General features: G+C 72.7%; 49 protein-coding genes (2 of these 49 running past the window's edge). 33 read left to right on the forward strand and 16 right to left on the reverse strand.

What is annotated here, in order from left to right; all coding sequences use genetic code 11:
- The 4 genes in view from ACFYPS_RS07445 to ilvA are tightly spaced (at most 45 nt apart) and all read left to right on the forward strand, a layout consistent with a single transcriptional unit that may run on beyond the window.
- Window positions 1–732: the 3' portion of a cystathionine gamma-synthase gene (locus tag ACFYPS_RS07445; protein WP_354962729.1), read on the forward strand. Its footprint begins 411 nt before the window's first position; the window shows 732 of its 1,143 coding nt (coding positions 412–1,143); its start codon lies off the left edge, out of view; it ends in the stop codon at window positions 730–732.
- 13 nt (window positions 733–745) lie between these two features.
- Window positions 746–2,155 (forward strand): amidase, encoded by a 1,410-nt coding sequence (locus tag ACFYPS_RS07450; protein ID WP_387323305.1) that lies wholly within the window; start codon window positions 746–748, stop codon window positions 2,153–2,155.
- 45 nt (window positions 2,156–2,200) lie between these two features.
- The gene (locus ACFYPS_RS07455; protein ID WP_387323307.1) at window positions 2,201–3,109 is read left to right on the forward strand and encodes a DUF4328 domain-containing protein; all 909 of its coding nucleotides are present in this window, start codon (window positions 2,201–2,203) and stop codon (window positions 3,107–3,109) included.
- Window positions 3,106–4,326, forward strand: a complete 1,221-nt coding sequence (ilvA, locus tag ACFYPS_RS07460) for a threonine ammonia-lyase (protein ID WP_387323309.1) — start codon at window positions 3,106–3,108, stop codon at window positions 4,324–4,326. Before ACFYPS_RS07455 ends, ilvA begins: the two co-directional genes overlap by 4 nt.
- Window positions 4,327–4,387: 61 nt before the next feature.
- Here ilvA and greA read toward each other — a convergent pair whose 3' ends face one another.
- Complete coding sequence (gene greA / locus ACFYPS_RS07465; protein ID WP_089017664.1) at window positions 4,388–4,885, reverse strand: transcription elongation factor GreA; 498 nt, start codon at window positions 4,883–4,885, stop codon at window positions 4,388–4,390.
- A gap of 168 nt (window positions 4,886–5,053) precedes the next feature.
- The gene (locus tag ACFYPS_RS07470; RefSeq protein WP_387323311.1) at window positions 5,054–5,494 is read right to left on the reverse strand and encodes a DUF4307 domain-containing protein; all 441 of its coding nucleotides are present in this window, start codon (window positions 5,492–5,494) and stop codon (window positions 5,054–5,056) included.
- Window positions 5,495–5,691: 197 nt separating this feature from the next.
- On the opposite strand from ACFYPS_RS07470, the gene mca reads away from it, so the two are divergent.
- The 6 genes from mca (at window position 5,692) to purE (ending at window position 13,605) form a co-directional block, all read left to right on the forward strand.
- A complete protein-coding gene (mca, locus tag ACFYPS_RS07475; protein WP_387323313.1) occupies window positions 5,692–6,573 on the forward strand; it encodes a mycothiol conjugate amidase Mca in 882 nt (293 codons plus the stop codon).
- Window positions 6,574–6,621: 48 nt separating this feature from the next.
- On the forward strand, window positions 6,622–6,915 hold the full coding sequence (locus ACFYPS_RS07480) for a hypothetical protein (protein WP_074316919.1): 294 nt from the start codon (window positions 6,622–6,624) through the stop codon (window positions 6,913–6,915).
- 182 nt (window positions 6,916–7,097) lie between these two features.
- Window positions 7,098–9,629 carry a putative bifunctional diguanylate cyclase/phosphodiesterase gene (locus tag ACFYPS_RS07485; RefSeq protein ID WP_387323315.1) on the forward strand — a complete coding sequence of 844 codons (2,532 nt, stop codon included), beginning with the start codon at window positions 7,098–7,100 and terminating at the stop codon, window positions 9,627–9,629.
- 78 nt (window positions 9,630–9,707) lie between these two features.
- Window positions 9,708–11,744 (forward strand): thioredoxin domain-containing protein, encoded by a 2,037-nt coding sequence (locus ACFYPS_RS07490; RefSeq protein ID WP_387323317.1) that lies wholly within the window; start codon window positions 9,708–9,710, stop codon window positions 11,742–11,744.
- A 141-nt stretch (window positions 11,745–11,885) separates the two neighbouring features.
- Window positions 11,886–13,061 (forward strand): 5-(carboxyamino)imidazole ribonucleotide synthase, encoded by a 1,176-nt coding sequence (locus ACFYPS_RS07495; protein ID WP_387323319.1) that lies wholly within the window; start codon window positions 11,886–11,888, stop codon window positions 13,059–13,061.
- Window positions 13,062–13,113: 52 nt separating this feature from the next.
- Entirely contained in the window at window positions 13,114–13,605 is a 492-nt protein-coding gene (gene purE, locus ACFYPS_RS07500; protein ID WP_387323321.1) for a 5-(carboxyamino)imidazole ribonucleotide mutase, read from the forward strand.
- A gap of 290 nt (window positions 13,606–13,895) precedes the next feature.
- Here the strand turns inward: purE and ACFYPS_RS07505 are convergent, their stop codons facing one another.
- Both ACFYPS_RS07505 and ACFYPS_RS07510 read right to left on the reverse strand, forming a co-directional pair.
- Window positions 13,896–18,791: an SCO7613 C-terminal domain-containing membrane protein gene (locus ACFYPS_RS07505; protein WP_387323323.1), complete on the reverse strand. Its 4,896-nt coding sequence runs from the start codon at window positions 18,789–18,791 to the stop codon at window positions 13,896–13,898.
- 150 nt (window positions 18,792–18,941) lie between these two features.
- Window positions 18,942–20,369 carry a UDP-glucose/GDP-mannose dehydrogenase family protein gene (locus tag ACFYPS_RS07510; RefSeq protein ID WP_354962741.1) on the reverse strand — a complete coding sequence of 476 codons (1,428 nt, stop codon included), beginning with the start codon at window positions 20,367–20,369 and terminating at the stop codon, window positions 18,942–18,944.
- Window positions 20,370–20,618: 249 nt separating this feature from the next.
- Between ACFYPS_RS07510 and ACFYPS_RS07515 the strand changes: the two genes are divergently transcribed.
- Both ACFYPS_RS07515 and ACFYPS_RS07520 read left to right on the forward strand, forming a co-directional pair.
- Window positions 20,619–21,788, forward strand: a complete 1,170-nt coding sequence (locus ACFYPS_RS07515) for an acyl-CoA dehydrogenase family protein (RefSeq protein WP_354962742.1) — start codon at window positions 20,619–20,621, stop codon at window positions 21,786–21,788.
- 262 nt (window positions 21,789–22,050) lie between these two features.
- Window positions 22,051–23,343, forward strand: coding sequence for a multidrug effflux MFS transporter (locus ACFYPS_RS07520; protein ID WP_387323326.1), 1,293 nt, complete (start codon window positions 22,051–22,053; stop codon window positions 23,341–23,343).
- Window positions 23,344–23,396: 53 nt separating this feature from the next.
- Here the strand turns inward: ACFYPS_RS07520 and ACFYPS_RS07525 are convergent, their stop codons facing one another.
- Complete coding sequence (locus ACFYPS_RS07525; RefSeq protein WP_387323328.1) at window positions 23,397–24,062, reverse strand: hypothetical protein; 666 nt, start codon at window positions 24,060–24,062, stop codon at window positions 23,397–23,399.
- Window positions 24,063–24,085: 23 nt separating this feature from the next.
- On the opposite strand from ACFYPS_RS07525, the gene ACFYPS_RS07530 reads away from it, so the two are divergent.
- Window positions 24,086–24,604, forward strand: coding sequence for an acyl-CoA thioesterase (locus ACFYPS_RS07530; RefSeq protein ID WP_387323330.1), 519 nt, complete (start codon window positions 24,086–24,088; stop codon window positions 24,602–24,604).
- Between the two features lie 158 nt (window positions 24,605–24,762).
- Window positions 24,763–26,742: an acetoacetate--CoA ligase gene (locus tag ACFYPS_RS07535; protein ID WP_387323332.1), complete on the forward strand. Its 1,980-nt coding sequence runs from the start codon at window positions 24,763–24,765 to the stop codon at window positions 26,740–26,742.
- A gap of 51 nt (window positions 26,743–26,793) precedes the next feature.
- Here ACFYPS_RS07535 and ACFYPS_RS07540 read toward each other — a convergent pair whose 3' ends face one another.
- Window positions 26,794–27,483: a TIGR03089 family protein gene (locus tag ACFYPS_RS07540; protein ID WP_354962747.1), complete on the reverse strand. Its 690-nt coding sequence runs from the start codon at window positions 27,481–27,483 to the stop codon at window positions 26,794–26,796.
- A gap of 154 nt (window positions 27,484–27,637) precedes the next feature.
- On the opposite strand from ACFYPS_RS07540, the gene ACFYPS_RS07545 reads away from it, so the two are divergent.
- Entirely contained in the window at window positions 27,638–28,783 is a 1,146-nt protein-coding gene (locus ACFYPS_RS07545; RefSeq protein ID WP_354962748.1) for a glycosyltransferase family 1 protein, read from the forward strand.
- A gap of 62 nt (window positions 28,784–28,845) precedes the next feature.
- Entirely contained in the window at window positions 28,846–29,937 is a 1,092-nt protein-coding gene (locus ACFYPS_RS07550) for a sugar phosphate nucleotidyltransferase (RefSeq protein WP_354962749.1), read from the forward strand.
- On the opposite strand, the gene ACFYPS_RS07555 is transcribed toward ACFYPS_RS07550, so the two are convergent.
- Entirely contained in the window at window positions 29,906–30,523 is a 618-nt protein-coding gene (locus ACFYPS_RS07555) for an NUDIX hydrolase (RefSeq protein WP_354962750.1), read from the reverse strand. The genes ACFYPS_RS07550 and ACFYPS_RS07555 overlap by 32 nt on opposite strands.
- 353 nt (window positions 30,524–30,876) lie before the next feature.
- Between ACFYPS_RS07555 and ACFYPS_RS07560 the strand changes: the two genes are divergently transcribed.
- Window positions 30,877–31,863 (forward strand): winged helix-turn-helix domain-containing protein, encoded by a 987-nt coding sequence (locus tag ACFYPS_RS07560; protein ID WP_387323335.1) that lies wholly within the window; start codon window positions 30,877–30,879, stop codon window positions 31,861–31,863.
- 16 nt (window positions 31,864–31,879) lie between these two features.
- On the opposite strand, the gene ACFYPS_RS07565 is transcribed toward ACFYPS_RS07560, so the two are convergent.
- Both ACFYPS_RS07565 and cofD read right to left on the reverse strand, forming a co-directional pair.
- The gene (locus ACFYPS_RS07565) at window positions 31,880–32,968 is read right to left on the reverse strand and encodes a coenzyme F420-0:L-glutamate ligase (protein WP_387323337.1); all 1,089 of its coding nucleotides are present in this window, start codon (window positions 32,966–32,968) and stop codon (window positions 31,880–31,882) included.
- The gene (cofD, locus tag ACFYPS_RS07570) at window positions 32,965–33,966 is read right to left on the reverse strand and encodes a 2-phospho-L-lactate transferase (protein WP_387323339.1); all 1,002 of its coding nucleotides are present in this window, start codon (window positions 33,964–33,966) and stop codon (window positions 32,965–32,967) included. Before cofD ends, ACFYPS_RS07565 begins: the two co-directional genes overlap by 4 nt.
- A gap of 98 nt (window positions 33,967–34,064) precedes the next feature.
- Here cofD and ACFYPS_RS07575 point away from each other — a divergent pair, with 98 nt between their 5' ends.
- From ACFYPS_RS07575 to ACFYPS_RS07600, 6 genes are all read left to right on the forward strand, one after another.
- Complete coding sequence (locus ACFYPS_RS07575; RefSeq protein ID WP_387323341.1) at window positions 34,065–35,000, forward strand: hypothetical protein; 936 nt, start codon at window positions 34,065–34,067, stop codon at window positions 34,998–35,000.
- A 182-nt stretch (window positions 35,001–35,182) separates the two neighbouring features.
- A complete protein-coding gene (locus tag ACFYPS_RS07580) occupies window positions 35,183–37,693 on the forward strand; it encodes a bifunctional FO biosynthesis protein CofGH (protein WP_387323343.1) in 2,511 nt (836 codons plus the stop codon).
- Window positions 37,694–37,853: 160 nt separating this feature from the next.
- A complete protein-coding gene (locus ACFYPS_RS07585; RefSeq protein WP_387323345.1) occupies window positions 37,854–38,132 on the forward strand; it encodes a hypothetical protein in 279 nt (92 codons plus the stop codon).
- 50 nt (window positions 38,133–38,182) lie between these two features.
- The gene (locus ACFYPS_RS07590) at window positions 38,183–39,577 is read left to right on the forward strand and encodes a DUF4331 domain-containing protein (protein WP_387323347.1); all 1,395 of its coding nucleotides are present in this window, start codon (window positions 38,183–38,185) and stop codon (window positions 39,575–39,577) included.
- Window positions 39,578–39,594: 17 nt separating this feature from the next.
- On the forward strand, window positions 39,595–39,924 hold the full coding sequence (locus tag ACFYPS_RS07595; protein WP_387323350.1) for a phospholipase: 330 nt from the start codon (window positions 39,595–39,597) through the stop codon (window positions 39,922–39,924).
- Between the two features lie 469 nt (window positions 39,925–40,393).
- Window positions 40,394–40,651: a WhiB family transcriptional regulator gene (locus tag ACFYPS_RS07600; RefSeq protein ID WP_007455784.1), complete on the forward strand. Its 258-nt coding sequence runs from the start codon at window positions 40,394–40,396 to the stop codon at window positions 40,649–40,651.
- 54 nt (window positions 40,652–40,705) lie between these two features.
- Here the strand turns inward: ACFYPS_RS07600 and ACFYPS_RS07605 are convergent, their stop codons facing one another.
- Entirely contained in the window at window positions 40,706–41,155 is a 450-nt protein-coding gene (locus ACFYPS_RS07605; protein ID WP_074316962.1) for a metallopeptidase family protein, read from the reverse strand.
- Window positions 41,156–41,308: 153 nt separating this feature from the next.
- Here ACFYPS_RS07605 and ACFYPS_RS07610 point away from each other — a divergent pair, with 153 nt between their 5' ends.
- Complete coding sequence (locus ACFYPS_RS07610) at window positions 41,309–41,683, forward strand: DUF3499 domain-containing protein (protein ID WP_354962758.1); 375 nt, start codon at window positions 41,309–41,311, stop codon at window positions 41,681–41,683.
- A gap of 24 nt (window positions 41,684–41,707) precedes the next feature.
- Here the strand turns inward: ACFYPS_RS07610 and ACFYPS_RS07615 are convergent, their stop codons facing one another.
- The 3 genes from ACFYPS_RS07615 to ACFYPS_RS07625 form a co-directional block, all read right to left on the reverse strand.
- Window positions 41,708–43,114, reverse strand: coding sequence for an NAD(P)/FAD-dependent oxidoreductase (locus ACFYPS_RS07615; RefSeq protein ID WP_387323353.1), 1,407 nt, complete (start codon window positions 43,112–43,114; stop codon window positions 41,708–41,710).
- Window positions 43,099–44,445, reverse strand: a complete 1,347-nt coding sequence (locus ACFYPS_RS07620; protein ID WP_387323355.1) for an aspartate aminotransferase family protein — start codon at window positions 44,443–44,445, stop codon at window positions 43,099–43,101. The genes ACFYPS_RS07615 and ACFYPS_RS07620 overlap by 16 nt, the downstream gene beginning before the upstream one ends.
- A gap of 678 nt (window positions 44,446–45,123) precedes the next feature.
- Complete coding sequence (locus ACFYPS_RS07625; RefSeq protein ID WP_089017637.1) at window positions 45,124–45,636, reverse strand: Lrp/AsnC family transcriptional regulator; 513 nt, start codon at window positions 45,634–45,636, stop codon at window positions 45,124–45,126.
- A 206-nt stretch (window positions 45,637–45,842) separates the two neighbouring features.
- Here ACFYPS_RS07625 and ACFYPS_RS07630 point away from each other — a divergent pair, with 206 nt between their 5' ends.
- From ACFYPS_RS07630 to ACFYPS_RS07665, 8 genes are read left to right on the forward strand one after another with little or no spacing between them, the layout of a single operon-like run.
- Window positions 45,843–47,027, forward strand: coding sequence for an extracellular solute-binding protein (locus ACFYPS_RS07630; RefSeq protein WP_387323358.1), 1,185 nt, complete (start codon window positions 45,843–45,845; stop codon window positions 47,025–47,027).
- 5 nt (window positions 47,028–47,032) lie between these two features.
- On the forward strand, window positions 47,033–48,184 hold the full coding sequence (locus tag ACFYPS_RS07635) for an ABC transporter ATP-binding protein (RefSeq protein ID WP_387323611.1): 1,152 nt from the start codon (window positions 47,033–47,035) through the stop codon (window positions 48,182–48,184).
- A complete protein-coding gene (locus ACFYPS_RS07640; protein WP_387323361.1) occupies window positions 48,181–49,095 on the forward strand; it encodes an ABC transporter permease in 915 nt (304 codons plus the stop codon). The genes ACFYPS_RS07635 and ACFYPS_RS07640 overlap by 4 nt, the downstream gene beginning before the upstream one ends.
- The gene (locus ACFYPS_RS07645) at window positions 49,092–49,934 is read left to right on the forward strand and encodes an ABC transporter permease (protein WP_354962763.1); all 843 of its coding nucleotides are present in this window, start codon (window positions 49,092–49,094) and stop codon (window positions 49,932–49,934) included. The genes ACFYPS_RS07640 and ACFYPS_RS07645 overlap by 4 nt, the downstream gene beginning before the upstream one ends.
- Entirely contained in the window at window positions 49,931–51,352 is a 1,422-nt protein-coding gene (locus ACFYPS_RS07650) for an NAD(P)/FAD-dependent oxidoreductase (RefSeq protein ID WP_387323364.1), read from the forward strand. Before ACFYPS_RS07645 ends, ACFYPS_RS07650 begins: the two co-directional genes overlap by 4 nt.
- The gene (locus ACFYPS_RS07655) at window positions 51,352–52,554 is read left to right on the forward strand and encodes a saccharopine dehydrogenase family protein (protein WP_387323367.1); all 1,203 of its coding nucleotides are present in this window, start codon (window positions 51,352–51,354) and stop codon (window positions 52,552–52,554) included. Before ACFYPS_RS07650 ends, ACFYPS_RS07655 begins: the two co-directional genes overlap by 1 nt.
- Window positions 52,551–53,564 (forward strand): agmatinase, encoded by a 1,014-nt coding sequence (gene speB / locus ACFYPS_RS07660; protein WP_387323370.1) that lies wholly within the window; start codon window positions 52,551–52,553, stop codon window positions 53,562–53,564. Before ACFYPS_RS07655 ends, speB begins: the two co-directional genes overlap by 4 nt.
- A gap of 30 nt (window positions 53,565–53,594) precedes the next feature.
- Complete coding sequence (locus ACFYPS_RS07665; protein ID WP_387323373.1) at window positions 53,595–53,801, forward strand: hypothetical protein; 207 nt, start codon at window positions 53,595–53,597, stop codon at window positions 53,799–53,801.
- 154 nt (window positions 53,802–53,955) lie between these two features.
- Here the strand turns inward: ACFYPS_RS07665 and ACFYPS_RS07670 are convergent, their stop codons facing one another.
- From ACFYPS_RS07670 to ACFYPS_RS07680, 3 genes are read right to left on the reverse strand one after another with little or no spacing between them, the layout of a single operon-like run.
- Window positions 53,956–54,300 carry a DUF779 domain-containing protein gene (locus ACFYPS_RS07670; RefSeq protein ID WP_387323376.1) on the reverse strand — a complete coding sequence of 115 codons (345 nt, stop codon included), beginning with the start codon at window positions 54,298–54,300 and terminating at the stop codon, window positions 53,956–53,958.
- Entirely contained in the window at window positions 54,300–55,805 is a 1,506-nt protein-coding gene (gene adh, locus ACFYPS_RS07675; protein WP_387323379.1) for an aldehyde dehydrogenase, read from the reverse strand. Before adh ends, ACFYPS_RS07670 begins: the two co-directional genes overlap by 1 nt.
- A gap of 42 nt (window positions 55,806–55,847) precedes the next feature.
- A complete protein-coding gene (locus tag ACFYPS_RS07680) occupies window positions 55,848–57,131 on the reverse strand; it encodes a GAF domain-containing protein (protein WP_387323382.1) in 1,284 nt (427 codons plus the stop codon).
- 153 nt (window positions 57,132–57,284) lie between these two features.
- On the opposite strand from ACFYPS_RS07680, the gene ACFYPS_RS07685 reads away from it, so the two are divergent.
- Window positions 57,285–57,346 carry the start of a response regulator transcription factor gene (locus ACFYPS_RS07685; RefSeq protein WP_354962769.1) on the forward strand. It continues 604 nt past the right edge of the window, so 62 of the gene's 666 nt are visible here — the first part of the coding sequence; its start codon is at window positions 57,285–57,287; its stop codon lies beyond the right edge, outside the window.

The raw sequence follows: 57,346 nt of genomic DNA on the forward strand, positions 1-57,346 counted from the left end.
GGCCGTACGAAGATCGTCTGGGTGGAGACGCCGACCAACCCACTGCTCGGCATCGCCGACATCGCCGCCCTGGCCGGCGTGGCGCACGACGCGGGCGCGCTGCTGGTGGTCGACAACACCTTCGCCTCGCCGTACCTGCAGCAGCCGATCGCGCACGGCGCGGACGTCGTGGTGCACTCCACCACCAAGTACATCGGTGGCCACTCCGACGTGGTCGGTGGCGCGCTCGTCGTCGCCGACGCCGCGCTCGGAGAGGAGCTGCGCTACCACCAGAACGCGATGGGCGCGATCAACGGGCCGTTCGACGCCTGGCTCACCCTGCGCGGCATCAAGACCCTCGGGGTACGGATGGACCGGCACTGCGACAACGCCGAGCGGCTCGCCGGGTACCTCGACGGGCACGCCAAGGTGGCCCAGGTGATCTACCCCGGGCTGCCCTCGCACCCCGGTCACGAGGTGGCCGCCAAGCAGATGCGCCGGTTCGGCGGCATGATCTCCTTCCGGGCTGCCGGCGGCGAGGACCACGCGGTGGAGATCTGCAACCGGGCCAAGCTCTTCGTGCTCGCCGAGTCGCTGGGCGGGGTGGAATCCCTGATCGAGCACCCGGGCCGGATGACACACGCAAGTGCTGCCGGCTCGCCGCTTGAAGTTCCCGGCGATCTCGTGCGACTGTCTGTCGGCATCGAGACGGTCGACGACCTGCTCGCCGATCTGGAGCAGGCACTGGGCTGACCGCTGGGGAAGGATGGCCGTGCAGGACATCATGGCGACCTGGGTCGGGGCGACCGCCAAGCAGATCGCCCGGGGCGTACGCAGGGGAGACGTCTCGGCCACCCAGGTCGTCGCCGACCACCTCGAGTACATCGCGCGGGCCGACGGCGAGCTGGCCGCGTTCCGCGCCGTGCGCGGCGGTGAGGCGATCACCGAGGCGGAGAAGGTCGACGAGCAGGAGGACCTGGCCAACCTGCCGCTGGCCGGGGTGCCGGTGGCGGTCAAGGAGAACACTCCGGTCGCCGGCCTGCCCACCTGGAACGGCTCTGCCGCGGTTCGTACCGACGTGGCGGAGGCCGACCACGAGGTGGTGCGCCGCCTGCGCGGCGCCGGCGCGGTGATCCTCGGTGTGACCCGGATGCCCGAGCTGGGGCTGTGGGCGCTCACCGACGACAACAGCGCGGTGACGCGCAATCCGTGGGACAGCGGGCGTACCCCCGGCGGCTCGTCCGGCGGCGCCGCCGCCGCGGTGGCCGCCGGGCTGGTGCCGATCGCGCACGGCAATGACGGCCTCGGTTCGATCCGGATCCCGGCGGCGTGCTGTGGCCTGGTCGGGCTCAAGCCCGGCCGGGGCGTGGTCCCGTGCCAGCTTGGCGCGGACGACTGGTTCGGCCTCACCGAGCACGGCATGTTGACCAGCACGGTGGCCGACGCGGCGGTCGGCTTCTCGGTGCTCGCCGGTCGGCGGCCGGAGAAGCTCGTCCCGCCGCAGCGGCTGCGGGTGGGCGTCTCGCTGCGCTCCCCGGTGCGCGGTGTCTCGCCGGACGCACCCAACCGCGACGCGGTCGCCGCCGCCGGCCGGCTGCTGGCGGCCGCCGGGCACGACACCGTGCCGGCCGATCCGGTCTATCCCACGGCGCTCGGCCTGCAGGGCATCGCCACCTGGTTCGCCGCCGCGGCCGCCGATGTCCGGGCCGCCGGGCTGGACCGGCGCGACCTGCAACGGCGTACCCGGCGCCACGTCGGGCTGGGTGAGTGGGCGCAGCGTCGCGGCTACGTCCGGGAGGCCGACCGGGCCGCCTGGCGGCAGCGGTCGATCGACTTCTTCACCGACCACTCCGTCGACCTGCTGCTCACCCCGGCGCTGGCCAGCGCGCCGCCGGAGGCCGCACGCTGGTCCGACCGGTCCTGGCGGGCGAACATGACGGCCAACATCAGGTACGCCCCCTACGCGGCACCGTGGAACATCGCCGGTCTGCCGGCGATCGTGGTGCCGGTGGGTCGCCGCCCGGACGGGCTGCCCGTCGCCGTGCAACTGGTCGGTCCGCCCGGCTCGGAGCTGCTGCTGCTCGGCGTGGCCGGTCAGTTCGAGATGGCCGCGCCGTGGTCCCGGCACGCCCCCGGCTATCCCCGGGCCGGAACGGGGTCGCCGGCCACCGCATGATCGTCTACGGTGTGCGCGCATCGTCGCGCGGACCGGGGGACATCAATGCGCTGCCAGACCTGCGGGGACGCCACGCCCCCCGAACACAACGAATGCCAGCGTTGCCACACTCCGCTCGGCCAGCCCGCCGTCACTCCGGGGCTGCCGACCTACTCCGTACGCGGCATCGGCCTGGCTGCCGGCGTCGCGGTCGGCGCTACCGCTGTGCTGTACCTAGTGGCGGCACTCGCTTCGCTGGTGGGGCTGGCGATGGCCCGGCAGGCCCGGGCCGACGGTGACCCGGATCTGCTGCTCGCCGCGGTGGTCGTCGAGGCGCTGTTGGCGCTGCCCATGGTGGCCGCGTACCTCACCGCCGCCGTGCTGGTGATCATCTGGACGTGGCGGGCGCGGAAGAACATCGAGGCGTTCCCGGGTGCGCTGCCGACGCTCGGGGCCGGCTGGGCGATCGCCGGCTGGCTGGTGCCGTTCGCGAACTTCGTGATGCCGGCCCGGGTGGTGGCCAACGTGGCCCGGGACAGCCTCTGGCGGCGGTTCACGCCGGACCTCGTGTACGTCTGGTGGGCCGCCTGGTTGGTGTTCAGCGTCGGCGAGCGGTTTGTCAGTCGCCGCGACAGCCAGGCGTACGACCGGCTGCCGCAGACCCCTTCCACCGACGCCGACTACCAGGCGTACCTCGACTACTACCCGGACTCTCTGCTCCGCCACGCCGTGCCCGCGGTGGCCTGCGTGGTCGCCGCCGTGGCGCTGATCGTGCTGATCCGGCGGATCTCCGCCATGCAGGAGGCGCGGATCGACCGGGGAATGCCGGCCTGGCCGACGGCCGCCCAGGGCTGGCCGATGTCCCCGACTCTCTGGGCGCCGGTGCCGGGCGGACCCGGGCCGGCCGTTGTGCCCCCGGCGACCCCGGTGTCGCCGCAGGAGGCGCCGGGGGCGGGTGGCACGATCGGGGCATGACGGAACTGGTCGGCCTCGACGACGTGCGGGCCGCGCGGGAACTGCTCGCCGGCGTCACCCGGACCACCCCGCTGGAGCCCTCCCGGCCGCTGAGCGCGGCGCTGGGCGGGCCGACGTGGCTGAAGTGCGAGAACGTGCAGCGCGCCGGCTCGTACAAGGTGCGCGGCGCGTACGTGCGGATCTCCCGGCTGTCGGCGGCGGAGCGGGAACGCGGTGTGGTCGCGGCGAGCGCGGGCAACCACGCGCAGGGCGTGGCGCTGGCCGCCGGGCTGGTCGGCACTCACGCGACGGTCTTCATGCCGGTCAACGCGCCGCTGCCGAAGGTGGCGGCCACCAAGGGGTACGGCGCGCAGGTCGAGTTGGCCGGCAACACGGTCGACGAGGCGCTGGTCGCCGCGCACACGTACGCCGAGCGCACCGGCGCGGTGCTGATCCACCCGTTCGACCACCCGGACGTGATCGCCGGCCAGGGCACGGTGGCGCTGGAGATCCTCGAACAGTGCCCGGATGTGCGGACCATCATCACCGGGGTGGGCGGCGGCGGCCTGATCTCGGGCATGGCGGTGGCCGCCAAGGCCCTGCGACCCGACGTCCGCATCATCGGTGTGCAGGCGGCCGGCGCTGCGGCCTTCCCGCCCTCACTGGTGGCCGGGGAACCGGTCCGGTTGCCGGCCTTCTCCACCATCGCCGACGGCATCGCGGTCGGCCGGCCGGGGGATCTCACCTTCAGCCACGTCCGCAAGCTGGTCGACGAGATCGTCACGGTCACCGAGGAGGACATCTCCCGGGCTCTGCTGATGCTGCTGGAGCGGGGCAAGCAGGTGGTCGAGCCGGCCGGCGCGGTCGGCGTGGCCGCGCTGCTGGCCGGTGTGGTGCAGGTGGAGGCCCCGGTGGTGGCGGTGCTCTCCGGCGGCAACATCGACCCGCTGCTGATGCTGCGGGTGATCGAGCACGGTCTGGCCGCCGCGGGTCGCTACCTGCGGGTGACGGTGCGCTGCTCGGACCGGCCCGGGCAGTTGGCCTCGCTGCTCAGCCAGATCGCCGAGCACCGGGCCAACGTGGTGGACGTGGAGCACCAGCGGGCCAACCCGCACCTCGGCCTCGGCGAGGTGGAGGTGGCGCTGTCGGTGGAGACGCGGGGCGTGGAGCACTCGGACACCCTGATCAGCGCGCTGCGAGCCAGCGGTTACCAGGTGGTCTTCGCCGGCGAGGCGTGACACCCGCGGGTGCCACGCCCCGGCGGCGGAACGCCGCAGCGCGTGGTGGGGCCGGTGGCGATCAGCCGGAGAACGGCTCGAAACTGACCACGGTCACCTTGATGTCGGCGCCGCTCGGCGCCGTGTAGGTGCAGGTCTGCCCGGGCCGACCGCCCAGGATCGCCTTGCCGAGCGCCGACTCGGGGCTGTAGACGGTCAGGTCGGTGGTGGCCGCGATCTCCCGGGAGCCGAGCAGGAAGGTCTCGGTGTCCTCGGTGTCGTCGTCGAAGTAGATCGTCACCACCATGCCGGGGGACACCGCGTCCGTCGTCGGCGCCTCGCCGACCTTGGCGGTGCGCAGCAGCTCCTGCAGGTAGCGGATCCGGCCCTCGGCCTTGCCCTGCTCCTCGCGGGCGGCGTGGTAGCCGCCGTTCTCCCGCAGGTCGCCCTCCTCGCGCCGGGCGTTGATCTCCGCGGCGATCGCCGGGCGGTTGGCGATGTGCTCGTCGAGCTCGGCCTGGAGGCGGTCGTACGCGTCCTGGGACAGCCAGGTGGCGGGCGCCTCGTTGCCAGTGGACACAGGCGTTCTCCTCAGTCGTGCGTGGCTGGCTGACAGGTGAACTACCAAGTTACCAGTGCGGTACGACACAGGGTGTCGACGATCACCGCTGGTGTCCGTATCCGACGCCGGGGGTAGGTGCCCGCTCAGGCCCGTCACGGCGGCCGGCCGCGGTGCCGTCCTGGCAGCTCAGGCCGGAGCCCGGCAGCGCAGCACCTCGCCGATGAACGGCCGCGCGGTGGTGGTCAGTCGGTGCCGGGCGGTCACGTGCCGGTCACCGGGCTCGGCGGTCACCGTGACCTCCTCGCGGGCCACCTCGGCGCCGGCGCGGTCCCGGGCGCGCAGCGCGCAGACCGCCGATCCGCCCGATGGCACGGTCACCCGGAAGTCGACCAGCACCTGGTTGTCCGTGATGTCGGTGTAGGTGATCACCTGGGCGTCGTAGACGGGATCGCCGTACTGCCGGTAGAGCCGGGCCGAGATCAGGCTCAGGGCTCCCACCAGCACCAGCAGCGCCAGCGCGGCCAGCAGCGTGCGGCGGCGCCCGCCGCCGGTCGCCCGACGACGGCCGTAGCGGCCGGCCGGGAAAACCGGCGCGCCCGATGAAATTGTGGCGTGCGTCTCGGTCACCGGCGGGTATCTCCTGGCGTTGTTGTCGGCGGCATCAGCAAGAATGACAGAGTCCATCCTCCCAGCCCGGCTCAGCGGCAGGAATGGCAGGTCGGCAGCCATGGCGTCGACCGCCGACCGGGTGTGGAGGATTCCGGCAGGTCAGCCGGTCGAGCCCGGTCGGGTCCACCGGCCGGCACAGACGAGGAGTGCCGAAGTTGGCAGAACAGCTGCGTCTCATGGCCGTCCACGCGCACCCGGACGACGAGTCGAGCAAGGGTGCGGCGACCATGGCGAAGTACGTCGCCGAGGGCGTGGATGTCCTGGTCGTGACGTGCACCGGCGGGGAGCGCGGCAGCGTGCTCAACCCCAAGCTCGACCGCCCCGACGTCTGGGCCAACATCGGCGAGATCCGCCGCGCCGAGATGGACGCCGCCCGGGCGATCCTCGGCATCGACCAGGCGTGGCTCGGCTTCGTCGACTCGGGGCTGCCCGAGGGCGATCCACTGCCACCGCTGCCCGAGGGCTGCTTCGCCCTCCAGGACGTCGAGGTGGCCGCCGGCCCGCTGGTGCGGCTGATGCGCGAGTTCCGCCCGCACGTGGTCACCACGTACGACGAGGAGGGCGGCTACCCGCACCCCGACCACATCATGTGCCACAAGGTGAGCGTGGCCGCCTTCGAGGCGGCCGGCGACCCGGAGCGCTACCCGGAGCTGGGCGCCCCGTGGCAGCCCCTGAAGCTCTACTACGACATCGGGTTCTCCAAGGCCAAGATCATGGCGTTGCACGAGGGCATGCTCGCCGCCGGCAAGGAGTCGCCGTACGAGGAGTGGCTCAAGCGCTGGGAGGAGCGGCCGGACAAGGGCCCCCGGATCACGACCCGGGTGGAGTGCGCCGAATACTTCTCGGTCCGCGACGACGCGCTACGCGCCCACGCCACCCAGGTAGACCCGGACGGCTTCTGGTTCCACGTGCCGATGGAGCTCCAGCAGCGCGCCTGGCCGACGGAGGACTACGAGCTGGCCCGGTCGGTGGTGGACAGCCCGATGCCCGAGTCCGACCTCTTCGCGGGTGTGCGGGAGACGGCACACGCGAGCTGATTCCGCGCGGGGCTACCCTGGTAAGCAACCGCACATCGGAGGAACGCCATGCTGACCGCTGCCCAGGTGCTCGCGGAGAACAACTTCGGGGACACCCGCACGGGTGGCCTGGCCGGCCCGATGGGCCTGTTCCTCATCCTGCTGCTGGCCACCGCGACCATCCTGCTGATCCGCAACATGAACGCCCGGCTGCGCCGGCTGCCCGACCGGTTTCCGCAGCAGACGCCGCCGACCGACCCGACCAGGGCCGAAGCGGCAGTCGCCGATCCGACAGACGGGACCGGAGCGCGCGATTCCTCCACGCCCGCTCCCAACGGGCACCAGCAGCACCGGAACGGGTAGTCCGCGCATGATTCACGCCGAACCGGGTGGTCGCCCCCTGTTGCGACCACCCGGTTTGGCTTAGCCTTCCGCCGGGGGGACCAAAAGTCCTTGAGCTGTGTGCGGGAGGGGGCGCCGATGACAGTCACAGCACCGGCCGCCCGCCGTACCCCCGTCGGTCCGTCGGCTGACGGGGGAGGTCGATGACCTCCGGCCCGGCCGGCGACCCGTTCGACCGGCTCGGGGTGCGCGGCACGCCTGCCCGGCTGCTCGTGCTCACCGCAGCCGTGACGCTGACCGCCCTGGTCGCCGCCGCCGTCGGGTTGACCCTTCCGCACCGGCTGCCGGCCGACGATCCGCTCGGCGGTCCGGCCCGCTTCGGCATCGCCGTCGCCGTCTTCGCCGTCGCCCAGTTCGCGCGGCTGCGGTTCCGCTCGGCCGCCGGCATGGTCAGCATCACCTGGGGCGAGGCGGCCCTGATCGTCTGCCTCTACCTGGCGCCGGCCGGCTGGCTGCCGGCGGCCACCCTGCTCGGCGCCGGGCTGGCCTGGACGGCGCACTCACTGCACAACGACCGCCGTCCGGCACTGGAGATCGTCCGGATCGCCGCGTCGCTGGCCGCCGCGTCGGCACTGGCCGTGTCCGTGGCCACCGCGCTGGGCCACCCGCTGCTCGCCGCGCCCACCCCGATGCTGGCGCTGGCCGTGATCGCGGGCTCGGTGACGTACCTTCTGGTGACCGCCTGGCTCGGTGGGGTGACGCTGGGCCTGCGGCACGGGCTGCCGATCGGGCCACCGCTGCTCGCCGCGCTGCGCGGCAAGCTGCTGATGTTCGTCGGCAACGTGGCGGTCGGCCTGGTGGTGATCGCGCTGCTGGAGCTCGACCCGCGCTGGTTGCTGCTGCTCCCACCGCTGCTCTGGCTGCTCCAGCAGACCTACCGTTACCGGCTGCGCGCCGACCAGGAACGCCGGACGTGGCGGGCCTTCGCCGAGGCCACCGCGGCCCTCAACCAACTCGACGAGCGGGGCGTGGCCAGCGCCGCGGTGACCGGCGCGCTGGCGCTGTTCAGCGCTGAGCTGGTGGACGTGGACGTGGCCCGGGCCGACGGCCGGTGGCGCCGCTACCGGGGCGACGCCGGCGGCCAGTTGGTCGACCGTGAGGTGGGCCCGCCGGACCGGTCGGAACCCGGCGAGGACGAGCTGATCCGTCCGCTGTCGGTGGGTGCCGCGCCGGTCGGTCGGCTGCGGGTCCGGTTCCCCCGGTCCGCTCCGCCCACCGCCCGGGAACACGACGCGGTGGCCGCGTTCGGCGACGCGCTCGCCGCCGCGCTGCACGACGCCGCGACCCACCGCGAACTGCGGCTGGTCACCGCCCGGTCGTCGTACGAGGCGGTGCATGACCCGCTCACCGGGCTGGCCAACCGGGCCGCCATGCTCGGCAAGGGTGATCAGGCGCTGCGGCAGCTCGCACACGACCACCCGGTGGCGCTGCTGCTACTGGACATCAACCAGTTCAAAGAGGTCAACGACACGCTGGGGCACGCCGCGGGCGACCAACTGCTGCGGCTGACGGCGAACCGGCTCAGCGCGTTGGCCCGCCCCGGTGACCTGCTCGGCCGGCTCGGCGGCGACGAGTTCGCTCTGCTGCTCACCTCGGTGCCGGTGCTCGGCGACCGGGCCGCACCGATGGCGCACGCGCTACGCCAGGCCCGGGAGATCGCCGAACGGCTGGCCGCGCCCACCGAGGTGGCCGGGGTACGGATGTCGATCGAGGTCTCCGTCGGGGTGGTCGTGGCCGACGCCGGCACCGCCGACCTGACGGAGCTGCTGCGCCGGGCCGACATCGCGATGTACCAGGCGAAGGAGGGCGGCGGCAGTGTCGCCGCGTACGACGGTGCCCGGGACGCGGCCAGCACCGACCAACTGGCCCTGCTGGCCGAGCTGCGCGAGGCGCTGAAGGTCGACGACCAACTGGTGCTGGCACTGCAGCCGGCGGTCGACCTGGCCACCGGCGCGCCGACCGGCGTGGAGGCGCTGATCCGGTGGCGGCATCCCCGGCGCGGCTGGCTGGGCCCGGCCGACTTCATCCGTCCCGTGGAGAACAGCGAGCAGCTCGGCACCTTCACCCGGTACGTGCTGGACAAGGCCCTCAGCGTGGCCGCCGACTGGGCCCAGGAGGGGCTCGACGTCCCGATCTCGGTGAACCTGTCGGCGCGTAGTCTGCTCGACCCCCGGCTGCCGGCGGAGATCGCCGACGCGCTGCGCCGGCACCAGGTGCCGCCGCACCGGCTGGTCCTGGAGATCACCGAGACGGTGGTGATGAGCGAGTTGGAGGTCATCGACGAGGTGCTGGCCACGCTCCGGTCGATGGGTGTGCAGCTCGCGGTGGACGATTTCGGCACCGGCTTCTCCTCGCTGACCTTCCTCACCCGGATCGCGGTGGACGAGTTGAAGGTGGACCGCTCCTTCGTGATCCGGATGGCGGACTCGCCGGAGGCGGCGGCGATCGTACGGACCACCGTGGGTCTCGCCCACGAGCTGGGGCTGCGGGTGGTGGCTGAGGGGGTGGAGACCGCCGAGCAGCGGCTGGCCCTGGCCGAGCTGGGCTGCACCTCCGCGCAGGGCTACCACTTCTTCAAGCCGATGCCGGCGGACAAGATCAGTGCGGTGCTCGGGTCGCTGCGCGACTCCGCGGAGTCGAACGTCTTCCGGCTCCGCGCCGACGGCGCCTCCTGACCGTCAGCCCGGCTCGGGCCGGGGTGCTCGGCGGGTGACCGCCCGGCGTGACCGACCGGGGCTGGTTATGGTCGTCGGGTGAACCGACTCGCCGGCGCCACCAGTCCGTACCTGCTCCAGCACGCCGACAACCCGGTCGACTGGTGGCCCTGGTGCGACGAGGCGTTCGCCGAGGCGAAGCGGCGGGACGTGCCGGTGCTGATCTCGGTGGGCTACGCCGCCTGCCACTGGTGCCACGTGATGGCGCACGAGTCGTTCGAGAACGAGCACGTCGGCGCCCTGATGAACGACGACTTCGTGTCGATCAAGGTGGACCGTGAGGAACGTCCGGACGTGGACGCCGTCTACATGACCGCCACCCAGGCGATGACCGGTCAGGGCGGCTGGCCGATGACCGTCTTCGCCACCCCGGACGGCACCCCGTTCTTCTGCGGCACCTACTTCCCCCGCGAGAACTTCGTCCGGTTGCTCCAGTCCGTCGCCACCGCGTGGCGGGACCAACGCGAGGAGGTGCTGCGCCAGGGCGCCGCGGTGGTCGAGGCGATCGGCGGCGCCCAAGCCGTGGGCGGGCCCAGCACGCCGCTGGACGCCCCGCTGCTCGACGCCGCTGCCGCCAACCTGGCCGGCGAGTACGACGCGACCAACGGCGGCTTCGGGCGCGCCCCGAAGTTCCCGCCGCACATGAACCTGCTCTTCCTGTTGCGTCACCACCAGCGGACGGGCGACCCGCGCAGCCTGGAGATCGTCCGGCACACCGCCGAGGCGATGGCCCGGGGCGGCATCTACGACCAGCTCGCCGGAGGCTTCGCCCGGTACTCGGTGGACGCGCACTGGACGGTGCCGCACTTCGAGAAGATGCTCTACGACAACGCGCTGCTGCTGCGGGTCTACACCCAGCTCTGGCGGCTGACCGGCGACCCGCTGGCCCGCCGGGTCGCCCGGGACACCGCCCGCTTCCTCGCCGACGAACTGCACCGGCCGGGGGAGGGCTTCGCGTCCGCGCTGGACGCCGACACCGAGGGCGTCGAGGGGCTCACCTACGCCTGGACGCCGGCCCAACTCGTCGAGGTACTGGGCGAGGAGGACGGCCACTGGGCCGCCGATCTCTTCGCCGTCACGGTCGAGGGCACGTTCGAACACGGCACCAGCGTGCTCCGGCTCGCCCGGGACGTCGACGACGTCGCGCCGGAGATCCGGGCTCGCTGGCAGCAGGTGGTGGGGCGGCTGCTCACGGCCCGCGACAACCGGCCACAACCGGCCCGTGACGACAAGGTGGTGGCGGCCTGGAACGGCCTGGCGATCACCGCCCTCGTCGAGTTCCAGCAGGTCGTCGCGCTGTACGCGTCGCCGAAGGACGAGGACGTCAACCTGATGGAGGGCGTCGTCATCGTCGCCGACGGCGCGATGCGCGACGCCGCCGAGCACCTGGCCACCGTGCACCTGGTCGATGGCCGATTGCGCCGGGTCTCCCGGGGCGGTGCGGTCGGTGAACCGGCCGGCGTACTGGAGGACTACGGCTGCGTGGCCGAGGCGTTCTGCGCGCTGCACCAGCTCACCGGCGAGGGGCGCTGGCTAACCCTGGCCGGCGGGCTGCTGGACACCGCGCTGGAGCACTTCGCCGCGCCCGGCGGCGCCTTCTACGACACCGCCGACGACGCGGAGCGGCTCGTCACCCGCCCGGCGGACCCGACCGACAATGCCACCCCGTCCGGTCGGTCGGCGCTGATCGCCGGGCTGGTCGCGTACACGGCGCTGACCGGTGAGCCCCGCTACCGGGAGGCCGCCGAGGTGGCGCTCGGCACGGTCGCGCCGATCGTCGGGCAGCACGCCCGGTTCACCGGGTACGCGGCCACGGTCGGCGAGGCGCTGCTCTCCGGGCCGTACGAGATCGCCGTGGCGACCGACGACCCCACCGGCGACCCGCTGGTGGCGGCGGCCCACCGGCACGCGCCGCCCGGCGCGGTGGTGGTCGCGGGACGCCCGGACCAGCCCGGGGTGCCGCTGCTGGCCGACCGCCCGCTGGTCGACGGGCGGTCCGCCGCGTACGTCTGCCGGGGCTTCGTCTGCCAGCGCCCGGTCACGTCGGTCGAGGAGCTGGTCGCCGAGCTCCGCTGAGCACACCGCGACCGACGTAGCGCCCGGTAGTTGCCCGCGACCAGGGCCCGGTGGTGGTCGGCGCTTCCCGGACGGACCCAGCCGCGCGAGCGCCGGCCCTGTGGGTGGCCGCGCCGGCGGCCCGGATAGGCTGGCCGCGCTATGGATTCCCGTACCGGTCTGCCTGTTGTCGGCATGGTGGGTGGCGGCCAGCTGGCCCGGATGACCCACCAGGCCGCGATCGCCCTCGGCCAGTCACTGCGCGTACTCGCGGTCGCCCCCGACGACGGCGCGGCGCTGGTCGCCGCCGACGTCCAGTACGGCGACCACACCGACCTGGCCGCACTGCGCACCTTCGCCAAGGGCTGCGACGTGGTCACCTTCGACCACGAGCACGTGCCCACCGAGCACATCCGCACGTTGGCGGCGGAGGGCGTGACCCTGCACCCCCCGGCGGACGCGCTGTTGCACGCCCAGGACAAGCGGGTCATGCGGGAACGCCTGGCCGAGCTGGGCGCGCCCAACCCGGCGTGGCAGCCGGTGGGTGACCCCGCCGACCTGGTCGGCTTCGGCGAGCAGGTCGGCTGGCCGGTGGTGCTCAAGGCGGCCCAGGGTGGCTACGACGGCCGGGGGGTCTGGCTGGTCGACGACGCCACCCAGGCCACCGAGCTGGCCCGGACGCTGCTCGCCGGCGGCACCCGGCTGATCGTCGAGGAGCGGGTGCCGCTGCGCCGGGAGCTGGCCGTGCAGGTGGCCCGCTCGCCGTTCGGCCAGGTGGCCGCGTACCCCGTCGTCGAGACGGTGCAGCGGGACGGCATCTGCGTGGAGGTGCTGGCCCCGGCGCCCGCTCTGGACGAGGAGCTGGCGGTCACCGCCCAGCAGCTCGCCATCGACCTGGCCACCGCGCTCGGCGTGGTCGGCCTGCTCGCGGTGGAACTCTTCGAGGCGCGCGACGCGGCCGGCCGGCCGGCGATCGTGGTCAACGAGCTGGCGATGCGTCCGCACAACTCCGGGCACTGGACCATCGAGGGGGCCCGGACCTCCCAGTTCGAGCAGCACCTGCGGGCGGTGCTCGACTACCCGATGGGTGACACGGCGCTGGCCGCGCCGGTCGTGGTGATGGCGAACGTGCTCGGCGGCGAGCCGGGCGGGATGTCGATCGACGAGCGGCTGCACCACCTCTTCGCGGCCGAGCCGGGGGCCAAGGTGCACCTCTACGGCAAGCAGGTGCGGCCCGGCCGCAAGATCGGGCACGTCACGGTGCTCGGTGACGACCTGGACGACGTACGGGCGCGGGCCGCCCGGGCCGCGCGCTGGCTGCGCGAGGGGCACGAGTGACCGCGAAGCGTGCGCCGGCGAGCCCGCGGTCGCGAACGGAGGGGGTACCGGAGTGAGCACGGTTGGGCTGATCATGGGCAGTGACTCGGACTGGCCGACCATGCGGGCCGCCGCCGAGGTGCTGGACGACTTCGGGGTGCCGTACGAGGTCCGCGTGATCTCGGCGCACCGGACTCCGGTTGCCATGATCGAGTACGGCCGCGACGCCGCTGACCGGGGCCTCAAGGTGATCATCGCCGGTGCCGGTGGGGCCGCGGCGCTGCCCGGCATGGTGGCTTCGGTGACCCCGCTGGCGGTGATCGGCGTTCCGGTGCCGTTGAAGCACCTCGACGGCATGGACTCGCTGCTGTCCATCGTGCAGATGCCCGCCGGGATCCCGGTGGCCACCGTCTCGATCGGCAACGCCCGCAACGCCGGCCTGCTGGCCGTGCGGATCCTCGGCGCGGCCGACGAGCACCTGCGCGCCAAGATGACGACCTACCAGCAGGACCTGGAAAACCTGGTAGCCGCCAAGGAAGCCGCCCTCCAGGCCACCCTGAGCTAACCCGGGGCGCGTCCCGGCCATCGGGGGTCATGGCCGGTGGTTCGGGCCGTGGGGGTTTCGGGGGGAGCCCACCCGCTCCGGGCGGTCAGGCTTGATCCCTCCGCGGGCCGGCGGCCGGCTCGGCGAACCAGGGCCGCAGCGGGCGGACCCGCAGCGGGGGCGGCGCCCGCGCACGCACCCGCCCCGCTCACCGCAGCCGACGTACGTACCCGGCACGCCGCCCCGCAACCGACGCATGTACCCGGCACGCTCAGCGTGCCCACTCATTCACGCCGCAGGGACCCTCAGATTCATCTCATGCCGCGTAGGGCGGTTTGTAGGCGTTCCTGGGCGCGGCGGCGGCGTTCGTTGCTGGCGCCGAGGATCAGCAACAGGATGCCCACCGGGATCAGCGCCAGCCACGGGCCGAGGCTGAACAGCGCGTGGATCGCGGTGATCGCGGTGACCGACGCGCCGACGATCACCGGGGCCTGCTGCCGGCTGGACGAGCCGAAGACCAGCACCGCGACCGCGCCGAGCAGCAGCAGCATCTGTCGCAGCGTGCTGGACTCGGTGGCCAGCACGATCGCCAGGGTGGGCACGAACGCGGCGACCAGGGCCGGCCCGTACGCCACCCAACTGCTCATGTCGGACCGCTGGCGCAGCTCCAGCACCCCGACCAGCAGGGCCAGCGCGGCGAAGGGCAGCGTGTACGCCTCGGGCAGCGCCACGTCGGCGACACGCATCAGGATCCACCAGGCGGTGATCTCGCAGGCCACCACCGCCCAGAACAGGATCCGCCGTTCCACCGGCCGGCGACCGGGTCGTGTCGCCGCGACCCCGAGGACCGCGCCCCAGGCGGCCAGCAGGGCGGCGATGTGCCGGGGCGAGTCGAAGGCGAGGGCCAGCGCGATCAGCGCGGCCGCGTATCCGCTCCATTCCACGGTCGCGGCCTCGCGTTGGGCCTCCGGGCGGCGAAGCCGGGGCAGGGTCGCCGCGAACACCTGCAGGACCGCTCCGACCGCGAGGACCCCGAACGCGGACCAGACCGCGGCCAGCCCGGCGACCAGGCCAGCGGTGAGCACGAAGAGCTGCGCCATCAGCGAGGCGAAGAGCCAGCCGAGAATGCGGGCCCGTTGGGTGGTGCCGTACAGCGCCGCCACCACGCCCACGCCGACCGCGCCGCCGAGGGTGAACAGGGTCAGCTCCCGGGTGGCCAGGCTGCCGGCCAGCCCCGCGCCCCCGGCGGCCAGGCCGATGACGAAGACCAGCACCCGGGTCAGCCGCAGCGAGCGGGCCGGCTCGACCAGCGGCGGAGGCGGGGTCAGTGCGAGGCCGAGCATCGCGATGGTGAAGACCGAGAGCGCGGCGAGGGCGCTCGCCGGCCAACCGTTGCCCAGCGCGATGGGGGCGATCAGCAGCGTGACGGCGGCGCCGGGCAGCACCACCGGCACGGCCCGGGACCGCCGTCCGCCGCTGAACCCGGTGGCGGCCAGCGCCGCGGTCGCGGTGAGCAGCAGCGCGGTCAGCACGTGGGTCGGGTCGACGACGTCCGGCGGCGGGGTGAGCAGTTCCGGTGGCGGACCCCGCCAGATGCGGGTCAGCGTGCGGTGCGGATCGACCAGGGCGGTGACCAGGGCGGGTGTGATCGAGGCGAGCGCGAGGGCGGTCGGCAGGGCCGCCGCGGCCAGCGCGCCGGCGGACGGGCTGACCCGCCACCGCCGCCGCTCCGAGTCGTCCGGCAACCGCCGTAGCGCGCCGTCGAGCAGCACCGCCCAGCGCCGGACCGGCTGGGCCGAGCCGGTCGGCGGCACGGTGGCCGCGCGGATCAGCTCGGCCAGTACGCCGAGCAGCGCCGCGGCGGCCGCGTAGACGCCCGAGGCGAGGCCGGTGGGGATGGCCGCCAGCGCGCTGATGGTGGCCCCGCCGACGACGGCCACACTGACCCAGGGGAGGTATTGCGGGACGTGTCGGCGGACTGCGGCCACGGCGGCCAGGCCGAGGCTGGACGCGGCCAGCGCGGCGGTCAGCACCACCTGTGCCGAGTGTTCGAACTCGGCGGCCAGTGCCGCCAACGCGCCGGGCAGGGCCAGCAGCGCCGCGCCGACCGCCGCACCGCCGATCTGCACCAGGTGCGGCGGCATCCCCTCGGTCGCGATGTCGGTCACCTGCGGGCCGGCCAGCACGCGGGCCAGCGCGGCCACCACGACGCCGATCAGCGCGATGCTGCCCAGCGCCAGCACGGTGGTCCACGGCCGGACCAGGCCGGCGCCGGCGGCGTGCAGCGCGACCACGCCGGCCACGGTGGCCCGGGACAGGCCGGCCCGGGCCTCCTCCGTCGCCACCGCGGCCATCCCGTAGACCGTGGCGACCATTCCGCCGACCAGGACCGGTGTCCACCAGGGCAGGTCGAACGCGGCGGGCGCGCCGATCGTGGCCAGTACCACCGCGGCGCCGGACACGTCCCACCGCCATGGAGGCGGGAGCAGAATGCCGGCGGCGACGGCCAGCAGGGCCAGCGCGACCGGGGCCTGCCAGGTGGCGCCACCGGTCGGCGCGGCCGGCCAGCCGCTCAGGTCGCCGTCCCAGATCGGGCCGGGGGTCGCCAGCACACCGAGCCCACCGCGCAGCGCCGTCCAACCGGCGAATACTCCGATCAGCAGGCCGCCGACGGTGATGCCGAGGATGGGCCCGCGCCGCCACTCCTCGGGCATGGCGCGGGCGCCGACGGCGACCACCAGCACCAGGCCGGCGGCGACCGCCAACTGCCCGCCCGGGGTCAGCACAGCGGCGATCCGGACCAGTGTGGCGATCAGGGCGGTGGTGACCGCTGCGGCGGCCAGGTCCGAGCCGTCCAGGGTGAGGTCGGAGCGCCGGCCGGCGTCGATCGACGGTGCCAGGAAGAGCAGCACAGCGGCGACCAGCAGCAGGGCGCCGACCCACGCGTCGGCGACGGTCGCCCCGGGCGCGCCGAAGGCGGCGGCGGTGACCACCAGAGCGCCCAGCCCGGTGCCGACGGACAGCGGCGCCGGGATGCGCCGCTGGGACACCTGCACCACGGCGGCGTAGCCGAGGGTCACGCAGACCGCGAGGAAACTCGCGGCCAGCACCGGGACGGTCACCTCGCGCAGGCTTGCCGGGGTGGGGGTCGGGTCGGTGGGCACGGTGGCCGCCACGAACGCGGCGACGGCCCCGGGCAGCGCGAACGCGGCGCCCCCGGCGGCCCAGGCGGACACCGTGTCGGCGGCGGCCGAGGCGATCCGGACCCGGGGCGCCAGCGCGACCAGAGCGCCGGCCGCGAAGAGGGTGAGCAGGACCGCGGCGGTGAGCGTCGGCCCGGCCAGGCTGGCGCCCGCTCCGAACAGGCCCACCACGGCGGCCCCGACGGCGTGCGCCAGCGCGGCCCGGCTGGTCCGCGCGGAGAGGCCGATCACCCCGATGCCGACGGCGGTGAGCACCATCGGCCAGGGTGCCGACGCCCAGCCGAGACCGAACGAGGCCGGCACGGCCAGCGCGGTCAGTGCCGCACCGGCGACGGCGAACTCGCGGCGGATGTCCGGCGGCAGGGCCAGCACCGCGGCGATGGTGAGCAGGAACGCGGCGGCTGCGAGCTGCCAGGTGGTCGGGCCGACCGCGGCGGCCAGCTCGGCCGGGTACCGGTCGAGGTCGGCGCCCCAGGCGGGCAGCGACGCCCGGACCGGGGCCACGCCGGCGCGCAGCGCGCCCCCGGCGACCACCAGCCCGCTGACGGTGAGCGCCACCGCTGAGGCGACCTGCGGGCCGCGCCGGGCGGCCTCGGGGACCGCGCGCACGGCCAGCCCGGTCACCGTGATGACCGCCGCGATCAGCAGCAGAGCCCGGCCGGGCAGCGCCACCGAGGCGATCCGGCCGAGCGTCCCGATCACGGCCAGGGTGAGGATGCCGGCCGCGACGTCGGGCAGCGGTGGGCGGCGCAGCACCAGCGCGCCGCCCAACCCGACCGTGGCGGCCAGCAGCAGCGCCATCCCGGCGCCCGCCGCCGCCGGCACGGTTTCCGCCTGGAGCAGGGCGGTGACGGCGTACGCCAGGGCGACGGCGACCGCCACCCCGTGGAGCAGCCAGATCAGCTCGCGCAGACCGGGCACCGGGCGCACCGGCCGGGTGACGGCGGCCCCCGGGTCGGCATCGATCAGCTCGGCGGCCTCCTCCGGGTCGCCCTCGGGCCGGCTCTCGGCGTCGCGTTGCCGGGGCGCTGGCGGCGTGCCCGGGTCCGGGAGGTCCTGCCGGACGGGTCGCTCCACCGTCAGCCCGGAGCGGGTCAGCCAGAGGTCGAGGAGGGCGACCAGGGTGAGCACCACGGCCCAGCCGCCCGGCCCGGTGATCCGGTCGTACGCCAGCAGCGGCAGCACCGGCTGCGCGGCGAGCACGGTGGCGAACCGGGGTGTGCGCAGGCCCGTCCAGCCGGCGTACCCGAACGCGACGGCGGCGGTGACCGCGAAGATCACTCCGGCGAAGATCGCACCGGAGGCGCCGCCGTTGCCGATCCGGTCCACCGCCCACAGGGCGTTTCCGGCAAGCGGCACCAGCAGCAGGCCGACCGCGGAGATCGTCTCGGCGGTCGAGGTGAGACCGCGTCGGGCCAGCGCCGGCGGGGCGAGCAGCATCAGCACCGTGGCGAGGAGCAGGATGCCGAGCCGGGCCAGCGCGTCCATCGAGCTGGTCGCCACCGCGGCGAAGACCACCGCGGCCACCCCGAGCAGCAGCGCGCCCAGCCCGAGCGGGATGTTCTGCACCTCGCGGGAGGACGCCTCCGGGGGGTGCTCGGGGTCGTCCGCGTCGAGCCAGGACGCCTGGGGCGGAAGCGGTGGCGGGTACTCCCCGGTGGGTGGGGTGCCCTGACGGGGCACCCGGGGCGGGGCGCCGGTGGCGGCGGTCGGCGGCCGGCGGCTGGGACGGCGGCGCAGCACCCGCCGCGGCCTGGTGGCCTGCTTGACTCGTTCCTCACCGGCGTGCGCGAGGATGTCCCGCTGGAAGAGCGCGGCCTGCATCTTGGCGGCGATCTGCCGCTGCTCGCGGGCGATGGCGGCGTCGCGCGCCTTCATCTCCGCGATCGAGCGCTCGATGTCAGCCAGGTGTTCGACCCACTGGGCCTGATCGGCCCCGCAGTGCGGGCAGCGGACGGCCGGCTTGATCTCCCGGCCGCACGAGGAGCACTGAAAGGTCGCCACGACACCCCTCCACCCGCACTGTGGACTCCCACTGTCGCAGCATGCCCAAAGCTGGCGCGGATTTCGACACTTGTCGGCGGGTCCGGGGCAAACAACGACACCGGCCGGCCACGGAGAGGCACTCCGCGACCGGCCGGTGGGTGCGATCCGTCAGGGGCGGCCCATGCCCCGGTACTCCCAGCCGGCCTGGGTCCACAGTGCGGAGTCGAGGCAGTTGCGGCCGTCGACCACCTTGCGACCGGCGACCAGCTCGCCGAGGGCGACCGGGTCGGCGTTGCGGAAGTCGGCCCACTCGGTGAGGACGCAGACCAGGTCGGCGCCGGTGACCGCCTCGTTGATGCCGGTCTCGTAGGTGAGCTCGGGTACCGCGCGGCGCGCGTTCTCGGTGCCCTGCGGGTCGTACACGTGCACGTCGGCGCCGGCCTTCTGCAACAGCGCGGCGACGGCGAGCGCTGGGGCGTCGCGGACGTCGTCGGTGTTGGGCTTGAAGGTGGCGCCCAGCACGGCGATCCGGGTGCCGGAGAAGTCCGGGCCGGCCGGCCCGGATCGGCGGCCGAGCAGGTCCGCGGCGAGCTGGAGCACCCGGGTACGGCGGCGCAGGTTGATCAGGTCGACCTCGTGCAGGAAGCGCAGCGCCTCCCCGGCGCCCAGCTCCTGAGCCCGCGCCTGGAAGGCCCGAATGTCCTTGGGCAGGCAGGCGCCGCCGAAGCCGAGGCCGGCCTGGAGGAACCGGTTGCCGATCCGCGGGTCGTAGCCGATCGCCCGGGCCAGCTGGGTGACGTCGCCGCCGGAGGCCTCGCAGACCTCGGCCATCGCGTTGATGAAGGAGATCTTGGTGGCCAGGAACGCGTTCGCGGCGACCTTGACCAGCTCGGCGGTCGCGAAGTCGGTGACCACGAGGGGCACCTCGCGGTCCTCGGTGGCGGCCAGGTCGAACACGCCCTTGTGCGCGGCGTAGAGCATGCCGTTGGCCCACTCGCTCTTCACGCCGACCACGATCCGGTTCGGGCGCAGCACGTCGTCGACGGCGAAGCCCTCCTGGAGGAACTCGGGGCTCCACGCCACCTCGACACCCAGGTCGTTGGGGGTGTGCTTGCCGACCAGCTGCTCCACCCAGTCGGCGGTGCCCACCGGCACGGTGGACTTGCCGACGATCAGGGACTTGCGGGTCAGGTGCTGCGCCAGGCTGGTCACCGACGCCTCGACGTACGACAGGTCGGCGCCCATTCCGTCGGCCCGCTGGGGGGTGCCGACGCAGATGAAGTGCACGTCGCCGAACTCGGCGGTCTCCGCGATGTCGGTGCTGAACCGCAGCCGGCCGGCGGCCAGGTTGCGCTTGAGCAGCTCGTCCAGGCCCGGCTCGTGGATCGGCACCTGACCGGCGTTCAGCATCGCGATCTTGTCGGCGTCCACGTCGAAGCCGAGCACCTCGTACCCCAGCTCGGCATAGCAGATGGCGTACGTCGCACCCAGGTAACCGGTCCCCAGGAACGTCACCCGCGGACGGGGCGCGCCCGAGGGCGGCGTCACCGTGGCGATGGCGGGGGTCGGCTGGATGGTGGGATAGGGGATCGTCACGCCTGTCTTCTCCGCTCGCACTGGCGGCGCTTCGTCGCGTCGCATTCTGCTGCGGCGCCTGGCCGGGCACCGGAGGGGTGGCTCATTGTCTGTCTTCCATCATCGCTCGGCGGCCGGGATGCTCCGTCGAACCTGTACCTACGCGCCGGTAACATCCACCCGAACTGCAGTCGCTATCCTTCAGTCTGCGCGGTCGAGGTCAGGCGAGGCTACAGACTGCGCATGATAGCGGTGAAGAGGAGGGCCAACGTGGCCGCAGGCGAGTCGTTCGACGTCTACCGGTTGCCGGAGGAGCACGAGGCGATCCGGGAGGCGGTCCGGGAGGTCTGCACGGCGAAGGTGGCTCCGCACGCCGCCGAGGCCGACGACACCGGTGAGTTCCCGAAGGCGTCCTACGACGCTCTGCGGGCGGCCGACTTCCACGCCCCGCACATCCCCGAGGAGTACGGCGGCGCGGGCGCGGACGCGCTGGCCACCGCCATCGTGATCGAGGAGGTGGCGCGGGCCTGCGCGTCCTCCTCCCTGATCCCGGCGGTCAACAAGCTCGGCACGATGCCGCTGCTGCTGTCCGGCTCCGAGGAGCTCAAGCGGCGTTACCTGACGCCGGTGGCGGCTGGGGACGCGATGTTCTCGTACTGCCTCTCCGAGCCGGAGGCGGGCAGCGACGCGGCCTCGATGACCACCCGCGCGGTGCGTGACGGGGATCACTGGGTGCTCAACGGGGTGAAGCGCTGGATCACCAACGCCGGCGTCTCCGAGTTCTACACCGTCTTCGCGGTCACCGATCCGACCGCCCGGTCCCGGGGAATCTCGGCCTTCGTGGTCGAGAAGTCCGATGCCGGTGTGAGCTTCGGCGCGCCGGAGAAGAAGCTCGGCATCAAAGGCTCGCCCACCCGCGAGGTCTACCTGGACAACGTACGCATTCCGGCGGATCGCATCATCGGCGCAGAGGGCACCGGCTTCGCCACCGCGATGCGGACCCTCGACCACACGCGGGTCACCATCGCCGCTCAGGCCATCGGGATCGCGCAGGGCGCGCTCGACTACGCCAAGGGGTACGTCGCCGAGCGCCGGCAGTTCGGCAAGGCGGTCGCCGAGTTCCAGGGCGTCCAGTTCATGCTCGCCGACATGGGCATGAAGCTTGAGGCGGCCCGGCAGCTCACCTACGCCGCGGCCGGCAAGTCCGAGCGCGGCGACGCGGACCTGACCTACTTCGGCGCGGCGGCCAAGTGCTTCGCCTCGGACGCCGCCATGGAGATCACCACCGACGCGGTGCAGCTGCTCGGGGGCTACGGCTACACGCGGGACTATCCCGTCGAGCGGATGATGCGGGACGCCAAGATCACCCAGATCTACGAGGGCACCAACCAGGTGCAGCGGATCGTCATGGCGCGGCAACTGCTCAGCGGCGCTGTCTAGACGCCCGCCACCCGACCGTCGAGACCGACCGCCTCACCGCCGCCCGGCGGTGAGGCGGTCGGCGTTCGTACGTGAGTCCCCACACACCGACATCGTTGAACGGGTCAACGATGTTGGGGAGAAGGGAGAATCACCGAGCCTGATCGACCGATCATCCCGTTCACCCTGGCCGGCGCGTCCGCCGCCACCCTGCCTCGCCATCCACTCGCTGCCCAACGTCGGGCACGCCCAACGACGTCCTACGCCACGCAGAGAGATCGAGATGATGAAGCAGCTGGTGGAGAAGACCGGCCCCGACACCGCCTTCGAGCGGGAGGTGCTGCCCGGCGACCGGATGAGCAACCGACAGCGGGCGCAACTCGTGCTCGTGCTGGGCGCGATGATCGCGATCGGGCCGCTGACCATCGACATGTACCTGCCGGCGCTGCCCGCCATCACGGCCGGCCTGCAGACCACCGAGACCGCGGTGCAGTTGACGCTGACGGGCACGCTGCTCGGCCTCGCGCTGGGCCAGTTGCTCGTCGGGCCGCTCTCCGACGTGGTCGGGCGGCGGGCGCCCCTGCTGGCCGGGCTGGCCCTGCACGTCGCGGCATCCGTGCTGTGCGTGTTCGCACCCACCATCGCCGTGCTCGGCGTGCTGCGCGTCCTGCAGGGGCTCGGGGTGGCGGCCGCCACCGTGGTCGCCACCGCGGTCGTGCGCGACCTGTTCAGTGGCGCCTCGTTCGCCCGGATCTTCTCCCGGCTGATGCTGGTCATGGGACTGGCCCCGATCCTCGCGCCGACCCTGGGCAGCGGCCTGCTGCGCTGGACCGAATGGCGGGGCGTCTTCGCGGCGCTGGCCGTGCTCGGCGCGCTGCTGATCGTCGTCGCCGCGTTGCGGCTGCCGGAGACCCTTCCCGTGGCGCGCCGTCGGCGCGGCGGTGTGGGGGCGACCCTGCGGGACTACCGGGGGCTGCTCAACGACCGGGCGTTCGTCGGTCTGGTGCTGGTCGCCGGGCTGGCTATGGCCGCGCTGTTCGCGTACGTCTCCGGGTCGTCCTTCGTGCTCCAGGAGCAGTACGGCCTCAACGAGCAGCAGTTCGGGCTGGCCTTCGGGGCGGGCGCGGTCGGTCTGATCGGGGCCACCCAGTTCAACGTCCGGCTGCTGCGCCGCTACACCCCGCAGCAGATCCTGATCAGCGCCCTGATCGCCGGGACCGCGGCCGGGCTGCTGCTGGTGATGTTCGCCGCGACCGGCCTCGGTGGTCTGGGCACGCTGCTCGCGTCGCTGTGGCTGGTCCTCGCCGCGGCGGGCCTGGCCCTGCCGAACGCGCCGGCGCTGGCGATGACCCGGCACAGCGAGGCCGCCGGAACCGCCGCCGCGCTGCTCGGCGCCGTGCAGTTCGGCATCGGTGCGCTGTCGGCGCCCCTGGTCGGCCTGTTCGGCACCGGGAGCGTGCCGATGGCGATCGTGATCGCGGGCGGCATGGCCGCGGCGACGCTGGTCATGCTCCTCGTCGTTCCCCGCGCCGAGCTCGGCGCCGTCGACCCGGACCTGGCCGTCGCACTGCACTAGGTGTTCTGTCCAGAGAGGTTGGGGGCGGGCCGGTCGCCCGGCCCGCCCCACGGTCAACGGATCTCGGTGGTGTCCTCAGGCCGCGGCTGGCCGCGCGGCGGCGCGGACCACGGCGACTCGCCACCCACCCGACGGGGCAGTGGGTCGGTCGGCGTCGGATCGGCCGGGTAACCCAGGCTGGGCGGGGTGGCGTCGCGCTCGGCGGGCTCGGGCGGTGGCCAGTCGGTCAGGGTGAAGTCGTCGCTCCGGGGGCCACCCGTCGACGCCGGTGCCGTGGCCGGCTCGGTCACCGGACGCGGCCACTGCTGCCAACGTTGCCTGCTGAACGCCGCCATCAGCAGCAGCAGGCCGATCAGGAAGAGGGTGCCGTTCTCCACCGGAAGACGCAGCGGCAGGGGATCGCCGAGAACCTTCCACCCGTGCGGGATCGCGTCCCGCACCTCGAACGGCGCCACGAACATCCCGACGTACGGGGTGACCAGCAGCAGCCCGGCCACCAGCGTGCCCAGCGGCGAGACGCGCAGTGTGCCGAGAAGGCCCAGCAGGACACCGCCGACACCGAGGTACACGGCCGGCTCGATCAGGTTGGCGGTGTTGAACGTGCCGATCTCCACCCAGCGGTCGACCGTCCGGCTCGACCCGTCCTGCCCGAGTGTGACCAGTACCCAGGTGATGGGCACCACCACCAGCCCGGCGAGGAAGCTCCAGAGATGTCGCATCCGCGCACCGTACCGTTTCCGGCATGACCGAGCACCTCTCCGCCGCTCCGACCGGCAAGCCGACGTCGTACTCCCGCGTCACCCTGAGCAAGATCATGACCGCCGTCGACGTGAACCTGTACGGCACCGTGCACGGCGGGGTCCTGATGAAGTTCGTCGACGACGTGGCGGGGGCCGCGGCCGCCCGGCACAGCGGCGGGACCGCGGTGACGGCGGCGATCGACGAGATCGTCTTCTCCGAGGCGGTCCGGGTCGGCGACCTGGTGCACGCGCACGCCCAGGTGAACTGGACCGGGCAGACCTCGATGGAGGTGGGCGTGCGGGTGGTCGCCGAACGGTGGGACTCCGCCGAGGACGCGCCGGTCCGGGTGGCCACCGCGTACCTGGTCTTCGTCGGAGTGGACGTGGGCGGAGCCCCGCGGTGGGTCCGCCCGGTGCTCCCCGAGACGCCGGAGGACGAGCGCCGGTACCGGGAGGCCGAGATCCGCCGTGCGCACCGCCTCGCCCGCCGCCGCGCCATCCAGGCCCACCGCGCCGGCTGAGCTGTCCTCGCTGCTTCCCACATGCGTGGGTGGGGTGGAGTGTGGGGTGGGCACGCGTCGGTGCTCGTACCCGGTGCGCAGAATGGCGCTTCGAGGTAGGGCAAGATGGCGCCACGGCCCATTCACAGTGTCGTGCCGGGCCAGGGGAGGGTGGAGCAGTGGGTGATGTGCTGTGGACGCCGCCGGCGGACGTACGCGAGCGGTCCCGGATCGGCGGCTACCTGCGCTGGCTGCGAGAGCACCGCGGGCTGGACTTCGCTGACTACGACGCGCTGTGGCGCTGGTCGGTCACCGACCTGGACGGGTTCTGGCGATCCATCTGGGACCACTTCGAGGTGGTGGCGCACACCCCGCCGACCGCCACGCTGGCCGAGCGGGGGATGCCCGGTGCCCGCTGGTTCCCCGGGGCCACGCTGAACTACGCGGAGAACGTGCTGCGGATGCCGGGGCGGGCCGACGACGACCCGGTGGTGATCGCGCACGGGCAGACCCGCGCGCCGGTCACGCTGACCGCCGGGGAGCTGCGCGAGCAGGTCCGCCGGGTGGCGGCCGGGCTGCGCCGGCTCGGCGTCACCGCCGGTGACCGGGTGGCGGCGTACGCCCCGAACATTCCTGAGACGTACGTCCTGCTGCTGGCCACCGCCAGCCTGGGGGCGACCTTCTCGTCCTGCGCACCCGAGTTCGGCACCCGCAGCGTCACCGACCGCTGGCAGCAGATCGAGCCGACCGTGCTGGTCGCCGTGGACGGCTACCGGTACGGCGACAAGCCGGTGGACCGCCGCGCCGAGGTCGCCGCCATCCGGGCCGCCCTGCCGTCGGTGCGGCACACCGTCAGCATCGGCTACCTGGACCCGAAGGCCGCCCCGGAGGACGCGCTGGGCTGGGCCGACCTGGCCGCGCCCACCGACGAGCCACTGACGTTCACGCCGGTGCCGTTCGACCACCCGCTGTACGTGCTCTACTCCTCGGGCACCACCGGGCTGCCCAAGCCGATCGTGCACGGCCACGGCGGCATCCTGCTGGAGCACCTGAAGATGCTCGCCCTGCACCACGACCTGGGCCCGGCCGACCGGTTCTTCTGGTTCACCACCACCGGGTGGATGATGTGGAACTTCCTGGTCTCCGGCCCGGCGGTCGGCGCGACCATCGTGCTCTTCGACGGCAACCCGGGCCACCCCGACCTGGGTGGGCTGTGGCGGCTGGCGGCGGAGACCGGCACCACGTACTTCGGCACCTCGGCGCCGTTCCTGCTGGCCTGCCGCAAGGCCGGGCTGGTGCCGCGGGAGGTCGCGGACCTGTCCGCGCTGCGCGCGGTCGGCTCCACCGGTGCGCCGCTGCCCGCCGAGGGCTTCACCTGGGTGTACGAGACCGTCGGCGACAACCTCCAACTCCAGTCCCTGTCGGGCGGCACCGACGTGTGCACCGGCTTCGTCGGCGGGGTGCCGCTGCTGCCGGTGTACGCCGGCGAGATCGCCTGCCGGGCGTTGGGCGCCAAGGTGGAGGCTCGCTCCGCCGACGGCACCCCGGTGATCGGCGAGCTGGGTGAGCTGGTGATCACCGAGCCGATGCCGAGCATGCCGGTGGGCTTCTGGAACGACCCGGACGGCACCCGCTACCGGGAGGCCTACTTCGACGTCTACCCGGGCGTCTGGCGGCACGGCGACTGGATCACCATCAACGACCGGGGCGGCTGCGTGATCACCGGACGCTCGGACGCCACCCTCAACCGTGGCGGGGTGCGGCTGGGCACCGCCGAGTTCTACTCCGTGGTCGAGGGGCTGGACGAGGTGGTCGACTCGGTCGTCGTGCACCTGGAGGACGACGAGGGCGGTGCCGGCGAGCTGCTGCTCTTCGTGGTGCTCGCCGAGGGTCTGGAGCTGGACGACCCGATGCGCGCGAAGATCTGCCGCGAGCTGCGCACGGCGCTGTCCCCCCGGCACGTGCCCGACGAGATCCACCAGGTGCGCGCGGTGCCCCGCACCCTCTCGGCGAAGAAGCTGGAGGTTCCGGTCAAGAAGATCCTCACCGGCACCCCGGTCGACCAGGCCGCCGCCAAGGGTGCCCTGGCCAACCCCGAGTCCCTGACGTCCTTCGCCACCTTCGCCGAACGCCGAGCCACCGACAACACGCCTGCCTGAAAACTGCGGTCACACCCGCGGGCCCTGCACGCCGCCGGACGCCCAGCCGGGTCACGGGAGGGTGTGGGTGACCTTTTCCGTGGTTTGGCGGGTGGCCAGGCGGGCCGGGTCGAGGTTCGCGCAGAGGACGACGGTGGCGGCCCGAGTGAGCGGGGCCAGCAGCCAGTCGACCGGGTCGGGGTACCGGGCGGCGTCGATGAGGACGCGAGCGCCGGCCTCGATGCCCAGCTCCGCGGCGCGGGCCTCGGCGCGGGCCAGCAGGGGAGCGTCAGCGGGGCCCGGTCCGGGCTGCGGGGTGAAGTGGTCGCCGTGCCGGCGCACCTCCACCACGTAGTCGCCGAACCCGGGTGGCACCTGCCGCAGCGGGGCGGCGAGCGGCGACAGCCCCAGGGCGTACCGCTCACCGGCGGACCAGGACTGCGCCTCGTCGAGGCGGTCGGCGGCGGCGAAGAGCACGTCCACGTCGCCCGGCGTGTCGACCACGCTCAGCTTGGCCGACCAGCAGCCCAGCAGCACCGCCGCGGTCTGCCAGTGCGGCGGCAGGAGCACGCCGGCCGGATCACCCAGGGCGAGGGCCACCTCGTCGACGAGGAGGTTGGCGGTCTTCGCCACCCAGTTCGCCAGTGTGGCGCCGGAGAGTTCGGTGCGGTCGCCGCTGCCGTCGTCGTACCAGGTCAGCAACGGTCGGGTCGGGTCGGTCGCGATCGCGTCGGCGAACACCTGGGCAATGTTGTCGGCCATCGGCGCGAACGATACGCCCCTGTGGGCCGTACTCGAAGACGATGACAAGTCGGCGTACCGTCGGGTCGCAGTCAGCGTCGGCCCCGTGCTCCGGCGTAGGCTTGCCCCCCGGAGTGTTGTTCCCCACGGACCCGCCAGTGCAAGGAGTCGCCCCGTGACCGCCGGTCGCCCGCCCCGCGTGCTCATCGACGCCACGAGTGTCCCCGCCGACCGTGGTGGTGTCGGTCGATACGTCGACGGTCTGCTCGGTGCCCTCGGCAAGGTGTGTGGGTCGGGGGTGGAGCTGGCGGTGGTCAGCCTCCGCACCGACCTCGAGCGGTACACGCGAATGCTGCCCGGCGCGGAGATCATCCCCGCCCCGGCCGCCGTCGCGCACCGCCCAGCGCGGCTCGCCTGGGAGCAGACCGGCCTGCCGCTGCTCGCTCAGCAGGTCGGCGCGCAAGTCCTGCACTCGCCCTTCTACACCTGCCCGCTGCGGGCCGGGTGCCCGGTTACGGTCACCGTGCACGACGCGACGTTCTTCACCGAGCCGGAGCACTACGACAAGTCCCGCCGGACCTTCTTCCGCAGCGCCATCAAGACCTCGTTGCGCCGGGCGGACCGGGTGATCGTGCCCAGCAAGGCCACCCGGGACGAGCTGATCCGGCTGCTCGACGCCGACCCGACCCGGATCGACGTGGCCTACCACGGGGTCGACCACGCCGCCTTCCACGCGCCCAGCGAGGAGGAGAAGGCCCGGGTGCGCGCCCGCCTGGGGTTGGGCAACAGCAGCTACATCGCCTTCCTCGGCGCCAAGGAGCCGCGCAAGAACGTACCCAACCTGATCCGCGGTTGGGCCCGGGCGGTGGCCGACCGGGTCGACCCACCGGCCCTGGTGATCGCCGGTGGCCAGGGGCACGACGACGACATCGACCGGGCGGTGGCCGAGGTCCCGTCCCACCTGCGGCTGCTGCGCCCCGGCTACCTGCGCTACGGCGACCTGCCCGGCTTCCTCGGCGGCGCGCTGGTCGCGGCCTACCCCTCCTACGGCGAGGGGTTCGGGCTGCCGATCCTGGAGGCGATGGCCTGCGCCGCCCCCGTGCTGACCACGCCCCGGCTCTCGCTGCCCGAGGTGGGCGGCGACGCCGTCGCGTACACCTCGGAGGATCCGGAGCAGATCGGCACCGACCTGGCCGCCCTGCTGGACGACGAGCAGCGCCGATTGTCGCTGGCGAAGGCCGGTTTCGACCGGGCCAAGGAGTTCACCTGGGAGTCCAGCGCCGAGGTGCACATCGCCGCGTGGAGCCGCGCCCGGTCGTGACCGTCCGGGCGCCGGATGGCGAGCCGCCCACCCTGCCGGGGTCCGTCGGGCATGATGTGCGGATGCTCTATGCGGTCATCCCGGCGGGTGGCAGCGGCACGAGGTTGTGGCCGTTGTCCCGAGCTGGTCATCCCAAGTTCCTCCATCCGCTGACCGGCTCCAACGCGTCGCTTCTCCAGGCGACCGTGGCGCGGCTGGCGCCGCTGACCACACCGGACCGCATCCTCGTGGTCACCGGAGCCGCGCACGTCGCGGCGGTGGCCCGGCAGCTGACCGGGTTGCCCGAGGAGAACATCCTGGTCGAGCCCTCACCCCGGGACTCCTGCGCGGCGATCGCGCTGGCCGCCGCGGTGATCGCGCTGCGCGATCCGGACGCGGTGATGGGCAGCTTCGCTGCCGACCACTTGATCGGCGACCCGGAGAGCTGGGTGCGAACGGTCCGGGAGGCGGTCCGCGGAGCGGAGCAGGGCATGCTGATGACGGTCGGGATCACCCCGACCCGGCCGGAGACCGGCTACGGCTACCTGGAGACCGGCGATCCGGTTGAGGACGCCCCGTGGCGTCCGGTGGCCGAGTTCAAGGAGAAGCCGGCCGCCGAGGTCGCCGAGGCGTACGTCCGTTCGGGCCGGCACCTGTGGAACGCGAGCATGTTCGTCTGGCGGGTGGACGTGTTCCTCGCCGAACTGCTCCGCCAGCAGCCGGCCCTGCACGCCGGGGTCACCGCGATCGCCGCCGCCTGGGGCACCCCGGAGCAGGACGATGTGCTCGGTACGGTCTGGCCGACCCTGCCGAAGATCTCCGTCGACTACGCGGTGATGGAGGGCGCGGCTACCGCGGGCCGGGTGGCGACCGTGCCGGGCGACTTCGGCTGGAACGACGTCGGCGACTTCCACACCCTCGGCGAGGTGCTGCCGGCCGACGCGTCGGGCAACGTGGTGCTCGGCGCCGACGCCAAGCCGGGAGTGCTGCTGCGGGACAGCGCCAACCTGGTGGTGGTGCCGCAGTCCGGCCGGTTGGTGGCTGCCCTCGGGGTGCGTGACCTGATCGTGGTGGACACCCCGGACGCGGTGCTGGTCTGCCCGCGGGATCGGGCCCAGGACGTCAAGGCCCTGGTCGACGAGCTCAAGGAGCGAGGCGAAGAGGGCTACGTCTGAGAGCCGCGAGGGCCGGCGCGACCAGTTGCACGGTCCCGCCGGCCAGTGGCTCGGGGAGGCGGTCCGGCGGGAACCACCCCAGCGCCTCGGCCTCGTCGCTGACCTGCTCGACGGCGCCGGGCGGGGCGAGCACGGCGAACCGGACGTCGTGGTGCAGGGAGCCGCCCTGGCAACCCACCGGGTGGATGTCCACGTCGATCGGCACCGGGTCGATGCGTAGGCCGGCGATCCCGGACTCCTCGGTGGCCTCGCGCAGCGCGGCGCCGGCCAGGGTCCGGTCGGTCGGCTCGCAGTGTCCGCCGAGCTGCACCCAGCGCCCGAACTTGCCGTGCAGGCAGAGCAGCACCCGCGAGCCGGTGGCGTCCAGCACCAGCACGCTGGCGGTGATGTGCCCGGGGCGGTGCGGCCGACTCATCGTGACGGGCCCGCCGTCGAGCAGTTCGCGGGTTCGGTCCCGAGCGGCGGCAGCGGCCGGGCTGGTGGGCCGCCAGCCGTCGAGCAGCGCGATGGCGTCGGAGTGCAGCGCCGCGTACGTCTCGGAGTCGGTCGGGTGGGCGGAGGATCCGGTGAGCGCGGTGTCGGGCACGCCGCCACTCTACGAGCGGCACGCTCCGTACGCTGGCGCGGTGAGCCTGCGAGTCCTCGAAATCGTGGCGTCGCTGCGCGTGCACGGCGGGGTGACCGGACGGCACCTCTGCGGAGCAAGGGCCGCAGACCCTCGTGGTGCCGCCCGATCACCGGTCCTCCCCCGGTCCCGGTGCCAGGCGCCGCGCGCGTACGTGACGCGTGGGTGCCGTGCTCGGGCACTGGAAGCATGCCGAACCGGCCCGGGAAGCGTCGAGGTTTTTCAGTCCAGACTTAAAGATGGAGATAAGTGCCGGCCAGGTAGAGTCGAACAGCCACCCGGCATCCCCCTGCCCGGCGGCTCAGGAGCGCTGCATGCTGAAGATCCACTTTTCTGGCGAGGACATCCTCCGGACCCGGGTGGCGCCGGCGGCGGACCCGGTCTGGGAGTTGGTCCTCAGCCTGCACCTGTTGCAGGGCCGCGGCCGTGACCCGCTGACGGAGAACTGGCGGCGCACGGTGTCCCGAGGGCTGCGCCAGGACGCCGCCTCCGACCAGCTCCGGCTGCTCTTCGTCCTGAGCCCGCCGCGCGGCTACTTCCCCGACTTCCTCACCCCGTACGCCAGCGTCGACGGCTTCGAGGCCGGGCTGGAAGCGGTCCGCAGCACCCCGACGGAGCGGCTGCACCGCGACCTGAGCGTGCTGGCCACCGAGAACCCGCTGCCATCCTCGGCCGGCGCGCTGGCCCGGGGCGAGGTGGGGGCGTTGCGTCACCTCGCCGAGTCGATGGAGCAGTACCGGTCGTTGGCGATCAACCCGTACTGGAGCCGGATCCAGTCCGCGGTGGCGGCGGACCGGTCCCGCCGGGCCCGGGCCCTGCTCGACGGTGGCATGGAGGGGCTGCTCACCAGCCTCCGGCCGGCAATGCGCTGGGAGAACCGGGTGCTCGAGGTCCGCGACTACCCGCACAGCCGGGAGCTGCACCTGGACGGTCGGGGTCTGCTGCTCGTGCCGTCGTTCTTCTGCGCCGCCACCCCGGTCGCCCTGCTCGACCCGGCGCTGCCGCCGGTTCTGGTCTACCCGGTGGACCGGCTGGGTGGACTGGTGGCGGCCGACGGGGCCGGTCCGGCCGGCCGCGACTCGCTCGCCGCGCTGCTCGGCCGGACCAGGGCGGCGGTGTTGCAGGCCAGCGACGACGGCTGCACCACGGGAGAGGTGGCCCGCAAGCTCAACATTTCACCGGCGGCGGCCAGTCAGCACGCGACCGTGTTGCGCAACGCCGGCCTGCTGGTCAGCCAGCGGGACCGCAACACCGTGCTGCACACGTTGACCCCGCTCGGCCGGGCCATGCTGGACGCCTGACCCGGCCGGTTGCCCGTCAGAGGGCGAGTGTGGCGCTGGCCGGGCTGCCGGCGGGCGGGGGCAGCAGGGTCGACCCGACACCCTCCGCGGCCAGGGCGACCTGCAGACGGTGCAGGTCGGCGCCGAAGCGGACCAGGTCCATCGGGTCCACCGGAGCCGGTGGCGAGCCGAGCACCAGGGCGGTTGCGCCGTCCGGCCAGCCGGGCACCTTGGCGACCAGGCCGGCACGTACGTCCGCCTCGTCGACCAGGGTGAAGACCGTGCCGGGGGCGACCACCCCGGCGACCGCGTCGATCGCACGCCGCGCGGCGGCCGGGTCGGCCGGCGTGGGACCGGGAGCGTCGGTCAGAGTGGCGGCGTCGGCCAGCCCCGCCGCCCGCGCCTCGGCGGTCCCGAGCGAGAAGAGGTCCTGCGCCGCATCGCGGACCAGTGCCTGCGCCCCGGCGGAGTCGTCCGGGCCGGTGGCGGAGAGGTAGCCGCGCACCACCGCCACCGGGACCTGGTCGCACTTGCCCTTGATCAGCTCGCCGGCGCCCGCCAGCTCGTCCACCACAGCCATTTGGGTCAGCTGCAGCTCGTTGCCGTACGGGTCAACCTCGCCACGGTGGTCCCGGATGGCCGGCATCCCGGCCACCCCGAGCGCCACGTCGGTCAGCCCGTTGCGCCAGGGCCGGCCCATGGTGTCGCTGATGATCACTGCGACGTCCAGGTCGTAGCGCGCCCGCAACGCGGCGCGCAGCGCCCGGGCCGAGGCGTCCGGATCCACCGGCAGCAGCACCAGCCGGGTCTTGTCCACGTTCGACGCGTCGATGCCGGCGGACGCCATCACGAAGCCGTGGTGGGTCTGCACGATCCGGGTCGGCCCCCGGCTGGCCACCACCCGGGCCGTCTCGGAAGCCAGCACCTCGTCGCGCGCGGCGAGCCGCTCGGGTCCGTCCGCCGGGACGTCGACCAACCGCCCCTCCGCCTTGGAGACAATCTTGCTGGTGACGACCAGCACGTCGCCGTCGCGCAGCCAGGGCGCGGCGCCGGCGATCAGCGCCGCCAGGTCGTCGCCCTCGGTCACGTGGCCGATGCCCAGCACCGGCAGGATCTCCAGCCTCACGTCAACTCCACCGCGGCGCGGACCATCGCCGCCGTCGCCGCCTCGTCGGTCATCAGCAACGGCACCGCGCGGACCGTCACCTCCGGTACCAGCGTGCCCGCGTCCTCCTCGGCCACCAGCCAGCCGTCCAGCAGCCCGCCGGCCGCCCGGCCGCCGTAGAGCCGGCCCACCCCGGCCGCGCTGCACTCGACACCGAGCACGGAGAGGCAGCGGTCGGCCATCCCGCGGACCGGCGCTCCGCCGATGATCGGAGAGACGCCCACCACCGGGGCCGGGCCCCCCGCCACCGCCTCCCGGAGCCCCGGCACGGCCAGCACCGGCGCCACGCTCACCACCGGGTTGCTCGGCGCGATCAGCACCAGGTCGGCCGCGCCGATCGCCTCCAGGACCCCGGGCGCCGGCTTGGCCGTCTCGGCGCCGACGAAGACGAAACGGTGGGTGGGGATGTCTGCCCGGTACCGCACCCACCACTCCTGAAAGTGGATCGCCCGCTGGCCCTGGTCATCCTCAACCGTGCCGGCGCTGTTCGCGACTGCGGGGCTCGCAAGCTCACTCCTCGCGCTCACGATGGCGTGCGTCTCCAGCCGGTCGTCAGTCGCCGGGAGCAGGCGTACGCCCGGCTCCCAGCGGGTCGCCAGCGCCTCGGTGACCGCGTGCAGCGGGTAGCCGGCGTTGAGCATGGTGCTGCGCACCAGGTGGGTGGCGATGTCTTTGTCGCCGAGGCCGAACCAGGTCGGCTCCGCTCCGTACGCGGCCAGCTCCTCCTTGACCGTCCAGCTCTCCCCGACCCGGCCCCAGCCCCGCTCGGGATCGGCGCCGCCGCCGAGGGTGTACATGACGCTGTCCAGGTCGGGACAGATCTTCAACCCGTGCAGCCACAGGTCGTCGCCGACGTTGACGACGGCGGTCACCTCGGCGCCGACCTCTCGGGCGTACGCCCGGACGCCGAGCAGGAACCGGGCGCCGCCGATGCCGCCAGCCAGAACCACGATGCGCATGTCGACCATCCTCGCGCACGTGACGCCTCCGGTCCGCCGGTGGTCCGGGAGACTAGGCTCACGTGCGCCCTGTCCGTCCATGCCCCGAGGGGGAGTTCGTGACCAGCCCCGCCGAGCCCGCGTCCACCGACGCGACCCAGGCCCGCCAGCTGACCAAGCCACTACGCGAACTGGGTGCGCTCGCGCTGCTCGGCGCCAACGCGGTGTTCCTCTTCGTGGGCCTGCTCCGGCTGCTCAGCCCGAACGACTACAGCTCGTTCACCGACCGTGCGGGCAGCACCTTCTTCACGTTCGTCGGGTTGGAGGCGGTGGGCCTGCCACTGCTGGCCGTGCTGCTGGCCACCCACGTCTCGCCGGTGCTGCCGAAGGCGAAGCTGATCACCCAGATGGCCCTCGGCGAGTACGCGGTCAGCGCGCTGCTCGGCGGGCTGACCATGCTGATCTGGACGGTGGGCCGGCTGGCCGAGGCCGAGGTGCTCGACGCGCTGCTCGGCGTGCTCACCCGGTTCGCCTGGCTGATGATCTTCGCGGCCGCGGCCTGGGTGGTCTACGCGGTCTGGCGGAAGCTGTACTACGTGCCGCGGCCGAAGCCTCAGCCGGGCGTCTACGGCCAGCCCCAGCCGGGCTGGCCGCAGCAGCAGGGCGGCTGGCCGGCTCCGGGGCAGCCCGGAGCCCAGCCGGGCGGCGGTTGGCCCGCCCCGGGCCAGCCGGGCGGGTACCCGCAGGGGCAGCACCCGGGCCAGTACGGCCAGCCCTCGCCGCCGTTCGGGTCGGCGCCGCAGTCGGCACCGCCGTTCGGGTCCGCGCCGCAGTCGCCGCCGCCGGTCAACCCGGCCCCGCAGTCCGCCCCGCCGTTCGCGCCGGCCCCGCCGTCCGCGCCGCCGTTCGGCCAGCCGCCGTCGGCGGACCCGACCCAGGCGATTCCGCGCCAGTCCGCCGACCCGACCCAGGCGATCCCCCGCCCCGGCGACACGGACGCCGACCGCACCCAGCACATCAACCCAGGCGACAACCCCCAACAGCCACCCCGCTGACCCCCCTCACGGCCCCCGGCCGCCCACCCCCGTTGACCATGAAGTTGTTGTCCGTCGGCACGGCGTGTCGTGGCAATAACTCCATGATCAACGAGGGTGGTCCGGGGGTGGTCCGGGGGGAGCGGGCGCGGGTGTCGGTGGGGACCGGTGGGGTTGGTGGGGGCAGCGCATAGGCTGAGCGGATGGTTGATCGCACCCACTCCGGCCCGAGCGAGGCGAGCGTGCGGCGTGCCCTGGGTCGGGCCGCGACCGGGCGGGCGCTGGACGTCGACGAGGCGACCGCGCTGTTGTCCGCCCGCGGGGACGCGCTCGACGAGCTGCTTCGGGTGGCCGGTGGGATCCGCGACGCCGGGCTGCGTGAGGCTGGGCGGCCGGGCGTGGTCACGTACTCCAAGAAGGTCTTCATCCCGCTGACCCGGCTCTGCCGGGACCGCTGCCACTACTGCACGTTCGCCACGGTGCCGCACCGGCTGCCGGCGCCGTTCCTGGATCGCGACGAGGTGCTGGCCATCGCCCGGGCGGGTGCCGCGCAGGGCTGCAAGGAGGCCCTGTTCACCCTCGGTGACCGGCCGGAGGAGCGCTGGCCGGCGGCGCGGAGCTGGCTGGATGAGCGCGGCTACGACTCCACTCTGGACTATCTGCGCGCTTGCGCGGTGGCGGTGCTGGAGGAGACCGGGCTGTTGCCCCACCTCAACCCTGGGGTGCTGTCCTGGTCGGAGCTGCAACGGCTCAAGCCGGTCGCCCCGAGCATGGGCATGATGCTGGAGACCACGGCGACCCGGCTCTGGTCGGAGCCGGGCGGCCCGCATTTCGGCTCGCCCGACAAGGAACCGGCGGTCCGGCTGCGGGTGCTCGACGACGCGGGCCGGGTCGGGGTTCCGTTCACCACCGGCATCCTGATCGGCATCGGGGAGACCCCGGCCGAGCGGGTGGACGCGCTCTTCGCGATCCGTCGCGCGCACCGGGAGTACGGGCACCTCCAGGAGGTGATCGTGCAGAACTTCCGCGCCAAGCCGGACACCGCGATGCGCGGGATGCCCGACGCGGAGCTGCACGACCTGGCCACGACGGTGGCGGTGGCCCGGCTGCTGCTCGGGCCGAAGGCCCGCATCCAGGCTCCGCCGAACCTGATCGCCGGCGAGTACGACCTGCTGCTGCGGGCCGGCATCGACGACTGGGGCGGTGTCTCCCCGCTCACCCCGGATCACGTCAACCCGGAACGCCCCTGGCCGCAGATCGAGGAGTTGGCCCGGCACACCGAGCTGGCCGGGTTCACCCTGCGCGAGCGGCTGACAATCTACCCCGAGTACGTGCGCGCCGGTGACCCGTGGCTCGACCCGCGGCTGCTGCCGCACGTGGGCGCGCTGGCCGACCCGGGCTCCGGGCTGGCGGTCGAGTCGGCCCGCCCGCAGGGTCGCCCCTGGCAGGAGCCGGAGGAGGTGTTCGGCGGCCGGACCGACCTGCACACGACCATCGACACCACCGGTCGTACGGAGGACCGGCGTGGCGACTTCGACAGCGTCTACGGCGACTGGGCGGAGGTGGCCACGAAGGTGACGGCCGGGCCGACCGCCCTGGCCGGTGACCACGACCTGCGGGCCGGGCTGCGGCTCGCCGCCGACGACCCGGCCGCGCTGCTGGAGCCGGGGCACACCGATGCGGCGCTGGCGCTGTTCGGGGCGGACGGGCCGGCGCTCGACGAGTTGTGCCGGCTCGCCGACGACGTGCGTCGCAGCGCGGTCGGCGACGATGTCACCTACGTGGTCAATCGCAACATCAACTTCAGCAACGTCTGCTACGTCGGCTGCCGGTTCTGTGCCTTCGCCCAGCGCGAGCGGGACGCCGACGCGTACCGTCTCTCCGTCGATCAGGTCGCCGACCGGGCCGAGCAGGCGTGGGCGGCCGGCGCCAGCGAGGTCTGCCTTCAGGGCGGCATCGACCCGAAGATGCCCGTCACCGGGTACGCCGACATCGTGCGTGCGGTCAAGGCTCGGGTTCCGGGGATGCACGTGCACGCGTTCTCCCCGATGGAGATCGTCACCGCCGCGGCGAAGGCGGGCGTGTCGGTGCGCGAGTGGTTGACCCAGTTGCGCGAGGCCGGGCTGGACACCATCCCGGGTACCGCCGCGGAGATCCTCGACGACGACGTGCGCTGGGTGTTGACCAAGGGCAAACTCCCGGCGGCCGCCTGGGTCGAGGTGGTCAGCACCGCCCACGAGCTGGGGATCCGGTCCAGCTCCACCATGATGTACGGCCACGTCGACCATCCCGGGCAGTGGCTGGCGCACTTCGGGGTGCTGGCGGGCGTGCAGGACCGCACCGGTGGGTTCACCGAGTTCGTCGCGCTGCCGTTCGTGCACACCAACGCCCCGATCTACCTGGCCGGCATCGCCCGGCCCGGGCCGACCTGGCGCGAGAACCGGGTGGTGCACGCGATGTCCCGGCTGCTGTTGCACGGCCGGATCGACAACATCCAGTGCTCCTGGGTGAAGCTGGGCGACGAGGGCACGGTGGCGATGCTGCAGGGCGGCTGCAACGACCTGGGCGGCACGCTGATGGAGGAGACGATCTCCCGGATGGCCGGCTCCGACAACGGGTCGGCGCGTACCGAGGAGCAGTTGCGGGCGATCGCCACGGCGGCCGGTCGACCGGCCCGCAAGCGCACGACCGCGTACGGTCACGTCCGGCCCTGAGTTCGAACCTTTTCCCGCCGCCGGCCGTACCAAGCGGTGCCGGTGGCGGTCGCGGCGAGGATCGCCGCCGGCGTCCCCCAGGGCCCGGCGGCGTCGGTAGGCGGCACCGGACCCGTCCGTCCCCGCGGGCGCGTTCGCGCCACCGCCGGAAAGGTTGCCCATGACCAGTGATCAGCGGAAGCGGCCCTGGCCGCGACTGACCCGCCGGCAGACGTTGACCGCCGCGGCCAGCGCCACCCTCGGCGCCGCCGCGCTCACCGTGCCGGGCCTGTCGGCCGCGCAGGACGCTCCGGGCGCGGCCGGGCGGGCCGACGACCCGATCGTCGTGCACCTGCGGGACGCCGCCTCCGGAACGATGGACGTCTTCGTCGGTGACTCCCGGATCGAGGTACGCGACCGCGGCCTGGCGGATCGGCTGCGGCGCGCCGCCCGGCGCTGACCCGACGTTCCGCTCGCCATCCTGTCCCCGCCCAGTGAGGTTGGTCCGCCATGTCTTCCCACCGCGAGGCCCCGGAGATAGCCAAGGATCCGGTCGCCGACAGCTCCGACCTGTACGCGTTCGTCAGCCCCGACAAGCCCGACTCGGTCACGCTGATCGCCAACTACGTGCCGTTGCAGCTCCCCTCCGGGGGCCCGAACTTCTTCGAGTTCGGCGACGACGTGCGGTACGAGATCCATATCGACAACGACGGCGACGGCCGTCCGGATGTCACCTACCGGTTCGAATTCACGACCGAGATCACCAATCCGAACAGCTTTCTCTACAACACCGGCCCGATCGATTCGCTGGACAGCGAGAACTGGAACCGGCGGCAGTTCTACAGCCTGACCCGGATCGCCGACGGCCGGGAGCACCGGCTGGCGCACAAGCTGCCCTGCCCGCCGTGCAACGTCGGCCCGCTGTCCACCCCGAAGTACGCGGAGCTGGTACGGCAGGCCACGTACTCGCTCTCCACCGGCGAGCGGGTCTTCGCCGGGCAGCGCGCGGACGGCTTCTTCGTCGACCTGGGTGCGATCTTCGACCTCGGTACGCTGCGGCCGTTCCAGCAGCTGCACGTGGCCGGCAAGAAGGTCTTCAAGGCCGAGGGGGAGCCGGTCAACGCCACCGACCGGATGAACGTGCACAGCATCGCCGTGCAGGTGCCGCTGAGCCGGGTGCGCCGTCGCGCCAACCGGTACGGCGCGGCCGACCGGGCGTCGGTGATCGGCGTGTGGACGTCGGCGTCGCGCCGGCAGGTCCGGGTGCTGGGCGACCGGGCGGCCGCGGACACCGCGGCCGGCCCGTTCACCCAGGTCTCCCGGCTGGGCAACCCGTTGTTCAACGAGGTCATCGTGCCGATGTCCAAGAAGGACCTGTGGAACTCCCTTCCGCCGTCGGAGGACAAGCGGTTCCTGCGGTTCGTCGAGCAGCCGGAGTTGGCCGCGCTGCTGCCGGCGCTCTACCCGGACGTCTTTCCCAACCTGGACAAGCTCAGCAAGGCGAAGCAGCCCCGGGCGGATCTGGTGGCGATCCTGCTCACCGGCGTGCCGGCCGGGCTGATCGACGGCTTCACCAACGCCACCGGCGACGTGCAGGCCGACATGCTGCGGCTGAACACCGCGATCCCGCCCACCCGGCGCCCGGACCGCTTCGGCGTGCTCGGCGGTGACCTGGCCGGCTTCCCGAACGGCCGGCGGGTCGCCGACGACGTGGTCAGCATCGCGCTGCGGGCGATCGCCGGGCTGACCGTCCCGCTGGTGGACAAGACGTTCCGCCCGGACGCGGCGACCGCCGCTCTCACCCCCGGGCTGAGCGCCGCCGACGTGACCGCACCGTTCCTCGGAAACTTCCCCTACCTGGGTACGCCGTACGACGGGTTCAACAACCCGCCGGCGTCGTCCTGACCGCGGGGGAGCGGCGAATGCACGAGCACGCGTACGGGCCGTCGGAGACCGGGAGCGTCGTTCTCGATCTGGGCGGCGAGACCGGCGCCCTGATCATTCACACCGGCCGGGATCTGCACGGCCGGGAAATCGAGATCAGTCGGGCCGAGGACCGGCGGACCCACTCGGCGGTGCGGGAGCGCCGGGTGCGGGACGGCCCGCTCCACAGTGCGGTCTACCCCGATCTCCCGGCCGGCATCTATACCGTCTGGTGGGACGAGAGTACGCCCGTGGGGACGGTCACCGTCCATGGTGGATCGATCGCCGAGTTCGTGTGGCCGAGCAGCGCATTCGGCGTCGCCGGCTGACCAAATCGGCTCCCCCTTTTCGTCGCGCCCCGTCCACAATGTGGACGGGGCGGTTGCGGTGTCTGTCGCTCGACGGGCGGTCTGGGCCGCGCCGCGTTAACCTGTCTCCCACCAAGATCAGCTTTGTTGGGTGGGGGCGTCCGGTGCTCCAGGCGTCGTCGCGGGGGCGGCCTGCCGAGGGAGCGCCACGGCAGAAAAGTCGGGCAACTCGCCGGAGAGGGCGTTACTCGGCCGGGGTCTGAATCGATAGGGCAGGTTGCGAGGCTGGACGGCCCGAGTGGCCGGCCGGGGGTGTCGGGAGGGCGACTCCATTATCAAGTTTGGCTTGACGGCGCACGCATTACACGCGTGTAATTTGAATGGGGTTGTTCGCACGGAACGCAACAAAACAGGACCGGACGGACAAGCACGCCTTTCGCGTGGGGGGTTGCAGCGGCGATGACGCCGGTGCGCGACAAGGAGGCATTTGATGGACGGCCAGCTTGAGGTGGCCGACCTGCTCGGAAACGCGCCGGAGTGGCAGGAGCGGGCGCTGTGCTCGCAGACCGACCCCGAGGCGTTCTTTCCCGAGAAGGGCGGCTCGACCCGCGAGGCGAAGCGAATCTGCTCGCGCTGCGAGGTCAAGACCGAATGCCTCGAATACGCTCTCGGTCACGACGAGCGGTTCGGCATCTGGGGTGGGCTCTCAGAGCGGGAACGGCGCAAGTTGAAGCGGCGGGCCGCCTGAGCGGTGCGGAGTCGGGGCGGTGGGGGCCGCCCGGCTCGCCCGCGCGGGGACGGCTCAGGCCAGCTCGTCGGGGTCGACCCCGAGCAGGTTCGCCACCTGTTCGATGATCACGTCATGCACCAGGTCGGCGAGGTCCTCGCGGTCCATCGCCCGGAACTCCAGAGGTCGCCGGTACAGCACGATCCGTGGCGGGACCTCCTGTCGGCCCGGACGGCCCGGCAGGAGCCGGGCCAGCGGGACCTCGCCGTCCTCCAGCACATCGGAGTCGTAGACGTTCAGATCCGGCGGGACGTCCTCGACCGCGAACTCGACACCGGCCAACTCCTTGGCGAACCGGCGCTCCAGCGTCTCGACGGTGTCCAGGACCAGGTCGTCGAAGACCTCCGCCTTGGTCCGCGCCAGCGGCACGGTCGCCGGTACCAACCGCCCACGCAGCCCGCGCCCGTGCCGGTCACGGTGGGCGCGCCGGCCGGAACCGGGGCGGCGGTGTTCCGGGCTCGTCATGAGGGAAAGGGTAGCCCCCGCGTCGGGCTGGCCAGCGGCAGCGCCGCTCCCGTGGCGCGGCGTGAGCCGGGCGGGTGGATTGTGATCACCACGACGGGCGTGTCGCAACGCGAAGCGATGCGCCGGACCCGGTAATGGAGATACCCTGCCGCCGTGAGGTCACCACGGCGCTGCTCCCGTAACGGCTGCCCCCGGCAAGCGGTCGCCACATTGACCTATGTCTACAACGAGTCGACAGCGGTGGTGGGTCCGCTGGCGGCCTTCGCCGAGCCGCACACGTACGACCTGTGTGAGCCGCACGCCCGCAGCCTGACCGCTCCGCGGGGCTGGGACGTGGTCCGGCACGAGGGCGAGTTCGAGCCGCCGCCGCCCACCACGGACGACCTGGTCGCGCTCGCCGAGGCGGTCCGCGAGGCCGCCCGCCCGGCCCCGAGGCCCCCCGAGGACCCGCGCGACCGGTCCCACCCCGACCAGTCCCACTCCACCGGCCGCCGAGGCCACCTCCGCGTAATCCCCCCCAATCACTAACCCCCACCCCTGCCCGGGGCGGGGTTAGTTGCCTAGGAGGCGGGAGAGGGCTTTTGCCTGGCGGGAGGGGCGGTTGGTGCGGAGTTCCGTTGCGTCCGCCCTGGTCATCACGCGTAGGGCGGTGTTGACGGCCAGCCAGCGGATGGGCTCGGGCTCCCAGCGGGGGGAGCGACGGTTGACCCAGGGCAGAGTGGTCAGCTCGGTGCGTTCGCCGCGGATCAGGTCCGCCAGGGTGCGGCCGGCGAGGTTGCTGGAGCCCACCCCGTCCCCGACGTAGCCGCCCGCCCAGGCCAGCCCTCTGGCCAGGTCGAAGCCGACCGAGGCCGCCCAGTCCCGGGCCACCCCGAGCGGGCCACCCCACGAGTGCGTCACCGGCACGTCCGGGCCGAGCACCGGGAAGAGCTCCCCGAGCGTCCGCCGCAGCGCCGCGAAGACCCGCGGCTCCCGGTCGTAGCCGGGGGAGACCCGCGACCCGAAATGATACGGAGCGCCACGCCCGCCGAAGGCCAGCCGGCCGTCCGCGGTGCGCTGACCGTAGATGATCACGTGCCGGTGGTCGGAGAACGTCTCGCGCTGGGCGAGCCCGATCCGCGCCCAGGTCTCCGCTGGCAGCGGCTCGGTGGCCACCATCAGCGAGTACACCGGTGCCACGGCCCGTCGCTGACCGGGCAGCGTGGGCGTGTACCCCTCGGTCGCCCGGACCACCACCGGCGCCCGTACCGTCCCGGCCGCGGTGACCGCCGCACCGGCCCGGATCGCGGCGACCGGCGTCCGCTCGTGGATGGTGACCCCGAGCCGTTCCACCACCCGGGCCAGGCCACGGACCAGCTTCGCCGGGTGCACGGCGGCACAGTGCGGGGTGTACGTCCCACCGCGTACCCCCTCGGCGGCGCAGCGGGCGGCGGCCTCGCCGGCATCGAGCAGCGCCAGGTGCTCCGGGCCGAAGCCGAACGCGCGGGCCTCGTCCACGGCGGCCCGGGCCCGGGCGAGCTGGGGGCCGGTGCGGGCCAGGGTGACCGTCCCGCCGTCCGCCCAGTCGCAGTCGATGCCCTCCGCCGCGACCACCCGGCCCACCTCGCGCACCGTCTCGTGCAGGGCCCGCTGCATGGCGATCGCCGCGTCCCGGCCGTGCCGGCGGGCCAGGCCGGTCAGCGAGGTGGGGAAGAGCGCCGAGCACCAGCCGCCGTTGCGGCCGGACGCGCCGTACCCGGCGATCTCCTTCTCCAGCACGATGATCCGCAGCGCCGGCTCGGCCCGGGCCAGGTGGTACGCCGTCCACAGCCCGGTGTAGCCGGCGCCCACGATCACCACGTCGGCGTCCGCGTCGCCGGGCAGCGCCGGTCGCGGGGTCAGCGGCTCGTCCAGGGTGGACAGCCAGTGCGACAGCTCCCGGTAGTGCCCGGCGGGGTCGCCGCTCAGAGTCGTGCCCATGCCTCGGTGAGCACCGTACGCAGGATCTGCTCGATCTCGTCGAAGTGCTGCTGCTCGGCGATCAGCGGCGGGGCGAGCTGCACGACGGGGTCGCCACGGTCGTCGGCCCGGCAGTAGAGCCCGGCCTGGAACAGGGCCGTGGAGAGGAAGCCGCGCAGCAACCGCTCCGACTCGGCCTCGTCGAAGGTCTCCCGGGTCGTCTTGTCCTTGACCAGCTCGATCCCGTAGAAGTAGCCGTCCCCGCGGACGTCACCGACGATCGGCAGGTCGTTGAGCTTCTCCAGAGTGGACCGGAACGCGTCCTCGTTGGCCCGTACGTGCCCGATCAGGTCCTCGCGGGCGAAGACCTCCAGGTTGGCCAGGGCGACCGCGCAGGAGACCGGGTGGCCACCGAAGGTCACCCCGTGGGCGAACATGCCGGTCTCGGTGAGGAACGGCTCCATCAGCCGTTCGCTGGCGATCATCGCGCCGAGCGGGGCGTACCCGGAGGTGATGCCCTTCGCGGTGGTGATGATGTCCGGCTGGTAGCCGTAGCGCACGGCGCCGAAGTATTCGCCGAGCCGCCCCCACGAGCAGATCACCTCGTCGGAGACGAGCAGCACGTCGTACGCGTCGCAGATCTCCCGGACCCGCTCGAAGTAGCCGGGAGGGGGTGGGAAGCAGCCGCCGGAGTTCTGCACCGGCTCCAGGAAGAGCGCGGCGACCGTGTCCGGCCCCTCCCGCTCGATCGCCCGGCCGATCTCGTCGGCGGCCCAGCGGCCGAACGCCTCGGGGTCGTCGCCGTGCTCCGGCGCCCGGTAGAAGTTGGTGTTCGGCACCTTGATCGCTCCGGGCACCAGCGGCTCGAAGTCGCTCTTGATGCCCGGCAACCCGGTGATCGACAGCGCGCCCATGGAGGTGCCGTGGTAGGCGATGTAACGGCTGATCACCTTGTACTTGTTGGGCTGGCCGGTGCGCTTGAAGTAGGCCCGGGCCAGCTTCCATGCCGCCTCGACGGCCTCGGAGCCGCCGGTGGTGAAGAAGACCCGGTTCAGGTCGCCGGGGGTGAGCGAGGCGATCCGCTCGGCCAGCTCGACGGCCTTGGGGTGGGCGTACGACCAGAGCGGGAAGTAGGCCAGCTCGCCGGCCTGCTTGGCGGCCGCCTCGGCCAGTTCGGTGCGGCCATGGCCGGCGTTGACGACGAAGAGCCCGGCGAGCCCGTCCAGGTAGCGGCGGCCCTGCGCGTCCCACACGTACGCGCCCTCGCCGCGCACGATGGTCGGCACCTCGCCGGCGGAGTAGCTCGCCATCCGGGTGAAGTGCATCCAGAGGTGGTCGGTGGCGTTGGCCATGTCAGCCCCATCGGTCGTCGGGCCGGTCAAAGGGGTGAGGCCGGCCGCTCTGCCCACGGTTATCGCACAGTAGGAGTCGGCGACGCAAGTGTGATCGGTTGTACTCGGGCCTGTCGGCGACGAATTCAGCGAGGATGAGCCTCGGCGGCGACGGAATCCGCATGGCGGCTGGGCCCTGTTCGTCGCCGCCCGGCGACGGCCTGGTGACCCTGGTTCGCGGTCCTTTGCTCTGCTTCAACGGACGCAACACCGCACGTCCGGTATCCGGACACCGGGTGTTGCGCCGGGTGAAGCAGAGCAAAGGGCGCCACACAATGCCCCGGTCGGCCCGGCCCGGCCGGCCCGGTCGTGCGCCGGCCCGCCGCCCTGCTGGCCCGCCGCCCCGCCGCCCTGCTGGTCCGCCGGTCCGCTGGGCCGCCGCCCCGCTGCCCCGCCGGCCCGCCGGCCACGATCCACTCCATATCGCCGATGTCGGGGTGTCGGGGCGGGGTTGATGCCGCGATATCAAGGATGTCGAGTGGATCAAGCGAGTGGAGCAGCCGGGACGGGGGCGGGGCGTCTCTGGGGCAGTTCGCCAGGCGGCCCGCTGATCCACTCGGGATCACGGAAATCGCGGTGTCCGGGCGGCCCGGACACCCCGACTTCCTGGAAGTCGAGTGGATCACGAGGCCGTGAGCGTCAGGCCGTGCCCCAGGTGTAGGTCTGCTTGCGCAACTTGAGGTAGACGAACGCCTCGGTGGACAGCACCCCGGGCACCGCGCGCAGTCGCTGCAGGATCTCCAGCAGGTGGTCGTCGTTGCGGCAGACCACCTCGGTGAGCAGGTCGAACGACCCGGCGGTGATGACCACGTAGTCGACCTCCTCCAACTCGGCCAGCCGGTCGGCCACTGCCTCCAGGTCGCCGTCGGTACGCAGGCCGATCATCGCCTGGCGGGGGAAGCCGAGCTGGAGCGGATCGGTCACCGCGACGATCTGCATCACGCCGGAGTCGAGCAGCCGCTGCACCCGCTGGCGAACCGCCGCCTCGGAGAGCCCGACCGCCTTGCCGATGGTGGCGTACGGTCGCCGGCCGTCCTCCTGGAGCTGTTCGATGATCCGCTTGGCCACGTCATCCAGCAGAGCGTGATTGGCACCTTCACGGACAGCGACGCGTCGACCGCCGTTGCCGTTCTCGTGCTGCCGGTTCGTCATCGTGCGCTCCCCATGTACCGAATCGTGATGTCGCGCGTGTGTCCTCGCGCAGTCTGGCGTATTTCGTCGTGCATCGCTAACCCCGCAACGGAATCCCTTGTAAGGAAGGTCACCTCATGTCAGGATCAGTCGTCCATGGCACCTGACCCTTCCGCCGGCGCGCCACCCCCGTCCCGCCCGCCGACGATGACCCTTTAGGAGTCGTCATGCGTACTCCCCTCCGGCCCTTCACCCGGCGTGGACTGCTCACCGGCACTCTCGGTTCGGCCGCGCTCCTCGCCGCGGGCGGCAGCCTCGCCGGCTGCGGCACTAAGGGCGCGCAACAGACCGAGGCCGGCTGCGTCAGCGAAGACCTTTCCGGCACCGAGAAGAAGCTTGCCTTCTCCAACTGGCCGCAGTACATGGACGTGGACGAGAAGGACGAGTCCAAGCGACCCAGCCTCGACGGGTTCATCACCAAGACCGGCATCCAGGTCACGTACACCGAGGACATCAACGACAACAACGAGTTCTTCGGCAAGGTGCAGAACCAGCTCGCGGCCTGCCAGAGCACGGACCGGGACCTCATCGTGCTGACCGACTGGATGGCGGCCCGGATGATCCGGCTCGGCTGGATCCAGAAGCTCGACCCGGCGAAGATTCCCAACGTCCAGGCCAACCTGCTTCCGTCGCTGCTCAACCGCTCCTTCGACACCGAGAACCGGATCTCCATCCCGTGGCAGTCGGGCCTCGCCGGTCTGGCGTACAACGGCGACGTCACCAAGGAGCTGCGCACCGTCGACGAGCTGCTCACCCGTCCCGACCTCAAGGGCAAGGTGACCGCGCTCAGCGAGATGCGCGACACGATGGGCCTGCTGCTCGGGTCCAACGGGCACGACCCGGCCAACTTCACCACCGCCCAGTTCGACGACGCGCTCAACAAGCTCAAGAAGGCCGTCGACTCGGGACAGATCCGCAAGTTCACCGGCAACGACTACGCACCCGACCTGGCCAAGGGTGACATCGCCGCGTGCATCGGCTGGTCCGGGGACGTCATCCAGCTCTCCAGCGAGAACGCCAAGGTGCAGTTCGTCGCGCCTGACTCCGGCGTGATGCTGTTCAGCGACAACATGATGGTCCCCAACAAGGCCACTCACAAGGGCAACGCCGAGGCGCTGATCAACTACTACTACGAGCCGGCCGTCGCCGCGACGCTCGCCGCGTACGTCAACTACATCTGCCCGGTCAAGGGCGCCCAGGCCGAGATGGAGAAGATCGACCCTGAGCTGGCCGCCAACCCGCTGATCTTCCCCGACGAGGCGCTGCTGTCGAAGTCCAAGGTGTTCATGGCCCTGGACGAGAAGCAGGAGAAGGAGTACGAGGGCAAGTACCAGCAGGTCATCGGGGCGTGACGGAGATGGCGCGCGAGACACCCGCCGGCGACCTGCGCCTGGCCAACCTCACCAAGCGGTTCGGGATTTTCACCGCGGTCGACGAACTCAGCCTGACCATCCCGCAGGGCTCGTTCTTCGCCCTGCTCGGCGCGTCCGGCTGCGGCAAGACCACCACGCTGCGGATGATCGCCGGTCTGGAGGAGCCGACCAGCGGTCAGGTGCTGCTCGGCGACCGCGACATCGCGCGGCTGCGGCCGTACAAGCGACCGGTCAACACCGTGTTCCAGAGCTACGCGCTCTTCCCGCACCTGAACATCTTCGAGAACGTGGCCTTCGGGCTGCGTCGGCGCGGCATCCGCTCGGTCGACGACGAGGTCCTGCGGATGCTGTCGCTGGTGCAGCTCGACGACTATGGCAACCGCCGCCCGGCCCAGCTCTCCGGCGGCCAGCAGCAGCGGGTCGCGCTGGCACGCGCGCTCATCAACCGGCCGCAGGTGCTGCTGCTCGACGAGCCGCTGGGCGCTCTCGACCTCAAGCTGCGCCGGCAGATGCAGATCGAGCTGAAGCGGATCCAGACCGAGGTGGGTATCACCTTCGTACACGTCACGCACGACCAGGAGGAGGCCATGACCATGGCCGACACCGTCGCGGTGATGAACGCCGGCCGGATCGAGCAGCTCGGCGCCCCGGCCGACATCTACGAGTTCCCGGCCACCGCGTTCGTGGCGAACTTCCTCGGCCAGTCCAACCTGCTCGCCGGCGAGGCCGCCGGCACCGCGGGCGGCGAGGTGGCGGTGACGGCACACGGCGCGCGCTTCTCGGTGCCCGCCGGCCGGTCCCGGGCCGACCGTGGTCCGGTCCACCTGGGCGTACGCCCGGAGAAGCTGCATCTGGTCGGCTCCGCCGACCAGGTGCCCGCAGGCCACCAGCACGTCACCGGGGTGGTCAGCGACGCCTCCTACGTGGGGGTCAGCACCCAGTACCTGCTGCGCACCGGCTGGGGCACCGAGCTGTCGGTGTTCACGGCCAACAGCGGGGCGGCGGCTCAGGTGCGGGTCGGCAGCGAGGCCGTGGCGTACTGGGATCCACGGCACGCGTTCCTGCTGCCCCGCGATGCCGACGACAGCGACCGGACCTCGCCGGTGGTCGACGAGCCGGTGGGTGCGTCGTCGTGACCGTCCTGGCCCAGGTGCCCACCGGATCGGGGCAGCCGCCGCCCACGCCGCCGGCAGCCCGGTCCGGGCGGCACCGTCTGCTGCCGTACCTGTTGCTGCTGCCCGGCGCGGCCTGGCTGCTCATCTTCTTCGGCGTGCCGCTGGTGCAGCTCGCCGCGGCCAGCCTCTACGACCCCAGCGGCTCGCTCTCCACCGGGTACGCGTTGACCTGGGCGTTCGGCAACTACCCGGACGTGTTGCAGGCGTACTGGCCGCAGTTCCTGCGCTCGTTCGGTTACGCCGGCGTGGCCCTGGTGCTGGCGCTGGTGCTGGGTTACCCGCTCGCGTACGCCATCGCGCAGAAGGCCGGCCGGTGGAAGAACCTGCTGCTGGTCTGCGTGGTCGCGCCGATGTTCACCAGCTTCCTGGTCCGCACGCTGGCCTGGAAGACCATCCTGTCGGACAACGGCGCACTGGTCGGCCTGCTGCGCGACGTGCACCTGCTCGCCCCGGACGGTCGGTTGCTGGCCACCCCGTTCGCGGTGGTGCTCGGCCTGACGTACAACTTCCTGCCGTTCCTGGTGCTGCCGCTGTACGCGAGCCTGGAGCGGCTCGACCATCGGCTGCTGGAGGCGGCCAGTGACCTGTACGCCAGCGGATTGCAGGCGTTCCGCCGGGTGACCCTGCCGCTGTCCATGCCGGGTCTGGTCGCCGGCACGCTGCTGTTCTTCATCCCGGCCAGCGGCGACTACATCAACGCCGAGCTGCTCGGCACCCCGAACGAGTACATGATCGGCAACGTCATCGACTCGGCGTTCCTGGTCCGGCTGGACTACCCGCAGGGCGCCGCGCTGTCGTTCCTGCTGATGGCGGCGATCCTCGCGGTGGTCTTCGGCTATCTGCGCAGGGCCGGCACGGAGGAGGTGCTGTGAGGCTCTCGCGTTGGCTGGCGGACCGCTGGGTGATGATCGTGGCGTTGCTGGTGCTCGGCTACCTGGCGCTGCCGATCCTGGTGGTGGCCGGGCTGTCGTTCAACCGCCCGTCGAGCCGGCTGTCGTACGACTTCAACGAGTTCACCCTGGACAACTGGCGTCAGCCGTGCGCCACGTCGGACATGTGCGACGCGGTGGTCCGCAGCGTGCAGATCGGCTTCATCGCCACCGTGGTCGCCACCGTGCTCGGCACCCTGATGGCGTTCGCGCTGGTCCGGCACCGCTTCCGCGGTCGTTCCGGCATCAACGTGCTGATCTTCCTGCCGATGGCCACCCCGGAGCTGGTGATGGGCACCTCGCTGCTGGCCCTCTTCGTCTCCGCCGGGGTGCCGCAGGGCTTCTGGACCATCGTCATCGCGCACGTGATGTTCTGCGTCTCGTTCGTGGTGGTCACCGTCAAGGCGCGTCTGGCGGGGATGGACCGGCGGCTGGAGGAGGCCGCCATGGACCTGTACGCCAGCGAGTGGCAGACCTTCCGGCGGATCACCCTGCCGCTGGTGCTGCCCGGCATCGTGGCCGCCGCGCTGCTGGCCTTCTCGCTCAGCTTCGACGACTTCATCATCACGAACTTCAACGCCGGCACGACCGTCACGTTCCCGATGTACGTCTGGGGCGCTGCCCAGCGGGGCATCCCGCCGCAGGTCAACGTCATCGGCACCGCGATGTTCGCGATCGCGCTGCTGCTGGTCGGGCTCAGCTCGCTGCGCGGTCGGCGATCCCGCCGTGCCAACCTGCTGGCCAGCACGGGGCAGGGCCGTCCGGCGCACCGGCCGTCATGACCGTCCCGCACACCGGCCGGGCGCTCGCCGACGCGGCCCCGGTGCCCTACTGGCTCGACCGTCCGGACCGCCCCGACCCGCTGCCGCCGCTCGCCGGCCCGCAGCACGCCGACCTGCTGGTGATCGGCGGCGGATACAGCGGGCTCTGGGCCGCCCTGCTGGCCAAGCAGGCCGAGCCGGACCGCGACGTGCTGCTCGTCGACGCGGGCACCTGCGGCTGGGCCGCGTCCGGGCGCAACGGCGGGTTCTGCGCCGCCTCGCTCACCCACGGCCTGGCCAACGGCGTCGACCGGTTCCCCGACGAGGTCGGCGAGTTGGACCGTCTCGGCCGGGAGAACCTGGACGCCATCGCCGCCACCATCGCCGAATTCGGCATCGACTGCGACTTCGAACGCACGGGCGAGCTGGCCGTCGCCGTCGAGCCGTACCAGCTCGCCGGGCTCGCCGCCGACGCGGAGCTGGCCCGCCGGTACGGCCATCAGGTGCGGCTGCTGGACCGCGACGAGGTGCGCGCCGAGGTGAACTCGCCGACGTACCTCGGCGGGATGGTCGACGCCGACCGGGTGGCCATGCTGGATCCGGCGAAGCTGGCGTGGGGGCTGCGCCGTGCCTGCCTCGACCTCGGCGTGCGGGTGCACGAGCACACGCGGGTGACCGGGCTGCGCGCCGACGGCGCGGCGCTGTACGCCCGGACGGCTGGCGGGCCGGACGCCGCGCCCGGGTCGGTACGGGCCCGGCGGGTGGTGCTGGCCACCAACGCCTTCCCGCCGCTGTTGCGCCGGCTGCGGGCGTACCTGGTGCCGGTGTACGACCACGTGCTGATGACCGAGCCGCTCACCCCGGCGCAGCGGGACGCGATCGGCTGGCGCAACCGGCAGGGACTGGCCGACACCGGCAACCAGTTCCACTACTACCGGATCACCTCCGACGGGCGGATCCTCTTCGGCGGGTACGACGCCGTCTACCACTACGGCAACCGGGTCGCGCCGGAGCTGGAGCAGCGTCCCGCCACCTTCACCACCCTCGCCCAGCACTTCTTCACCACCTTCCCGCAGCTCGCCGACGTGCGCTTCAGCCACCGCTGGGGCGGCGTCATCGACACCTGCACCCGGTTCTGCCCGTTCTTCGGCACCGCGTACGACGGTCGGCTGGCGTACGCGGCCGGCTACACCGGTCTCGGCGTGGGCGCCACCCGCTTCGGTGCCCGCGTGCTGCTCGACCTGCTGGCCGGCGGGAACACCCCGCTGACCGGGCTCGACCTGGTCCGCAGCAAGCCGCTGCCGTTCCCGCCGGAACCCGTCCGCTCCATCGGCATCAATCTCACCCGCTGGTCACTGGCCCGCGCCGACGCGCGCGAGGGCCGGCGCGACCTCTGGCTCCGTACTCTCGATCGTCTCGGTTTGGGGTTTGATTCCTGATGCGTGTCCTGCTCGTCGGCGCCGGTGGCGTCGGCTCCGCCGCCGTAGCCATCGCCGCCCGACGGTCCTTCTTCGAGACCATGGTGGTCGCCGACCACGACCCGGGCCGCGCCGAGCGTGCCGTCGCCGGGCACGGTGACCGGTTCGTCGCCGCCCAGGTGGACGCGTCCTCGGCCGACGGGGTCGCCGCGCTCTGCCGGGAGCACCGGATCACCCACGTGCTCAACGCCGTCGACCCGCGCTTCGTCATGCCGATCTTCGACGGTGCGTTCGCGGCTGGCGCGGACTACCTGGACATGGCGATGTCGCTGTCGCGGCCGCATCCGTCCCGCCCGTACGCCGAGACCGGGGTGCTGCTCGGCGACGCGCAGTTCGCGCTGGCCGACGACTGGTCCGCGGCCGGCCGGCTGGCGCTGTGCGGCATCGGTGTCGAACCCGGCCTGTCCGACGTCTTCGCCCGGTACGCCGCCGACGAGCTGTTCAGCGAGATCGACGAGATCGGCGTCCGGGACGGGGCGAACCTCACCGTGGACGGCTACGACTTCGCGCCGTCGTTCTCCATCTGGACCACCATCGAGGAGTGCCTCAACCCGCCGGTGGTCTGGGAGCGGGACCGGGGCTGGTACACCACCGAACCGTTCTCCGAGCCGGAGGTCTTTCACTTCCCGGAGGGGATCGGGCCGGTCGAGTGCGTCAACGTCGAGCACGAGGAGGTGCTGCTCATCCCGCGCTGGGTCAAGGCCCGCCGGGTCACCTTCAAGTACGGCCTCGGCGACGAGTTCATCGAGGTGCTCAGGACGCTGCACAAGCTCGGCCTCGACTCGACCGCGCCGGTCGGCGTGCGCGGCGTCCAGGTGTCGCCGCGGGACGTGGTGGCCGCCTGCCTGCCCGACCCGGCCACCCTCGGCGAGCGGATGCGTGGCAAGACGTGCGCCGGCACCTGGGTGCGGGGCCTCGGTCCGGACGGGCGGCCCCGGGAGGTCTACCTCTACCACGTGGTCGACAACGAGTGGTCCATGCTGGAGTACGGCCACCAGGCGGTGGTCTGGCAGACCGCGGTCAACCCGGTGGTGGCGTTGGAACTGCTCGCCACCGGCGCCTGGTCCGGCGTCGGGGTGCTCGGCCCGGAGGCGCTGCCCCCGGTGCCGTTCCTCGACCTGCTGAACGCCTACGGCTCGCCGTGGGGGATGGAGGAGCGATGAGCCGTTACGGGGCCATGTACGGGCCGGACATCACCTTCCTCGGCGTGGACCGGTGCACGCTCGACGACCCGGCGTCGTACGGCGACGCCGACGTCGTGATCGTCGGGGCGCCCTTCGACGGCGGCACCTCGCACCGGCCCGGCACCCGGTTCGGACCGTCGGCGATCCGGCAGGCGTGCTACCTCGCCCACGACGGCTCCCGCCCGTCCCTCGCGCTGCGCGTCGACGCGTTGCGCGACCTGCGCGTGTACGACGCCGGCGACGTGGAGATGTTCTCCGGCGACATCGAGCGCTCGCTGGCCGCCCTGGAGGCCGCGGTCCACGCCGTGTCGTCCGCCGGCGCCATCCCGGTGGTGCTCGGCGGGGACCACTCCATCGCGCTGCCCGACGCCACCGGTGTGGCCCGGCAGCACGGGCACGGCCGGGTGTCGCTCGTGCACTTCGACGCGCACGCCGACACCGGTGAGATCGAGTTCGGCTCGCTGCACGGGCACGGCCAGCCGATGCGCCGGCTCATCGAGTCCGGCGCGGTACGCGGTGACCGGTTCCTCCAGATCGGGCTGCGCGGCTACTGGCCCGGGCCGGACGTCCTGTCCTGGATGGCGGAGCAGCGGATGCGGTCGTACGAGATGACCGAGCTGGTCGCGCGCGGGCTCGACGCGTGCCTCACCGAGGCGTTCGCGATCGCGGTCGACGAGTGCGAGGGGGTGTTCCTCTCCGTCGACGTGGACGTCGTGGACCCCGGCATGGCGCCGGGCACCGGCACCCCGGAGCCGGGCGGCCTGACCTCCCGGCAACTGCTCGACGCGGTTCGCCGGGTCTGCTACGAGCTGCCCGTCGTCGGGGTGGACGTGGTCGAGGTCGCCCCGCCGTACGACCACGCCGACATCACCGCGTACCTGGGCAATCGCGTGGTCCTGGAGGCACTGTCGGCGATCGCCCGCCGCCGCCGCGACGCGGCCGGAGGTCCACCCTGGAACCCGCGACAGCCCCTCCTGGACGCCCGCTGATAAGGGGCGATTCGCGAAGTTCATACCCGAGTGAGGCCGCACGATCGGCCCTGCCCGGTCCGGCCGAGCGGATGCCGGCATGACCCGAACTACGGCGGCTGCGTCCCGATCGCCAGCGACGTCGACTGCCTACCGGGCGGCGGCAACGGCCCCGCCTACGTCACAGGCCCCGTCAAGGTCATCGGCGACGACATCTACGACCTGGACCGCGACAACGACGGCTACGGCTGCGACTGATCCTGCGGCGGGCCCAACGGTCACACAGCGTCCCACGCGGGGGAGGACTGGGTTTCGAGCGTTATACCTCTGAGTCATATCTATGCCTCGGAGGTATAACGCTCTCCAGTGCGGGCGGCTCCGCCACCCACGCCCCACCGCGCCGGAGCCGACGTCACGCGGCGAGGCGGGAGCGGATCAGGAAGCGGACGCCGTCCGGGGCCTCCAGGGAGAAGCCGCTGCCGCGCCCCGGGACCACGTCCACGGTCAGCCTCGTGTGCTTCCACAGTTCCCACTGTGCGGTCGACATCCAGAAGTCGACCGGCTCCGGCACCCCGTCCACAGCTAGCGAGGCGAGCAGGACGTCGGACGAGCCGGTGCGGAACTCGCCCGCCGGGTAGCACATCGGGGCGCTGCCGTCGCAGCAGCCGCCGGACTGGTGGAACATCAGCGGCCCGTGCCGCCCCCGCAGCGACCGGATCAACTCGGCCGCGGCGGGGGTGACGGAGACGACGGACATCAGAAGAAGCCGAGCTTCTGCGTCGAGTAGCTGACCAGCAGGTTCTTGGTCTGCTGGTAGTGCTCCAGCATCATCTTGTGGTTCTCCCGGCCGATGCCGGACTGCTTGTACCCGCCGAACGCGGCGTGCGCCGGGTACGCGTGGTAGCAGTTGGTCCACACCCGGCCCGCCTGGATGGCCCGCCCGGCCCGGTACGCGGTGTTCATGTCCCGGGTCCAGACGCCCGCGCCCAGCCCGTACAGGGTGTCGTTGGCGGTCTTGACGGCGTCGTCGAGGTCGGCGAAGGAGGTCACCGAGACCACCGGTCCGAAGATCTCCTCCTGGAAGACCCGCATCGAGTTGTCGCCCTCGAAGATCGTCGGCTGGACGTAGTACCCGCCGGACAGCTCGCCGCCCAGGTCCGCGCGGGACCCGCCGGTGAGCACCTTGGCGCCTTCCTGCCGGCCGATGTCCAGGTAGGACAGGATCTTCTCCAGCTGGTCGTTGGAGGCTTGCGCCCCGATCATCGTGTCGGTGTCCAGCGGGTGCCCCTGCACGATCTGCTCGGTGCGGGAGACCGCCGCGGCGAGGAAGTCGCTGTAGTGGCCCTGCTGGATCAGCGCCCGCGACGGGCAGGTGCAGACCTCGCCCTGGTTGAGGGCGAACATGGTGAAGCCTTCGAGCGCCTTGTCCAGGAAGGCATCAGAAGCAGCGCTGACGTCGTCGAAGAAGATGTTCGGGCTCTTGCCGCCCAGCTCCAGGGTGACGGGTTTGATGTTCTCGCTGGCGTACTGCATGATCAGCCGCCCGGTGGTGGTCTCACCGGTGAACGCCACCTTGGCAACCCGCGCCGAGGACGCCAGCGGCTTGCCGGCCTCCACGCCGAAGCCGTTGACGATGTTGAGCACGCCGGGTGGCAGCAGGTCCGCCACCAGCGACAGCCAGTAGTGGATCGATGCCGGGGTCTGCTCGGCCGGCTTGAGCACCACGGCGTTGCCGGCGGCCAGCGCGGGCGCCAGCTTCCAGGTGGCCATCAGGATCGGGAAGTTCCACGGGATGATCTGCCCGACCACGCCGAGCGGCTCGTGGAAGTGGTACGCGACGGTGTCGTCGTCGAGTTCGCCGAGCGAGCCCTCCTGCGCCCGGATCGCCCCGGCGAAGTAGCGGAAGTGGTCGATGGCGAGCGGGATGTCGGCGGCCAGCGTCTCGCGGACCGGCTTGCCGTTCTCCCAGCTTTCGGCGATGGCCAGCGACTCCAGGTTCTCCTGCATCCGGTCGGCGATGCGATTGAGGATCAGGGCCCGCTCGGCCACCGAGGTGCGCCCCCAGGCGTCGGCGGCGCCGTGTGCGGCGTCCAGGGCCTTCTCGATGTCCGGTGCGGTGCCCCGGGCCACCTCGGTGAAGGTCTGCCCGGTGACCGGGGTCGGGTTCTCGAAGTAGCCGCCACCGTGCGGCTTGACGTACTCGCCGCCGATGAAGTGGTCGTAACGGGACTGCCAGTGGGTGGGCGCGTCGTAGCGCGTCATGGTTACCTCCGCCGTCGTTGTGCGGGTGTGCCGACGGCGACGTTAGTTTCCGGAACGTTGCAGCCACGTTGCGCGCGGTAGGTCGTACTCCCCGGCGAGCTGGTCGATGCGGGCGAGCGCGAGCGGCCGGCGTGGCGCGCCCGCCGGCAACGCCCGCGCCAGGGCCTGCCAGGCGGTCAGGTCGTCGTCCCCGGCGGACGTCGCGGTCCAGGTCGCGAGCAGCGCCGGGTCCGCGGTGGCCAGCACGGCCGCGCGGAGCTGGCCGTCGATGAGCCGACGTAGTCGCGTCACTCCCGGTGCGTCCGAGCCGGGCAGCAGCGACCCGGAGTACGCGTCGAGCGCGCCCGCCGGATCGCCCTGGTCCAATCGGTCCGCGACGGTGGTGAAGTCGGCGCGGACGGTGCCGCGCAGCCGGTACGGGCGGGAGTCGAGCAGTTCGGGGCCGAGCACCCGGCGCAGCCGGGACAGCTCCGCGCGCAGGGTGACCGGGTGCAGTCGGTCGTCCCCGTACAGGTCGAGGCCGAGCTGTTCGCCGGTGCGCCCCTCGGGATGGTGCAGCAGCAGCACCAGCAGCTCGCTGTGCCGGCGGCCGAGCCGGATCCGCCGCCCGTCGACGCGCAGCTCCGCCTCGTCCCGGCCGAGCGCGGTCACGGTGGCGACGCCGGGCTCCACCGGTCGGTCGGTGGCGAGCTGCGCCTCGGCGGCCCGGGCGGTGGCCCGGACCAGCGCCAGGCTGTGCGGGTTGGCCAGGTGGTCGCCGCCGGTGATGTCGACGGCGCCGAGCAGCCGACCGGTGACCGGGTCGTGGATCGGCGCCGCGGCGCAGGTCCAGCGCTGCACCGGCCGGCTGAAGTGCTCGGTGGCGAAGATCTGCACGCTGTGGTCGACGGCCAGCGCGGTGCCGGGGGCGTTGGTGCCGGCGTGTCTCTCGTCCCACAGGGCGCCGGGCACGAAGTTCATCCGTTCGGCGTGCCGGCGCACTCCCGGGTGGCCCTCCACCCAGAGCAGCCGCCCGTACGCGTCGCAGACCGCCATCAGGTGCGCGCCGTCCTGTGCGATGCCGCCCAGCAGGTCCCGGAACAGCGGCAGCACCCGGGCCAGCGGGTGAGCGGCCCGGTAGCTCGCCAGCGCGTCGTCGACCAGGTCGACCGGCGGGGTGGCCTCCGGGTCGAGCCGCGCTGAGCGTTCCCACGAGCGGCGTACCACCTCCCGCACCCGGTGCGGGGCGGCGCCGGCGGCGAGGAACGCCTCGTGGGCGGCGCCGACCTGCGCGATCCGCTCCGCCGGATCGACGCCGAATTCCAGGGCGAGCCACGGGTCAGCCATCGGGCGACCTCCTCGGCTTCCATCGTGACGCAGCTCACCCCTGATCGCCAACCGTCCGATCCGCCGGGGACGGATGACGCAGAGTGCTTACAGAACCCTTAACCCCGGCCTGCGACGGTATGCCGGACGAGTGGAACCACGGGGAGCGGAAACGTGCGGGTGCTGGTGGCGGACGACGAGCGGTTGCTGGCGGACACGGTGGCCGAGGGGCTCCG

The sequence above is a fragment of the Micromonospora sp. NPDC005087 genome (genome assembly GCF_042872965.1).
Taxonomy (GTDB): Bacteria; Actinomycetota; Actinomycetes; order Mycobacteriales; family Micromonosporaceae; genus Micromonospora.

Excerpts from the sequence above, each read along its gene's own strand:
- ACFYPS_RS07655 (WP_387323367.1), top strand. The coding sequence starts at position 51,352 with ATGCGTGTCCTGCTCGTCGGCGCCGGTGGCGTCGGCTCCGCCGCCGTA.
- cofD (WP_387323339.1), bottom strand. The coding sequence starts at position 33,966 with ATGCGCATCGTGGTTCTGGCTGGCGGCATCGGCGGCGCCCGGTTCCTG.
- ACFYPS_RS07600 (WP_007455784.1), top strand. The coding sequence starts at position 40,394 with ATGGACGGCCAGCTTGAGGTGGCCGACCTGCTCGGAAACGCGCCGGAG.
- ACFYPS_RS07540 (WP_354962747.1), bottom strand. The coding sequence starts at position 27,483 with ATGGCCGACAACATTGCCCAGGTGTTCGCCGACGCGATCGCGACCGAC.
- ACFYPS_RS07520 (WP_387323326.1), top strand. The coding sequence starts at position 22,051 with ATGATGAAGCAGCTGGTGGAGAAGACCGGCCCCGACACCGCCTTCGAG.
- ACFYPS_RS07455 (WP_387323307.1), top strand. The coding sequence starts at position 2,201 with ATGCGCTGCCAGACCTGCGGGGACGCCACGCCCCCCGAACACAACGAA.
- adh (WP_387323379.1), bottom strand. The coding sequence starts at position 55,805 with ATGACGCGCTACGACGCGCCCACCCACTGGCAGTCCCGTTACGACCAC.
- ACFYPS_RS07525 (WP_387323328.1), bottom strand. The coding sequence starts at position 24,062 with ATGCGACATCTCTGGAGCTTCCTCGCCGGGCTGGTGGTGGTGCCCATC.
- ACFYPS_RS07620 (WP_387323355.1), bottom strand. The coding sequence starts at position 44,445 with ATGGCCAACGCCACCGACCACCTCTGGATGCACTTCACCCGGATGGCG.
- ACFYPS_RS07550 (WP_354962749.1), top strand. The coding sequence starts at position 28,846 with ATGCTCTATGCGGTCATCCCGGCGGGTGGCAGCGGCACGAGGTTGTGG.
- ACFYPS_RS07585 (WP_387323345.1), top strand. The coding sequence starts at position 37,854 with ATGACCAGTGATCAGCGGAAGCGGCCCTGGCCGCGACTGACCCGCCGG.
- ACFYPS_RS07635 (WP_387323611.1), top strand. The coding sequence starts at position 47,033 with ATGGCGCGCGAGACACCCGCCGGCGACCTGCGCCTGGCCAACCTCACC.
- ACFYPS_RS07630 (WP_387323358.1), top strand. The coding sequence starts at position 45,843 with ATGCGTACTCCCCTCCGGCCCTTCACCCGGCGTGGACTGCTCACCGGC.
- ACFYPS_RS07480 (WP_074316919.1), top strand. The coding sequence starts at position 6,622 with ATGCTGACCGCTGCCCAGGTGCTCGCGGAGAACAACTTCGGGGACACC.
- ACFYPS_RS07495 (WP_387323319.1), top strand. The coding sequence starts at position 11,886 with ATGGATTCCCGTACCGGTCTGCCTGTTGTCGGCATGGTGGGTGGCGGC.
- ACFYPS_RS07615 (WP_387323353.1), bottom strand. The coding sequence starts at position 43,114 with ATGGGCACGACTCTGAGCGGCGACCCCGCCGGGCACTACCGGGAGCTG.
- ACFYPS_RS07680 (WP_387323382.1), bottom strand. The coding sequence starts at position 57,131 with ATGGCTGACCCGTGGCTCGCCCTGGAATTCGGCGTCGATCCGGCGGAG.
- ACFYPS_RS07450 (WP_387323305.1), top strand. The coding sequence starts at position 746 with ATGGCCGTGCAGGACATCATGGCGACCTGGGTCGGGGCGACCGCCAAG.
- speB (WP_387323370.1), top strand. The coding sequence starts at position 52,551 with ATGAGCCGTTACGGGGCCATGTACGGGCCGGACATCACCTTCCTCGGC.
- ACFYPS_RS07485 (WP_387323315.1), top strand. The coding sequence starts at position 7,098 with ATGACCTCCGGCCCGGCCGGCGACCCGTTCGACCGGCTCGGGGTGCGC.
- ACFYPS_RS07625 (WP_089017637.1), bottom strand. The coding sequence starts at position 45,636 with ATGACGAACCGGCAGCACGAGAACGGCAACGGCGGTCGACGCGTCGCT.
- ACFYPS_RS07530 (WP_387323330.1), top strand. The coding sequence starts at position 24,086 with ATGACCGAGCACCTCTCCGCCGCTCCGACCGGCAAGCCGACGTCGTAC.
- ACFYPS_RS07595 (WP_387323350.1), top strand. The coding sequence starts at position 39,595 with ATGCACGAGCACGCGTACGGGCCGTCGGAGACCGGGAGCGTCGTTCTC.
- ACFYPS_RS07590 (WP_387323347.1), top strand. The coding sequence starts at position 38,183 with ATGTCTTCCCACCGCGAGGCCCCGGAGATAGCCAAGGATCCGGTCGCC.
- ACFYPS_RS07560 (WP_387323335.1), top strand. The coding sequence starts at position 30,877 with ATGCTGAAGATCCACTTTTCTGGCGAGGACATCCTCCGGACCCGGGTG.
- ilvA (WP_387323309.1), top strand. The coding sequence starts at position 3,106 with ATGACGGAACTGGTCGGCCTCGACGACGTGCGGGCCGCGCGGGAACTG.
- ACFYPS_RS07650 (WP_387323364.1), top strand. The coding sequence starts at position 49,931 with ATGACCGTCCCGCACACCGGCCGGGCGCTCGCCGACGCGGCCCCGGTG.
- ACFYPS_RS07670 (WP_387323376.1), bottom strand. The coding sequence starts at position 54,300 with ATGTCCGTCGTCTCCGTCACCCCCGCCGCGGCCGAGTTGATCCGGTCG.
- ACFYPS_RS07605 (WP_074316962.1), bottom strand. The coding sequence starts at position 41,155 with ATGACGAGCCCGGAACACCGCCGCCCCGGTTCCGGCCGGCGCGCCCAC.
- ACFYPS_RS07580 (WP_387323343.1), top strand. The coding sequence starts at position 35,183 with ATGGTTGATCGCACCCACTCCGGCCCGAGCGAGGCGAGCGTGCGGCGT.